Source organism: Kitasatospora sp. NPDC101155, from assembly GCF_044768305.1.
Lineage (GTDB): Bacteria > Actinomycetota > Actinomycetes > Streptomycetales > Streptomycetaceae > Kitasatospora.
Genome location: NZ_JBIWPN010000059.1, coordinates 1 through 40,659, shown reverse-complemented (window position 1 = coordinate 40,659; position 40,659 = coordinate 1). Strand labels below are relative to the sequence as shown.

At 70.8% G+C, this 40,659-nt stretch carries 45 protein-coding genes, 1 pseudogene and 3 riboswitches; of the genes and pseudogenes, 26 read left to right on the top strand and 20 right to left on the bottom strand.

Going from position 1 to position 40,659, the window contains the following annotated elements; genetic code table 11:
- Positions 1-292 precede the first annotated feature (292 nt).
- Positions 293-838 carry a hypothetical protein gene (locus ACIRYZ_RS41055; RefSeq protein WP_402953757.1) on the top strand — a complete coding sequence of 182 codons (546 nt, stop codon included), beginning with the start codon at positions 293-295 and terminating at the stop codon, positions 836-838.
- A 110-nt stretch (positions 839-948) separates the two neighbouring features.
- On the opposite strand, the gene ACIRYZ_RS41050 is transcribed toward ACIRYZ_RS41055, so the two are convergent.
- From ACIRYZ_RS41050 to ACIRYZ_RS41030, 5 genes are all read right to left on the bottom strand, one after another.
- On the bottom strand, positions 949-1,764 hold the full coding sequence (locus tag ACIRYZ_RS41050; RefSeq protein WP_402953756.1) for a 2OG-Fe(II) oxygenase family protein: 816 nt from the start codon (positions 1,762-1,764) through the stop codon (positions 949-951).
- Positions 1,765-2,188: 424 nt separating this feature from the next.
- Positions 2,189-2,596, bottom strand: coding sequence for a hypothetical protein (locus ACIRYZ_RS41045; RefSeq protein ID WP_402953755.1), 408 nt, complete (start codon positions 2,594-2,596; stop codon positions 2,189-2,191).
- Positions 2,597-2,798: 202 nt separating this feature from the next.
- Positions 2,799-2,973: riboswitch (M-box (ykoK) riboswitch) on the bottom strand.
- Positions 2,974-3,193: 220 nt separating this feature from the next.
- Entirely contained in the window at positions 3,194-3,361 is a 168-nt protein-coding gene (locus tag ACIRYZ_RS41040) for a hypothetical protein (RefSeq protein WP_402953754.1), read from the bottom strand.
- A gap of 51 nt (positions 3,362-3,412) precedes the next feature.
- Entirely contained in the window at positions 3,413-6,601 is a 3,189-nt protein-coding gene (locus tag ACIRYZ_RS41035) for a lantibiotic dehydratase (protein ID WP_402953753.1), read from the bottom strand.
- A gap of 105 nt (positions 6,602-6,706) precedes the next feature.
- Complete coding sequence (locus ACIRYZ_RS41030; RefSeq protein ID WP_402953752.1) at positions 6,707-6,856, bottom strand: hypothetical protein; 150 nt, start codon at positions 6,854-6,856, stop codon at positions 6,707-6,709.
- A gap of 175 nt (positions 6,857-7,031) precedes the next feature.
- On the opposite strand from ACIRYZ_RS41030, the gene ACIRYZ_RS41025 reads away from it, so the two are divergent.
- From ACIRYZ_RS41025 to ACIRYZ_RS40990, 8 genes are all read left to right on the top strand, one after another.
- Positions 7,032-8,426 carry a lanthionine synthetase C family protein gene (locus ACIRYZ_RS41025; RefSeq protein WP_402953751.1) on the top strand — a complete coding sequence of 465 codons (1,395 nt, stop codon included), beginning with the start codon at positions 7,032-7,034 and terminating at the stop codon, positions 8,424-8,426.
- A 239-nt stretch (positions 8,427-8,665) separates the two neighbouring features.
- Positions 8,666-8,841: riboswitch (M-box (ykoK) riboswitch) on the bottom strand.
- 433 nt (positions 8,842-9,274) lie between these two features.
- A riboswitch (M-box (ykoK) riboswitch) is annotated at positions 9,275-9,448 on the top strand.
- 329 nt (positions 9,449-9,777) lie between these two features.
- Positions 9,778-11,427, top strand: coding sequence for an NRAMP family divalent metal transporter (locus tag ACIRYZ_RS41020; protein ID WP_402953750.1), 1,650 nt, complete (start codon positions 9,778-9,780; stop codon positions 11,425-11,427).
- Positions 11,428-11,486: 59 nt separating this feature from the next.
- A complete protein-coding gene (locus tag ACIRYZ_RS41015) occupies positions 11,487-11,750 on the top strand; it encodes a hypothetical protein (RefSeq protein WP_402953749.1) in 264 nt (87 codons plus the stop codon).
- 88 nt (positions 11,751-11,838) lie between these two features.
- A complete protein-coding gene (locus tag ACIRYZ_RS41010; protein WP_402953748.1) occupies positions 11,839-12,225 on the top strand; it encodes a VOC family protein in 387 nt (128 codons plus the stop codon).
- Positions 12,226-12,419: 194 nt separating this feature from the next.
- Positions 12,420-14,216, top strand: coding sequence for an NRAMP family divalent metal transporter (locus ACIRYZ_RS41005; RefSeq protein ID WP_402953747.1), 1,797 nt, complete (start codon positions 12,420-12,422; stop codon positions 14,214-14,216).
- A gap of 103 nt (positions 14,217-14,319) precedes the next feature.
- Positions 14,320-14,778, top strand: coding sequence for a hypothetical protein (locus ACIRYZ_RS41000; RefSeq protein ID WP_402953746.1), 459 nt, complete (start codon positions 14,320-14,322; stop codon positions 14,776-14,778).
- Positions 14,779-14,895: 117 nt separating this feature from the next.
- Positions 14,896-16,194: a magnesium transporter MgtE N-terminal domain-containing protein gene (locus tag ACIRYZ_RS40995; RefSeq protein ID WP_402953745.1), complete on the top strand. Its 1,299-nt coding sequence runs from the start codon at positions 14,896-14,898 to the stop codon at positions 16,192-16,194.
- Complete coding sequence (locus tag ACIRYZ_RS40990) at positions 16,191-17,999, top strand: NRAMP family divalent metal transporter (protein WP_402953744.1); 1,809 nt, start codon at positions 16,191-16,193, stop codon at positions 17,997-17,999. The genes ACIRYZ_RS40995 and ACIRYZ_RS40990 overlap by 4 nt, the downstream gene beginning before the upstream one ends.
- A 592-nt stretch (positions 18,000-18,591) precedes the next feature.
- Here ACIRYZ_RS40990 and ACIRYZ_RS40985 read toward each other — a convergent pair.
- Complete coding sequence (locus ACIRYZ_RS40985) at positions 18,592-18,930, bottom strand: hypothetical protein (RefSeq protein WP_402953743.1); 339 nt, start codon at positions 18,928-18,930, stop codon at positions 18,592-18,594.
- 25 nt (positions 18,931-18,955) lie between these two features.
- Between ACIRYZ_RS40985 and ACIRYZ_RS40980 the strand changes: the two are divergent.
- Positions 18,956-19,024: pseudogene (locus tag ACIRYZ_RS40980) on the top strand (hypothetical protein); the annotation flags it as partial.
- 28 nt (positions 19,025-19,052) lie between these two features.
- Entirely contained in the window at positions 19,053-19,277 is a 225-nt protein-coding gene (locus tag ACIRYZ_RS40975) for a hypothetical protein (RefSeq protein ID WP_402953759.1), read from the top strand.
- A gap of 60 nt (positions 19,278-19,337) precedes the next feature.
- On the opposite strand, the gene ACIRYZ_RS40970 is transcribed toward ACIRYZ_RS40975, so the two are convergent.
- Positions 19,338-19,631 (bottom strand): helix-turn-helix transcriptional regulator, encoded by a 294-nt coding sequence (locus ACIRYZ_RS40970; RefSeq protein ID WP_402953742.1) that lies wholly within the window; start codon positions 19,629-19,631, stop codon positions 19,338-19,340.
- Between the two features lie 389 nt (positions 19,632-20,020).
- On the opposite strand from ACIRYZ_RS40970, the gene ACIRYZ_RS40965 reads away from it, so the two are divergent.
- Together ACIRYZ_RS40965 and ACIRYZ_RS40960 are read left to right on the top strand one after the other, a co-directional pair.
- Positions 20,021-20,176 (top strand): DUF6131 family protein, encoded by a 156-nt coding sequence (locus tag ACIRYZ_RS40965; RefSeq protein ID WP_402953741.1) that lies wholly within the window; start codon positions 20,021-20,023, stop codon positions 20,174-20,176.
- 376 nt (positions 20,177-20,552) lie between these two features.
- Entirely contained in the window at positions 20,553-22,046 is a 1,494-nt protein-coding gene (locus ACIRYZ_RS40960) for an SDR family oxidoreductase (RefSeq protein ID WP_402953740.1), read from the top strand.
- Between the two features lie 401 nt (positions 22,047-22,447).
- Here ACIRYZ_RS40960 and ACIRYZ_RS40955 read toward each other — a convergent pair whose 3' ends face one another.
- The 7 genes from ACIRYZ_RS40955 to ACIRYZ_RS40925 form a co-directional block, all read right to left on the bottom strand.
- On the bottom strand, positions 22,448-23,647 hold the full coding sequence (locus ACIRYZ_RS40955; protein WP_402953739.1) for a cytochrome P450: 1,200 nt from the start codon (positions 23,645-23,647) through the stop codon (positions 22,448-22,450).
- Positions 23,648-23,682: 35 nt separating this feature from the next.
- Positions 23,683-25,053, bottom strand: coding sequence for an NAD(P)/FAD-dependent oxidoreductase (locus ACIRYZ_RS40950; RefSeq protein ID WP_402953738.1), 1,371 nt, complete (start codon positions 25,051-25,053; stop codon positions 23,683-23,685).
- Positions 25,043-25,252 (bottom strand): ferredoxin, encoded by a 210-nt coding sequence (locus ACIRYZ_RS40945; protein ID WP_396251442.1) that lies wholly within the window; start codon positions 25,250-25,252, stop codon positions 25,043-25,045. Before ACIRYZ_RS40945 ends, ACIRYZ_RS40950 begins: the two co-directional genes overlap by 11 nt.
- 819 nt (positions 25,253-26,071) lie before the next feature.
- Positions 26,072-26,434 (bottom strand): DnaJ domain-containing protein, encoded by a 363-nt coding sequence (locus ACIRYZ_RS40940; protein ID WP_402953737.1) that lies wholly within the window; start codon positions 26,432-26,434, stop codon positions 26,072-26,074.
- A complete protein-coding gene (locus tag ACIRYZ_RS40935; protein ID WP_402953736.1) occupies positions 26,431-26,742 on the bottom strand; it encodes a hypothetical protein in 312 nt (103 codons plus the stop codon). The genes ACIRYZ_RS40940 and ACIRYZ_RS40935 overlap by 4 nt, the downstream gene beginning before the upstream one ends.
- A gap of 249 nt (positions 26,743-26,991) precedes the next feature.
- Positions 26,992-27,426, bottom strand: a complete 435-nt coding sequence (locus tag ACIRYZ_RS40930; RefSeq protein ID WP_402953735.1) for an Hsp20/alpha crystallin family protein — start codon at positions 27,424-27,426, stop codon at positions 26,992-26,994.
- Positions 27,427-27,809: 383 nt separating this feature from the next.
- Positions 27,810-28,244, bottom strand: a complete 435-nt coding sequence (locus tag ACIRYZ_RS40925) for an Hsp20/alpha crystallin family protein (protein ID WP_402953734.1) — start codon at positions 28,242-28,244, stop codon at positions 27,810-27,812.
- A 114-nt stretch (positions 28,245-28,358) separates the two neighbouring features.
- Between ACIRYZ_RS40925 and ACIRYZ_RS40920 the strand changes: the two genes are divergently transcribed.
- From ACIRYZ_RS40920 to ACIRYZ_RS40905, 4 genes are all read left to right on the top strand, one after another.
- Positions 28,359-29,045 carry a type III effector protein gene (locus tag ACIRYZ_RS40920; protein WP_402953733.1) on the top strand — a complete coding sequence of 229 codons (687 nt, stop codon included), beginning with the start codon at positions 28,359-28,361 and terminating at the stop codon, positions 29,043-29,045.
- Between the two features lie 334 nt (positions 29,046-29,379).
- A complete protein-coding gene (gene htpG / locus ACIRYZ_RS40915) occupies positions 29,380-31,320 on the top strand; it encodes a molecular chaperone HtpG (protein WP_402953732.1) in 1,941 nt (646 codons plus the stop codon).
- Positions 31,321-31,550: 230 nt separating this feature from the next.
- A complete protein-coding gene (locus tag ACIRYZ_RS40910) occupies positions 31,551-31,808 on the top strand; it encodes a hypothetical protein (RefSeq protein ID WP_402953731.1) in 258 nt (85 codons plus the stop codon).
- Positions 31,809-32,199: 391 nt separating this feature from the next.
- Positions 32,200-32,841, top strand: coding sequence for a carbonic anhydrase (locus ACIRYZ_RS40905; protein ID WP_402953730.1), 642 nt, complete (start codon positions 32,200-32,202; stop codon positions 32,839-32,841).
- Positions 32,842-32,850: 9 nt separating this feature from the next.
- Here the strand turns inward: ACIRYZ_RS40905 and ACIRYZ_RS40900 are convergent, their stop codons facing one another.
- Positions 32,851-33,495: an L-threonylcarbamoyladenylate synthase gene (locus tag ACIRYZ_RS40900; protein ID WP_402953729.1), complete on the bottom strand. Its 645-nt coding sequence runs from the start codon at positions 33,493-33,495 to the stop codon at positions 32,851-32,853.
- Positions 33,496-33,847: 352 nt separating this feature from the next.
- Here ACIRYZ_RS40900 and ACIRYZ_RS40895 point away from each other — a divergent pair, with 352 nt between their 5' ends.
- From ACIRYZ_RS40895 to ACIRYZ_RS40885, 3 genes are read left to right on the top strand one after another with little or no spacing between them, the layout of a single operon-like run.
- Complete coding sequence (locus ACIRYZ_RS40895) at positions 33,848-34,309, top strand: hypothetical protein (RefSeq protein ID WP_402953728.1); 462 nt, start codon at positions 33,848-33,850, stop codon at positions 34,307-34,309.
- Between the two features lie 4 nt (positions 34,310-34,313).
- Entirely contained in the window at positions 34,314-34,784 is a 471-nt protein-coding gene (locus tag ACIRYZ_RS40890) for a hypothetical protein (RefSeq protein WP_402953727.1), read from the top strand.
- Positions 34,785-34,829: 45 nt separating this feature from the next.
- Entirely contained in the window at positions 34,830-35,201 is a 372-nt protein-coding gene (locus ACIRYZ_RS40885; RefSeq protein ID WP_402953726.1) for a hypothetical protein, read from the top strand.
- A gap of 102 nt (positions 35,202-35,303) precedes the next feature.
- Here the strand turns inward: ACIRYZ_RS40885 and ACIRYZ_RS40880 are convergent, their stop codons facing one another.
- Both ACIRYZ_RS40880 and ACIRYZ_RS40875 read right to left on the bottom strand, forming a co-directional pair.
- Positions 35,304-35,627 carry an STAS domain-containing protein gene (locus tag ACIRYZ_RS40880; protein ID WP_402953725.1) on the bottom strand — a complete coding sequence of 108 codons (324 nt, stop codon included), beginning with the start codon at positions 35,625-35,627 and terminating at the stop codon, positions 35,304-35,306.
- On the bottom strand, positions 35,618-36,124 hold the full coding sequence (locus tag ACIRYZ_RS40875; protein WP_402953724.1) for a J domain-containing protein: 507 nt from the start codon (positions 36,122-36,124) through the stop codon (positions 35,618-35,620). The genes ACIRYZ_RS40880 and ACIRYZ_RS40875 overlap by 10 nt, the downstream gene beginning before the upstream one ends.
- 162 nt (positions 36,125-36,286) lie before the next feature.
- Here ACIRYZ_RS40875 and ACIRYZ_RS40870 point away from each other — a divergent pair, with 162 nt between their 5' ends.
- Positions 36,287-36,709, top strand: a complete 423-nt coding sequence (locus ACIRYZ_RS40870) for an Hsp20/alpha crystallin family protein (RefSeq protein WP_402953758.1) — start codon at positions 36,287-36,289, stop codon at positions 36,707-36,709.
- A gap of 250 nt (positions 36,710-36,959) precedes the next feature.
- On the opposite strand, the gene ACIRYZ_RS40865 is transcribed toward ACIRYZ_RS40870, so the two are convergent.
- Positions 36,960-37,211, bottom strand: a complete 252-nt coding sequence (locus ACIRYZ_RS40865; protein WP_402953723.1) for a hypothetical protein — start codon at positions 37,209-37,211, stop codon at positions 36,960-36,962.
- Entirely contained in the window at positions 37,186-37,869 is a 684-nt protein-coding gene (locus tag ACIRYZ_RS40860; protein ID WP_402953722.1) for a type III effector protein, read from the bottom strand. Before ACIRYZ_RS40860 ends, ACIRYZ_RS40865 begins: the two co-directional genes overlap by 26 nt.
- A gap of 109 nt (positions 37,870-37,978) precedes the next feature.
- Here ACIRYZ_RS40860 and ACIRYZ_RS40855 point away from each other — a divergent pair, with 109 nt between their 5' ends.
- From ACIRYZ_RS40855 to ACIRYZ_RS40840, 4 genes are all read left to right on the top strand, one after another.
- Entirely contained in the window at positions 37,979-38,413 is a 435-nt protein-coding gene (locus tag ACIRYZ_RS40855; RefSeq protein ID WP_402953721.1) for an Hsp20/alpha crystallin family protein, read from the top strand.
- A gap of 97 nt (positions 38,414-38,510) precedes the next feature.
- The gene (locus ACIRYZ_RS40850; protein WP_402953720.1) at positions 38,511-38,777 is read left to right on the top strand and encodes an STAS domain-containing protein; all 267 of its coding nucleotides are present in this window, start codon (positions 38,511-38,513) and stop codon (positions 38,775-38,777) included.
- A gap of 65 nt (positions 38,778-38,842) precedes the next feature.
- Positions 38,843-39,247, top strand: coding sequence for a DUF2267 domain-containing protein (locus ACIRYZ_RS40845; RefSeq protein WP_402953719.1), 405 nt, complete (start codon positions 38,843-38,845; stop codon positions 39,245-39,247).
- A 55-nt stretch (positions 39,248-39,302) separates the two neighbouring features.
- Positions 39,303-39,701 carry a DUF2267 domain-containing protein gene (locus ACIRYZ_RS40840; RefSeq protein ID WP_402953718.1) on the top strand — a complete coding sequence of 133 codons (399 nt, stop codon included), beginning with the start codon at positions 39,303-39,305 and terminating at the stop codon, positions 39,699-39,701.
- Positions 39,702-39,744: 43 nt separating this feature from the next.
- Here the strand turns inward: ACIRYZ_RS40840 and ACIRYZ_RS40835 are convergent, their stop codons facing one another.
- The gene (locus tag ACIRYZ_RS40835) at positions 39,745-40,041 is read right to left on the bottom strand and encodes a helix-turn-helix domain-containing protein (protein ID WP_402953717.1); all 297 of its coding nucleotides are present in this window, start codon (positions 40,039-40,041) and stop codon (positions 39,745-39,747) included.
- A 157-nt stretch (positions 40,042-40,198) separates the two neighbouring features.
- Here ACIRYZ_RS40835 and ACIRYZ_RS40830 point away from each other — a divergent pair.
- A partial coding sequence (locus tag ACIRYZ_RS40830; RefSeq protein WP_402953716.1) for an Hsp70 family protein occupies positions 40,199-40,659 on the top strand: 461 nt, incomplete at its 3' end.

The window sequence follows — 40,659 nt, the reverse complement described above, 5'->3', positions numbered from 1 at the left end:
GGCCGGACCTCTTCCATCTCCTCAGGTGTCACACCTGAAAGAAAATCACAGCCTATCCAGTGACGATCACTTGGGGTACCTAACAAAGCCCTACTGATCCCGTGCCGGAAATGTCGACCACTCATGCCCTCATGGAGCCCGGCTTCGACAGTTGGCGGGCACACGACCAGGTGTGATCGGATGTCTTCGCAGGTCAGCGTGATTTGAGTGGGCTGGAGCGGTATCGGGCTGCGGACACGCGAGTTCAGGGATTCTGCTGCTGTGGCCTGGCCTGACTGGACATCATGCGGGCATGTACGTGCGGAAGACCCAGCGGTGGAACAAGGACGGCAGCGTCGTGCGGTACGTGCAGCTGGCCACGAACCGACGGGTGGGCGGCACGACGCAGGCTGATGTGCTGCTCAACCTCGGACGGGAGGACAAGCTCGACCTGGACTCCCTGCGCCGTCTGGTCGCATCCCTGAACCGCTACCTCGGCGATACGGACGTGGACGTCGCCGAGCCGCTGGGCGTCGAGGGCGGTCCGCTGGAGGTGGTGGCCTCCCGCCCGATCGGTGCGGTCTGGCTGCTGGACGGTCTGTGGAAGCTGCTGGGCATCGACCAGGCCCTGGCCAGGGTGCTGGACGCGCGCCGGTTTCGCACCGACGTGGAGCGGGCGCTGTTCGCGCAGGTCACAACCGCAATCCGTCATGATCGTGTGCCCGCCAACTGTCGAACTCGGGAGAACAGCAGGCCCCAGCGCGGCAGCCGCGGCCTCGTTCGGGTCGGCCGGCTGGCCGCGAAGGGCGAGGAGGGGCGGGGTTGGCCCTCCCGAGTGTCGCGGATGCCAAAACCGTAGGGAACGCACCAGCAGCCCCTGGCGCGTTCCCTACGGGTGGTTCGGGTGATCCCAGGGCGATATGCAGTGGTCGCTTGTCGCAGGGGGTGGGCCAGCGTCGTGGGGAAAGCTCAGAGTGCGGGGACGTCCGGCAGTCCGAACATCGCGGGGTAGCTGCGGATGCGGTCGCGCAAGTCCACCGGGGTCGCGCCCGGCACGGTGACCCACGAATGGACCGGCTCGGTGAGCTCCGGGTTGACGAAGTACATCAGGGCAGTGCGGTTTGCCAGGCGAAGGTTGCGCACCTGGTGGTAGAGCGCGGGGATCCGGCCGCCGGTCAGGTCGGTGAGGACCGAGCCCGGCATCAGGATGACCTCGTCGGGTGCGGTGTGCATGGGGCGGGCCTCGCCGTCCAGCCACAGTTCCAGGCCCGGCTCGGTGGTGTGGATCACGGTGACCAGGTGGCCGTCCTCATGCTTGTCCTGCAGCAGGTCGCGATCGGAGTCCGCCACCGCGTAGTTGTTGAGCTGGAGGTAGGAGGCCGCCTCGAACGGTGGCGCCTTGTGGCCGCCGAGCTGCGCGGCCACCTCGCCGACGGTTTCCGCGACGATCACGGACAGGTATTCGCGCCAGGCCAGCAGTGCCTCGGTCAGCTCCGGTATCTCAGTGGAGTTCGGGATCAGATCGAGGCGGTCGTGCCAGAGCGTGAAGCAGTCATTGAGATCAGGACGGTCCGCGGTGACCGAGAACTCGCGCCCGAGCGGGCGGTAGCCGAAGTTGAAGTCGGTGCTGGCGTAGCGCGACTTTTCCTCGGTCGGCCGGCCGAAGAAGAGCCTGCTCTCGCCGAGCAACCGGTGCAACAGGCGCTCCGCGCCGCTGGGCAGCGTGATGCGGGTGTAGCCGTCGCGCAGCAGGTCGCCTGCGGCGTGCGTGTTAGCGGTGTGCATGATGCTTTCCATCCTCTGTATCGGGGGCCTGAGCGGGCACTGCGTCAGGCACCGAGCTCGTTTGATCCGGTGCCCGCTTTTGGTGGACTGACTGGGCGCCACTGTGGCGAGCTCCGGCCAGTCGAGACCGGAGGCGGTTGTCGGGCTGCCACTACCGGCGAAATGTGCCGGTCAGCCCGGTCAGCCCGGTCAGCGGGCAGCGCCTCTCGGCGAGTTCGTGGCGCAACAGTCCGGGTCGGCGAGCGCCGCGGTGACTCGATCGGGCAACATGTGGTCGATCTCGACTGCGCCCACCGGCTTGTGACCCGCGCCGTTCACAGCGGCACGAAGGGACATCGTCGGGCGGCCCGACTGGCACCGGTCTGTCGTAGCGGCGTATGGGAGAGGACAGTCGCTTCGTCCTTGGGCAACGACCTCGTGGACGTCAGGCGGTCGGCGGCTCAGTGGCTGGGCCGGTGGGGCCGGAGCGTTCGGCGTGCTCGGCGATGGCGCGGGTGGCGGCATCGGGGAGGTTGAGGTGCTGGGCGAGCTGGTCGGGGCGGTGGCCCTGGAGCGTGAGCACGTAGGCGGTGTGGACGCGTGCGTCGTAGGCGACGTCGGGGGATGTGGTGGTGGCGAAGTCGCGGTGGTTGAGGAGGTAGAGCCGGTCGACGCCGTCGTGGAGGGTGAGCCACAGGCAGCCGCGCAGCACGGGGGACCCCGCGGCCGGAGCCGGCACGGTGTGCCGCGTGGCAGAGGTGGCGTCGGAGCGCAGTCCGCGCAGCAGGCGTCCGGCCCGGCCGGTGAGCCGCTCGTGGCGGGCGGGGGTGCGGTGGAACGTCCGCGTGGTCATGGTGAACCTCCTTGGCCGATAGGGCTGTTGGAGGGCGCGAGCCGACAGGCGTCAGCGCACGCCAGGGAGGGATGAGGACACGGGGATGGCGGGCCTTTGACAGCCCGGACTACTGCAGTCCATGTCTCTCGCCTCCTCCCGGCCGGGCGCATGATGGCGCTGATCGACGCGGCAAGGAGCGGACCGGTCGCGCGACGACGCCGGCTCACCCCAACTCGTCAGAGCTTTGGCACTCCACGGCGTAATCCGCCTGGTTGGCGGAAGCCACTTGGGGTCACCCCTTAATCCGAGGAGACCTGTCCTGATCCGGAGCGTCTCTCGACGGGTGGGATCAGTGGCCTGTGTCCGTGAAGACGCCTCACCGAACGAGGTGCCTCTTCAAACCGCCAGCAGCATAACCCTTTTCGCGTTGAACAAGCACGCCAACTGGTAGGTCCTGACGAATTCTTGGTGCTGGCCGCGGACCCGGACGAACACCGGGCGCCGGAGTGGCCGTCCGCCCCGCGGCCCCACGGGTGTGTCCATCGGTCGGCACCGAGATCCGGTCGCGGTGCCCCGAGGGCGGGAGTGCGAGCGGCTCGCGCGGCGGTTCGAGGGTCAGGCTGCGGGATGCGAGGCGTGGTGCCGGGCAGCCGACCGCCGAGTGTGGATCAGCGCCGCCCCGCCCGCGACTGCTGCCAGGGCCCCGCCTGCGAGCGCTCCACCGACCACCGGCCGGGCGTGCACCGGGACGGCGGCCAGGGCGACGAGTTCGATGAGCAGCACGACCAGGACCCCGAGCAGTGCGGAGCCCTCCGCTGTCCGGGGGGGGCATTCTCATGACCGACTCCTCACGCCTCTTCCATGGTGCGCCTCTGCGTCGGGGAGCGATACGGGAGGCGCGGAACCGGGGCCGGTGTGGGTCCAGATGGCCGGCCGCACACGGGCGTGGTGCAGGTGGCGGTTCCGGGCGGCCTCGGCCGCGCCACGGGCGATGGACCGGGCCCGCTGCTCGGCGTCCGGATCGATGCCGAGCAGCCGGTTGTGGTGCATGTGCACCAGATGGGCGGCCTCCAGGCCGGTGCGGGCCGTCCCGCGCAGCACCTCGCGGTACCGGACGAGAGCGCCAGCCCGCTGCTGCCAGCTCGCCAGGAGCTCGGCGCCGCCGGGCAGGGCGCGAAGTGCGGATGCTTCGCTCAGCCGCGTGGCCGCCGTACGGCTGTCGCGCAGGGCGTCGTGTGTGGCGGATCTGGGGTAGGTGTCCAGCAGCCATTCCTCGGCCTCCTCCTCGTGCAGGAGCCGGGCGATGTCGAGCATGTTGAGCGCGGCCATGACCACCGGGTCCAGGGTCAGCCGGCCGGTCTCCGTCGCGGAGAGCTGGGCGATCACCGCTGCGCTGTCGGCACAGAACGCGTCCTCGGCGGCCGTCATCGCGGCCTGGCCCCCGTAGCGCTCCCATTCGGGTTCGTAGGTGTCGAGCACCAGCCGTCCGGCCAGGCCCGAGCGTCGCAGATCGGCGAACCAGTCGTGGCACTTCGGCAGCAGCCGGCGGTTCAAGGCCGTCGGATCGCCGTGGAAGCGGAGCCGCAGGTGGGGCTCCGGGTCGCGGTAGCGCAGGAAGAACCAGCGGTCCACGCCACCAGGGAGCTCCGCCAGTAGCCGCGGCAACTGCGAGGTCAACAGCTCGTTCTGGCGGCGCGCCGATGCGTAGACCTTGGCATAGAGCCACTCCCCGCCGGGCGGCTTCGCGCGCACCGGGCGAGTGGGCGCGAGCGCGGGGCGGGGGCGGTCGGGGGCCGTGTCGCAGCGGCGGGTGAGGAGCGGGAAGACGACCTCCGCCGTGTGTGCGCCCTGCGGGCCGGACAGCCAGCCGTACGCGTCCTCGCCCGTCGGCGCTTCGCGGAGCACCGCCTCCGGCCACCGGGCGACGTCCTGCCGCAGCAGCCGTACATGCAGCCCGGCGGCCAGGTTGAGCTCCAGGCTGCGATCGGCGACGCAGAGCAGCACGTGGTCGGGTACGCCCCAGCGCTGCCGCCAGCGGTCGAACTCCGACCGCCACTGCTCCTGCGGCATCGCGGTGTCCGCGAAGAACGGCGCGGAGGGCCGCCAGCGGGCCGGTGCCAACACCGTACGTCCGTACCGCACGCGAGGCGTGTACGGCGCCTGCTCCATCGGGCCCCAGTCCCAGGCGAAGCCCGGCTTGACACCGAAGAGGCGCAGTTCGCGCAGGAATCGTCCGACATTGCCGACCTGGGCCTGCGGGTTGAGCATGTTCCAGGCGAGCGGAACGATGCGTCGGCCGCTGCTGAGCCGCACCAGGTACAGCCCACCGAGGTCGGCGCCCACGGCGAGGTCGTCCAGCGCCACCGTGCCGGGGTCGGTGCGGTCGGCGAAGGCGCCGACCACGATCAGCCGGTCGCTCAGGCGCCGAACCTGGTTGAGGTTGGCCGAGCGCGAACGGGCTGCCCGCAGGACGAGTTGGGCCGCCTCGACGTCCTCACCGGCCTCGGCCTCACCGCAGGCCGAGGCGATCCGCTGCGCCGCCTCGGGCAGCACGTGGGAGAACCTGCCGACGGTCGCTCCGGCGTGGTCCGCGCCGCTCCCCGGGGTGAGCCAGAGCCGGAACCGGCCGGCCGTCAGGTCCTCGGCCGTGCCGGCCAGGACGCGGGCGTACAGCTCCAGTGAGGCGGGTGGCGGCAGGGTGGTGTCCGGGGAGAGCCGGGTGAGCAGAGCGTCGTCCAGCACGACCTCACCGCGACCGGTCATGATCGCGGTCTGCGCCAGCTCGATCCGCAGGGCGTCCTCGGCTGAGGGACCGGTCGGTGCCGGCTTCTCGCGCTCGCTGGGTGGCATCAGGTACCCGGCCGGGGCGCCGAGACCGCGGTCGGGGTCGAGCAGTTCGGTGAGCGGGACGAGCCGGTCGGTGCTGTACCGCTCGACGAACTCGCCGTGGTACTGGGCCAGATGCGGCACGGTACGGGTCGGGGAAACCCGCCACAGCACCTCGGCGGCGCGTTGGGCCTCGGCGGCGACCTCGGCGGGCAGCGTCACGTCCGCGTCCAGGGCCAGATCCACCTGGAGCAGGCGATCCGCCTCGTGCAGGCGCCGCATCCGTTCGATCGCGGCCGAGTAGTCGGTTCCGGGGTGCGCGCGGTCCAGCTCCCGGTGGACGGCGGCGAGTTCCTCGCGCTCGGGACCGGCTGGGAGGCGGTCCAGCACGTGGGCGAGCGGGTCGGTGGCGGTGGCGGGCGGGCGGAGGTCGGTGAGCAGGAACTCCCGCTCGACCAGCGGGCGGAGCAGGTCGGCCACCCGCTGTTCCGGGACGCCGGGGAAGCGCTCCAGGAGCTGCCGTTCCAGCTCGGGGTACGGCAGTGGCTCGCCCGCCAGGTCCAGCACCGCACGGACTGCGGGCGTACAGCGGACGGATACCTCGACCACAGTGCGTCCGGGCGCGTGCTCGGCGCCGTGGCGTTCGGGCACATAGGGCAGGACGAGGCGGTCACCGCGGACGAAAGCGAGCTCGTTGACGACGACCCGCAGGACCGCCAGGGTGTCCGGCCTGGTCTCCAACGCGGTGAGGAGCGCCGTCAGCCAGCCCATGTCCGGCCGGGCGGCCACCCGGTGGGCGCTGCCGAGCCGGGCCTTGGCGAAGCCCGGGACGTCCGACACGCCTGCGGTGGTGACGCCGGAGAACAGCCCGAAAGGGGTGGGCCGGGCGGCCATCCGCAGCTGGTAGCGGGTCAGTGACAGTACGGCCTTGCGCAGGCGCTTCGGCTCGATCGTCCGGCCTTCCCGCAGCTCTGCCACGAGCCGTGCAAGCGAGGGGCTGGCCAGGGCTACCGCAGCGTGAAGCTCGGGATCGGAGCCGAGCCGTCCGACGTGGGCGGAGAGGCAATCGTCGGCGGGGAAATCCAGCCAGGTCGGTTCGAGGCGGGTTCGGGGGAGGAGCGGTGCCCTCAGCAATGCGGTGCCCGCGCAGCGGAACAATGGCGCTGTATTCCCGCTGGAACGTGCCGCTGCAGACATGTGAAACCCCTCTTGGAATACTGCAGCGATCGTGCTGCATTACGTGGAGAATGCCGCCCCGGGCGGGCGGAAAAGCCAGCCCGGGGCGGTTGTTGAGCCGGTGAATCAGTGGCAGTGCGAGAAGGTGCAGAAGCAGGTGCCCAGCGAGGGGTGCTGCACCTGGGCGGCCTCGTCACCCTGGCCGAAGGTCTCCTGGAGGTCCAGGTCGAAGGCGTCGAACTGCAGCTCGGCTTCGTTGATAACGGTGTTCTTCATGGTTTTCTCCTTGCGTAATTATTGCTGATTTTCGGCCGGGCTTCCCCGGCTCGTGAATGACGCTAGAGGGCTTTTCGATATCCGTCAACCGGGGCCTTGTTGGGGGAATCTTCCGAGATTTGTGGCAAAGTGTTTTCGGGCATGCCGAAACCACGACCCGGAAGAAGGACGTGACATGAGGAATTCCATGGCGGAAAACCGCGGCCCCGGTGCCGTCGAGCAGGCAGCGGAGGAGGCGGTGGAGACCGTCGCACAGCGGCTGCGCGATCCAGAGCGGCTCGCCGCGGTCGTGTCGGCCCCGGGCAATGCCGACCCGGTGACCGGGAGGAGCCCGTGGTCAGCCGTGTCGCTGGGCGAGGGCCACGTGGGCATCGCGCTGCTGTACGCGCGGCTGGCGCGCCGGGACCGCGCCTGGCGCCAAGTGACCCACGCACACCTGTCTTCGGCCGTGTCCCGGTCCGGCGGCGGGGCTGCGGCGGACAGCCTCTACCTCGGCGCGCCCGCGCTCGCCTTCGCGGTCCGCAGCGCTGTCGCGGGTCCCGGGGACTATGCGGGCCTGCTCGCCGCGGTGGACAGGCGGGTGGAAGCGCGCGTTCGGGCACTGCTGGGGCTGGAGCGGGAGCGGCTGGCAGCGGGGCGGGAGGGGCCGGCGATGGCCGCGTACGACGTCATCGGCGGTCTGACCGGCCTCGGACGCTACCTGTTGGCCTGCGGACCGGAGCAACGGCCGCTGCTGGTCCAGGTGTTGGAGTACCTGGTCGAGCTGAGCCGGCCGCTGCGGATCGGCGGCCGGGAGCTGCCCGGATGGTGGGTGCCCGGCCCGCCCTCGCCTGTCGTGGCCGAGCAGTACCCGGAGGGGCACCTCAACCTCGGTCTGGCGCACGGCATCCCCGGGCCGCTGGCCCTGCTGGCGCTCGCCCGCCGGGAAGGGGTCGCCGTGGCGGGCGCGGACGAGGCCGTGCGCCGGATCGCGGAGTGGGTACTCGGGCACCGCAGCCACGACGGCGAGCAGGCCGGCCCTGACTGGCCGGCGTCCATCGCCGTCGACCACGTCCATCTGCCCTCCGGCGTCGACGCCGTCCCGACCCGGACCGCCTGGTGCTACGGATCGCCGGGCGTCGCCAGGGCTCTGCAACTGGCCGGCCGGGCGTTCGGCGAGCCGGGCTGGGAGGCGGAGGCCGTCCGCGCCGTCCACGCGGCGCTCGACCGGCCCCGCGAGCGGTGGGGCCTGCACGACCCCATGCTCTGCCACGGGACGGCGGGCCTGCTCCAGGTCGCCGCCCGCGTGGCCCGCGACAGCGGCGACGCGCCGCTGCTGGCGCGCCTCGCCGGGCTGGCCGAGGAAGTCGTTTCGTCCTACGACCCGGAGTCCGCATTCGCGTTCCCCGGCTCGATCCCGCCCGGCGCCGTCGCGGCCGACGGCGAGGGGGAGCGGCAGGTCCGCAGGTATGACCGGGCGGGCTTCCTGGAGGGGGCGGCCGGTGTCGCGCTCGCCCTGCTCGACCATCTGGACGGCGGTGCCGAGGAACTCGGTGGGCTGCCGTGGGACGGTGCGCTGCTGCTGGCCTAGCGGCAGGTGCGCGTCGTACGGCCTGGCGAAGCCCGCTGTCGCCGGGCCGTACGACGCGCCTTTCCGGAGGAGGGGCGGCGATGCCTCACGGAGGCGGGCGGAGGCGGGGCCGGTCAAGGGCATGGACGGGTGTCTCGTTCTTCTGGGTGCAGCAGATCCCGCCACCGGGCATGGATCGGGAAGAGCCAGGCCCGGCGGTGCGGTGCGCAGGAGGCGCGGTCGCCGCTGCGCGAGGGGTCACGACACCTCTCACGTAAGAGCTTCGGCACTGCACGGCGTGATCCGCCCGGGTGGGCGGAAGCCACTTGGGGTCACCCCTTAAGCCGAGGAGACCTGTCCTGAACCTGGGCGTCTCTCGACGTCGTCGGGTCAGTGGCCTGTATCCGTGCAGACGCCTCACCGAACGAGGAGTCGCCCGAACAGTAGAAACGTACGAGGGGCGCGCTGTCAATCGCGGCCCGATCCACCGTCAAACCCGTGTCCTTACGTCGAAAGGCCTGCCGCCACCAGGGCGTTCTCGGCAGCCGGGTTGTGCGGAGGCTTCGAGGAATTGACGGGTCATCGTCGGCGCGCTCGGCACGATCAGACGGACGACACCGGCGCGTATCGAGGCCTTCACGGCGCGCCAGGCGAAGCCCGACCCGGCCGACCGCGTCACGGGTGAGGTGTGGTTGATGCGGGGCCAGCACGTCCACGGTTCGCCGCTCTCCTGGACGGAGTTGTCCGGTCCGGGCGTGCGCTGCCGGGAGGCCTGCCACCGGTCCCGAGCGGTCCGGGCGGCGGCGTCAAGCTTTGGCAAAGCGTTCGAGTTCTGTCCGGCGAGGGGTCTATGCTCCTCGAGGTTTGAAGAGGCACCTCGTTCGGTGAGGCGTCTTCACGGACACAGGCCACTGACCCGACGACGTCGAGAGACGCCCAGGTTCAGGACAGATCTTCCCGAGTTAAGGGTTGATCCCAAGTGGCTTCCCCCACAGGGGGATTACGCCGTGGAGTGCCAAAGCTCTGACGAGTTGGGGTGAGCCGGTGGCCGTCGTGCGCCCGGTGAGCTCCTTGCCGCGTCGATGACACGCACCACGGGGTGCGTCCGACCGGGAGGAGGCGAGACATGGACTGCAGTAGTCCGGGCCATAGTTGCCCCTGCCCCCGCATGCGCTCGTTCCTCACCAGCACGCGGTAACCACCTTCCCTGCACGTACGTCCGACGTCGCGCCATGCCTGCACGCGGCTTTGCCATGCCCGCGTGGCCCCACGCGGCCACGGGCGGATGCGGCGCGCCTGCTCGCAAGGGGGATTGCTGCTGCGTGTCCTCAACTTGCCCCGTCCTGTTCCTGGGGCCCAAGGGAGGCTCGTCATGACCATCAACGCCACACTCGACCCGAAGGTTCCCGGCCCGCGCTCGGCGGTGCTGGACGACGCCCACGTCGGCGACATCAAGGGTGCCCTCGGCACCATCAAGCTCGACGACAACGCCCCGCGCCAGGGCCTGTCCGCGAAGCTGAAGATCCTGCTGGCGATCGTCGGCCCCGGCCTGATCGTCATGGTCGGCGACAACGACGCCGGCGCCTTCTCCACCTACGGTCAGGCCGGCCAGAACTACGGCACCCAGCTGCTGTGGACGCTGCTCCTCCTCGTCCCGGTGCTGTACATCAACCAGGAGATGGTGCTGAGACTGGGCGCCGTCACCGGCGTGGGCCACGCGAGACTGATCCTGGAGCGCTTCGGCAAGTTCTGGGGCGCGTTCAGCGTCATCGACCTGTTCCTCCTCAACGCGCTGACCCTGGTCACCGAGTTCATCGGGGTCACCCAGGCCGCCAGCTACCTCGGCCTGCCCAAGGAACTCTCGGTGGTCCTGGCCGCCGCGGTGATCATCGCCTCGGCGTTCACCGGCTCCTTCCAGCGCTTCGAGCGCGTGGCGGTCACGCTGTGCGTGGGCTCGCTGCTGCTGGTGCCGATCTACTTCATGGTCCACTCGAAGACCTCGCAGATGGCCCACGACTTCGTGGTGCCGCAGATGCCGGGCGGCGCGGGCGAGCTGTCCACCGTGATGCTGCTGATCATCTCGATCGTCGGCACCACCATCGCCCCGTGGCAGCTGTTCTTCCAGCAGTCGTACGTCATCGACAAGCGCATCACCCCGCGGTTCATGAAGTACGAGAAGGCCGACCTGTGGATCGGCATCGTGATCGTCGTCGTCGGCGCCGCCGCCATGATGGGCTTCACCGCCGCGGCCTTCGCGGGTACCGACGCCGCAGGCAACTTCACCGACGCCGCCGGCGTCGCCAAGGGCATCGCCGACAAGGCCGGCGAGGTCGCGGGTGTCCTGTTCGCCATCGCCCTGCTGGACGCCGCGATCATCGGCGCCTTCGCGGTGTCACTGTCCACCGCCTACGCCATCGGCGACGTCTTCGGCATCAAGCACTCGCTGCACCACGGCGTCAAGGGCGCCAAGGGCTTCTACGCGATCTACGCCGGTGTGGTGGTCGTCGCCGCCACGGTCACGCTGCTGTCCACCGACTACGCCCAGGGCCTGATGACCCAGTTCGTCCAGGTGCTCGCCGGCGTGCTGCTGCCCTCCGCCACCGTCTTCCTGCTGCTGCTCTGCAACGACAAGGCCGTCCTCGGCCCGTGGGTCAACGGCCCGAAGACCAACGCGTTCACCGCCGCGGTGGTCGGCATCCTGGTCACCCTCTCGCTCATCCTGACCGCCTCCGTGGTCTGGCCGGACATCACGGCGGGCACGATCCTGTGGATCATGGCCGCCTGCGGCGTCGTCGGCGTGCTGGTCGCCGGGTACTTCTTCACCTTCGGTCGCCGCGGCACGAAGGAGGACCCGATCGACCGCACCGGTCGGGAGGACTGGAGGATGCCCCCGCTGGAGACCCTGGAGCGCCCGGTCATGTCCGCCACCCGCAAGGTCGGCATGGGTGCCCTGCGCACCTACCTCCTGCTCGCGATGATCATGGTCATCATCAAGGTCGTCCAGACCGCCATGGGGCACTGACCCACGGCCCCGGTGTGCCTTCGGCATGCCCGCAGCCGGTCCGATGGAGGTGATCCGCCATGTCCGTCTTCACCGCGATCCACGTACCCGTGCCGCTCGCCAGGCCCCGTACCGGTCTGCGCGCCGCGCTGGCCGGTGTCATCCGCCGCCTCGCCGCGAGCCCGCTCGACCACCCGGTCCTGCACGCCGTCGCGGCTCAGGCCCCCGCCGCAGAGCCCGTGCGGATGCGTTCGCGCCGGCACGGCGTCACCGCTCCCGAGGGCACCCGGCGGCACGCCCATCGACGCCCAAGCACCCAGCGCGCTCCCGGCGACAACCGCTGACGCCGACCGCCCGCGTCGTGTCCGTCCGCCGCTTCGACCGCGGCCTCGTCCTGTGCTCGTCCATCGACCCCGAGGGGGAAGACCAATCGTGATCACCGCTCTTGACCATGTCCAGCTGCCCGCGCCGAGCGGCAGAGAGGAGGCCCTGCGCGCCTTCTACGTGGGGGTGCTCGGGATGGCCGAGCTCCCCAAGCCCCCGTCCCTGGCGAGTCGTGGCGGCTGCTGGTTCGCGGCCGACGACGGGCGCATCCGCCTGTACCTCGGCATCGAAGACGGCTTCCGGCCGACCACCAAGGTCCATCCAGGGCTGCGCGTGAGCGCGATCGACGAACTCGCATCCCGGCTGGCCCAGCACGGCGCCGCTGTGGCCTGGGACCACAGCCTTCCGCCGCAACGCCGCTTCTACAGCCAGGACCCGGCCGGCGACCTCCTGGAGTTCATCGAAGCGATCGGCGATCGGACACCCGCCCCGTAACCCGCCGCCCAGCATCAACTGCCCCACTGGACAGCCAAGTCAATCGGCCGTAGCCGGTTGCTCACCGGAATCGGCCTGCCGGCCCACGTCCCCTGCCCACCTTCATCCCGCGGCCCGCCCGGCCGTTCTTCGGCGTGCCCGGACAGAGGCGTGCCGTCGGCACGCCCGCACAGTCACCTCAGAGGAGAAGCGCGTTGGCCTTCCACACCACCGGCCCGACCCAGGGCCACCGGCCCGGCCCGAGCAAGCCGACGCCGCCGCAGGCCGCCTCCGGTGCTGCCGTCGTGGACAGCGCGCACGTCGGCGACATCGTCGGCGCGCTCGGCACCATCGAGCAGGACGACCCCGGCCGACGCGGATCGCTGGCGGAACGGCTCAGGGCTCTGCTGGTCATCATGGGCCCGGGCCTGATCGTCATGGTCGGGGACAACGACGCCGGTGGCGTGGCGACGTACGCGCAGGCGGGCCAGAACTACGGTATGAAGCTGCTGTGGACGCTGGCCCTGCTGGTCCCGGTGCTCTACGTGAACCAGGAGATGGTGGTCCGCCTCGGCGCGGTCACCGGCGTGGGCCACGCCCGGCTGATCTTTCAGCGCTTCGGCCGGTTCTGGGGGATGTTCAGCGTCGGCGACCTGATCCTGGTCAACGCGCTCACCCTGGTGACCGAGTTCATCGGCGTGTCCCAGGCGCTGGACTACTTCGGCATTCCCCAGTACGTCTCGGTTCCGCTCGCGGCGGTGCTGCTGTTCGCCGTGGTGGCCGGCGGGTCTTTCCGGCGCTGGGAGCGGTTCCTCTTCGCGCTGATGGCCGTGAACGTGATCGTGCTCCCGATGGCGCTGCTCGCGCACCCCAAGCTCGACGACACCGTGGCGGGAATCGCGCCGCAGCTCCCCGGCGGCCTCGACTCGACGCTGCTGCTGGTGATCATCGCCATCGTAGGGACCACCGTCGCACCCTGGCAGCTGTTCTTCCAGCAGTCCAGCGTGGTCGACAAGCGGATCACCCCGCGCTGGATCCACTACGCGCGAGCCGACCTGCGGATCGGCATCGCGGTCGTGATGACAGGCGCGATCGCCGTGATGGCCACCTCCGCATTCGTCTTCCAACACACGGACCTGTTCGGCCAGTTCACCGACGCCGGAGCGGTCGCCGACGGCCTCGGGACGCACGGTGGCCACACCGTCGGCGCGCTGTTCGCGGTCGTGCTGCTCGACGCCTCGCTGATCGGCGCCAACGCCGTGAGCCTCGCCACCGCCTACACCCTGGGGGACACGTTCAAGAAGCGGCACTCGCTGCACTGGAAGCTCCGCGAGGCACCGCTCTTCTACATCGGTTACGCCGTCCTGATCGGCATCGCCGCCACGATCACGCTGACCTCGGACGCCCAGGTGCAGGGCCTGATCACCCAGGGTGTCCAGGCCCTGGCCGGCGTGCTGCTGCCCTCGGCCACCGTGTTCCTGGTGCTGCTGTGCAACGACCGCCCGGTGCTCGGGCCGTGGGTCAACACCACGAAGCAGAACGTCACCGCGGGCGTCATCGTCTGGGTCCTCGTCCTGCTCTCCCTGGCGCTCACCGCCGCCACCTTCTTCCCCGACCTCACGACCACCCAACTGGCCTGCGGATTCGCGGCCGGCGCGTTCGTCGGCCTGGTCGGCGGCGTCCTCATCGTGCTCCACACGCAGTACACGGAGCAGACAGCCCGCATCGAGTCGTTCATGGCACGCCACACGAAGGGCGATGCCTTCGGCGGCGCCACGAGCGAAGCCTGGCTGATGAAGGTCCAGAACCCGGACGGCTCGCCGCTCACCAGGACGCAACGCAAGGCAGCCCTCGAACACGACCGGATGCTCTGGCGCACACCCGCCCTGGACACCCTGCCCAGGCCGCACTTCTCGGCCCTGCGAACAGCCGGCCTGCTCACCCTGCGCGGCTACCTGCTCCTCGCCGTCGTGCTGGTGATCGTCAAGACCGTCCAGATGTACGCAAGCTGAGCGGCCGGGGTGGCCAGAGCCATCCCGCCGATTGCCCGCCCACAGAGATCCTGGGCCCGGGCCCGGCAGCCGCGCCACAATGAAGGAAGGAAAGGTGATGCGGATGAGGGCGATACCCCACCTGCGGACCGGCGAGGGTACGGCGGCACTCGCTGCTGCCCTCGTGGCCGCAGTGGCCATGGCCGCGATCGGCCTGTCACCCGCCGGGGACCGGCCCGTCATCGGCGCGGCCTTGGGCGGAGCCGCGGTTGCCGTCCTCGGCATCCTGGTGGCGGTGGCCTTCGCGCGCCGGGCCCGCTCCCGCCGCCACTCCCAGAAGCTCGCCCACGATACGGCGGAAGCCTGGTTCACCGCGCCGACCGTGGCGGACTTCCCCGAGGACGCGCTTCGGCCGTTCCTGCCGGCGACCGATCCGCCTTCCATGAACCGCCTCTACACCGCGTGGATATTCGCCACCCACGGTCACGACGCCATCTGGCTCGAACGGCACTTCGACCTGCCCGGCGACCTGGCCCGGAAACTGGCCGAAGAAGCCCACCCGCACCGGCCACCGCGGTCCTGACAACCACCTGCATGGTGCCTGACCCAGCCAGTACCTACTGAGCCATTCGAGGCGGGTCCCGGCAGCGACACGGTGCGTCCCACGAGCCACGGCGGCGGCCGGGACTAGCGTCGTAGCGTGGACCGCGTCGTGTCTCTCTCCCAGCTGCTGCGCCGCCCACTGGTCGGGCGCGCTGGCGCGGCCGTGGGCCGCCTGTCCGATGTGATCGTCCGCCTTCGCGGGCGCGACTACCCCCTGGTGGCCGGGCTGGTCGTCCAGGTCGGCAAGCGCGAGGTCTTCCTGCCCATCGAGCAGGTCGCGGCCTTCGATGGCGAACAGATCCACCTCACCAGCGAGGTCGTCGACCTGCGCCCCTTCGAACGGCGCGAGGGAGAAGTCCTGCTGCGCGCCGACGTCCTCGGGCACCGGGTGATCGACGTCGCCGACGCCGAGCTCGTTCGGGCGCACGACCTGGAGTTGCGCCAGCGCCCCGACGGCTGGGTGGTCGACCGCCTGGACACCCACCCACACCGCCCCCGCCTGCTCGGCTTCCTCCTCGGCGAGAGCGAACCGCAGTGGCGGGACTGGAAGTCCTTCGAACCGCTCATCGGCCACGCCCAGTCGGCGCGCGTACGCGGTCCGTTCGGGCGCCTGGCCCGGCTCAAGCCGGCCGACCTGGCGGACCTGCTGGAGGACGCCAACCGCACCGAATCGCACGAGATCCTGGAGACCGTCCACGCCGATCCCGAGCTGGAGGCGGACGTCTTCGAGGAGTTGGAGCCCGACTCGCAGACGCGTCTGCTCGCGGAGAAGAGCGACCGCGAGATCGCCGAGGTGCTGAGCCGCATGCGCGCGGACGACGCCGCCGACGCGATCAACGACCTCCCGCAGAACCGCCGCCAGCCGGTACTCGACGCCCTGCCGGCCGGCCAGCGCACCAAGGTCCTCACCCTGATGGGCTTCAACCCCTCCAGCGCCGGCGGCCTGATGGCCCTCGACATCCTCACCGCACCACCGGACGCCACCGTCACCGAGGTGCTCGGCCTCGTCCGAGCGGCCCGAACCCTGCAGCCCGAGGCCCTCACCAGCGTCCACGTCGTCCGGGACGCAACCCGGCTGATCGGAACCGCGACCCTGGTCACCCTGCTGCAAGCCGATCCGGACGCCCGCCTGGAACAGGTCATGGTCACCGAGCCGATCCGGGTGCTCCCGGACACCGACGTCGAGGACGTCGCCCTGCTGATGACCGACTACAACCTCCTCACCGTGCCCGTCGTCGACCACCAGGACCAGATCCTCGGCGTGATCACCGTCGACGACATCCTGGAAACCGTCATCCCCGAGGACTGGCGCCGGCGCGAGCCCGCCCCGCACCCCGCCCACCGAACCGACGACGCCCCGAGCGAGGCCACGAACGCCACGGACCTCCACGGATGACGGCCCCGCAGAACCCCCCGGACCGCGACGACCACCCCACACCCGCTCCCGCAGAAGGCCCCACCCAGCCTCCGCCGAAGCGCGAGGACGCACGCCCCGCCGTACCGGGAAAGCCCACCCCTCCCGCACCGGCGCCGGCAGCGGCCAAGCCCGCACCCGCCAAGCCGGTCCCCAGGACGCCAGGTGCTCCGCGGCCCAGCGCGGTCCTGGACGAAGCCCACCTCGGCGACATCGAAGGCGCGTTCGGCCGGATCCCCCGGGACCACGCCGAAGAACGCCCGAGCCTCAAGACCCGCCTGCTCACCCTGCTGGCCATCGTCGGCCCCGGCATCATCGTCATGGTCGGCGACAACGACGCCGGCGGAGTCGCCACCTACGCCCAGGCCGGCCAGAACTACGGCTACTCCCTGCTCTGGGTCCTGCTGCTGCTCATCCCGGTCCTGATCGTCAACCAGGAGATGGTGGTGCGCCTCGGCGCCGTCACCGGCGTCGGCCACGCCCGCCTGATCAACGAACGCTTCGGCAGGTTCTGGGGCTGGTTCAGCGTCGGCGACCTGTTCATCCTCAACTTCCTCACCATCGTCACCGAGTTCATCGGCATCTCGCTCGCCGCCGAATACCTCGGCGCATCCAAGTACTGGGTGGTACCGCTCTCCGCCCTCCTGCTGATCGCCGTCACCGCCAGCGGCTCCTTCCGCCGCTGGGAACGCGCCATGTTCGCCCTCATCGCCGTCAGCCTGCTGCTCGTCCCGCTCACCCTGCTCTCCGGGCCCAAGTGGGGCCAGGCCGCCCACCACTTCGTCGTCCCCGGAATCCAGGGCGGCATCACGGGCGACGCCGTCCTGCTGATCATCGCCATCGTCGGCACCACCGTGGCCCCCTGGCAGCTCTTCTTCCAGCAGTCCAACGTCATCGACAAACGCATCACCCCGCGCTTCATCGGCTACGAACGCGCGGACACCGTCATCGGCTCGATCGTGGTCGTCGTCGGAGCGACCGCCCTCGTCATGATCGCCGACTACGCCGCCCGCGGCACAAGCTTCGCAGGCAACTTCACCGACGCCGCCGGCGTCGCCCACGCCCTCGAACAGCACAGCCACGCACTCGGCGTCATGTTCGCCATCGTCCTCATGGACGCCAGCATCATCGGCGCCGCCGCCGTCACCCTCGCCACCAGCTACGCCTTCGGCGACGTCTTCAACCTGCGGCACTCCCTGCACCGCGGCTTCGGCGAAGCGAAGAAGTTCTACGCCTCCTACAGCCTGATGGTGCTGCTCGCCGCCGCCATCGTCCTCATCCCCGGCGCCCCGCTGGGGATCATCACCGAAGCAGTCCAGGCCCTCGCCGGACTCCTCCTGCCCTCCGCCAGCGTCTTCCTGCTCCTGCTCTGCAACGACCCTGAAGTCCTCGGCCCCTGGGTCAACCCCCGCTGGCTCAACCTCGTCGCCTCCCTCATCATCGCCGTCCTGCTCCTGCTCTCCGCCACCCTGATGACCGCCACCCTCTTCCCGCACATCGACGTCAAGGCCCTCACCGGCTGGCTCGCCGTCGTCCTGGTCGTCGCGCTCATCGCGGCCGGCGCCGGGCTGCGGATCGCCCGCCGACGCTCCGGCGCTGCGGCCCAGGCTCCGGTACCCGCCATGCCGACGGCCGAGAAGCTCACCTGGCGGATGCCCCCGCTCGCCCTACTCACGCCCGTCCGGTGGTCACCGGCACTACGGCTCGGCATGCTGGCCCTGCGCGGCTACCTCGTCCTCGCCGCCATCCTGCTGCTGGTCAAAGCCATCCGCCTCGGTGGAGCCTGACCGGAATTCGGCACGATCCTCAAGCCCGGCAACCCGGTGTACGACAAGTACGTAAACAAGGAGTCGCCGGTCGCCGGTAAGAGGAGTCAGAACCCAGTGCAGTACTTTGATTCGCCGTTCGACCGCACCGACTGCGCCTGCGGATGTGGCGAGGAGGTCCCGTCCGGACGCGACTTTCTCCCTTGACACGATCAGAGGACCATTCCCTGGACACGACCAGAGAGCCATTCACGACCGGGTCAAGCTGGTCGGCGGCGTCCTGCCGTTCATGGACTGGTTCGACGCGACCTGGCCCGAGGCCAAGCCGCAGGCTTGCCGGCTGTGCCCTGCCGGTCACACCCGGCAGGGCACTGACCAGTGCGATCAAACTTCGATGACACAGGCCGGCGCCGGATTCAGGAGGCCGCCGGCGGACAAGGGACGGTGTAGGTGAGCGGCGGCGGCACCAGGAGCAGGCCGTCCCGGTCGGCGAGGCACGTCCTTGGCGCGCAGATCGGCAGCAGCGCCGAGGAACTACTCGCCTGCCGCCGCTGTGCCCTGACCTGGGACGCGCGGCAAGGTACTCACGGATTCGCCCGTAATCGGCTGGCGTTCAGTCCGCCAGAGGAGTCCCGCCGCGCCCGAGGCCGTGGACGGCGATCCAGCGTTCGACGGTTGTGATATCCAGGCCGGCTTCAGCCGCGATGACCGGCAAATCGACGCCGGCCTGCCATGCGATGACCACGGCCCGGCTTAGATCCTCGGTGCGTACCTCCAGACCGGCCTGCCGCGCCTCCGCGGAGGCCACGTTCAGCGCGTCGGCGTCCTGGACGAGACGTTCGGCGGCTCCTCGCACGGCCTGGCAGGCGGCGTCCTTGACATTGTCGTCCGTCACTTGATCACCGGGCTCGTGTTCAGCGGCCGGATGGTTGAGTTCGATCAGCTCGTTCAAGCACACCGATCAGGAAGCCGAACGCGTGCTGGAAGCCGTCCTCGCCCGACTCGGCACTCAACTCGTCGACGAGGAACGCTGCGACCTGGCCGCGGCCCTGCCCGATCGCCCCCGAACCATCGTTGCATCGCAGATTTCCCCTCACTCAGTTCCTCGATGCCCCCGCTCTCGTTCAAGCCGTCGCCACCACCCTCGACACCACCCTGGCCGCACGCTGGGACACCTCCACGGTGCTGACCGCCCACGCCGACCTCGCCGGCAACCAACTGACCGACCGCCTCCTCACACAACTCCCCCTGGGCAACGCCCTCCTGTTCGGCTGCATCGTCCTCACCACTGCCCTCTGACGACGAGGGGCGCCGGCGTCCGTCGACCGTGCGGTGACCGGGGCGGGTGACGCGGGTTGGTCAGCGCAGGAGGACGGACAGGAGTTCGGCGAGACTCGGGCCAGCGTCGGCCGGGTGGCGCAGTTGCTTGGCGGCCTGGACGTGGTAGTGGTTGCTGCGGCCGGTGCGTTCGTGGGTGAGGTAGCCGGCCTCTTCGAGGTCGACGATGATCCGCTGGACGGCGCGCTCGGTCAGCAGGCAGCGGTCCGCGATGTCGCGCACCCTCATTCCTGGGTCGCGGGCGATCTGTACCAGCACGCGGGCGTGGTTCGTCAAGAAGGTCCATTGCCGCGCCGTCGAGGGGCCCTCGGCCATGGCACCAGCATACGACCGCCTATTCACGCAGTCGAAAGCACGAAATAAAATACGCGTGACCGTTGACATGGATCGATCGCAGGCGAAGAGTTGAAGGGCAGGCCAAGCTGCCCAGTCGGCCGCGATCCTTGCCATCGCGCGACGAGGTCACCATGGACAACCTCACCTGTGAATCTGGAAGCCTTCGCCGGCTTTTCCACGACCGCGTCGGCCGCCCCTGCGAGAGCGGCGACCACGCGTGCCGCGTCGAACCGCTGCACCGCACGATCGGCCACGCGGTCACCGGACGCGAGGCAGACTCACTGCCCGCTCGGTGATGCGCGGCCATGCCGGGTTTACAGGCCCGGAGCACGGAAAACAGTAGACCGTCCCCCCCGGAGGAGGACACCGTGATTGCTCTCGGCATTATTCTGCTCATCGTCGGATTCGTCCTGCATATCGGTATCTTGTGGACGGTCGGGATCGTTCTGCTCGTCATCGGAGCCATCCTGTTCCTGCTTGGCTCGGTAGGTCACGCCGTCGGCGGCCGGCGCCACTATTGGTAGACCGCGCTCGGCCCGAAACGCTCCGCCGCCCGACGGGAGCAGTTTCCGCCGCGGTGCTGACCCTGCGTCACGTGACTCTCGAGTCCGGCGCCGACGACCGTCATGCGTTGCGGGCGGTGTCTCCGGGCGAGGGTGTGGGCTGTATCGACGGCGCCGGGCACGGTCATGGAGATCCTCTGCTGATCGTGCGGTCGGCTCGCTCCTGGTCCGGCTACCGGGTATTCGGGGCCGGGCGCAGGTTGGACGGGCCGACGGTTCCGCCGGGCGGGCGACCGGGCACCCGGCGGGCAAAGCGCCAAGCCGGTCGGCGCTGAATCACGGGCGGATCCCGGCGTGCGGAGGATCATGGGGTTGCCGCTGCCATCTGGAGGTCTCGATGAACGATCCGGCCGCCACCGGCCTGCGGTGCCTGGTCACCGGCGCCACCGGTTACATCGGAGGCAGGCTGGTGCCGGAGCTTCTCGCCGCCGGGCACCGCGTCCGCTGCCTGGTCCGCGACCCCGAGCGGCTGCGCGACCACCCCTGGCGCGCCCAGGTCGAGGCCGCCACCGCGGACATCACCCGGCTGGACACCTTGCCGCCCGCCTTCGAGGGCGTGGACGTCGCCTACTACCTGGTCCACTCGCTGACCACCGGGCCGGACTTCGAGGCCACCGACCGCGCCGCCGCCCAGGCGTTCGCCCAGGCCGCCGAAGCGGCCGGGGTGCGGCGGATCGTCTACCTCGGCGGCCTGGTCCCCGAGGGCGTCCCGGCCGGCCAACTCTCCCCCCACCTGCGCTCCCGCGCCGAGGTGGGCCGGATCCTTCGGGAGAGCACGGTCCCTACCGCCGAACTGCGCGCCGCCGTCATCCTCGGCTCGGGGTCGGCCTCCTTCGAGATGCTGCGCTACCTGACGGAGCGGCTGCCGGTGATGGTCACGCCGCGCTGGGTGGGCACCAGAATCCAGCCGATCGCGATCCGAGACGTGCTCTACTACCTCACCGCTGCCGCTACGCTGCCACCGGATGTCAACCGTGCCTTCGACGTCGGCGGCCCGGACATCCTGACGTACCGCCAGATGATGCAGCGCTACGCCTACCTGACCGGCCTGCGCCCACGGCGCATCATCGCGGTACCGGTCCTCACACCCCGGCTCTCCAGCCACTGGGTCGGCCTGGTCACCCCCGTACCGAACGCGATCGCCCGGCCGCTGGTCGCATCCCTGCGCCACGAGGTGGTCTGCAGCGGGCACGACATCGCCCGGTACGTCCCCGACCCGCCCCAGGGACTGATCGGCTTCGACGAAGCCGTCCGGCTCGCGCTGCGGCGGATCCGGGACGCCGAGGTCGCCACCCGCTGGTCCTGCGCGAGCCTGCCCGGCGCGCCCAGCGACCCGCTGCCCACCGACCCGCAGTGGGCCGGCGGCAGCCTCTACCAGGACGTGCGGGAGCACCGCGTGGCCGCGGACCCGCAGACCGTCTGGCGAGTGGTGGAGGGCATCGGCGGGGACAACGGCTGGTACTCCTTCCCGCTCGCGTGGGCGCTGCGCGGCCTGCTGGACCGGCTGGCCGGGGGAGTCGGCCTGCGGCGCGGGCGGCGTGATCCGGCTCGCCTGCGGGTGGGCGACTCGCTGGACTTCTGGCGGGTGGAGGCCATCGACCGGCCACGGCTGCTGCGGCTGCGCGCGGAGATGCGGCTGCCCGGACTGGCCTGGCTGGAGCTCTCCGTGGCCCCCGACGGCGCCGGCGGAACGCTCTACCGCCAGCGCGCCGTGTTCCACCCCCGCGGGCTGGCCGGGCACGCCTACTGGTGGGCCGTGGCTCCGTTCCACGCGATCGTCTTCGGCGCGATGGCCCGCAACATCACCCGACGGGTGATCGCGGCCGGTTGAGGCGGCCTGCTTGCCGGTCGCCGGATGTGGTCGGCGCTGAAGCTGCCGGGTTGCTGCCGACGCTCGATCTCCTCCAGCTACGACGCCGACACAGCCGCCTCGCGGTCAGCCATGAGGCCGTGGCCGCGCTGGTGTAGGCCAGGCGGAAGCTGCGGGCATGGTTCAACAGCTACGACCCGGTGGACTCCCGGTTCGAACAGCGGCCGTGCGGCACCGTGCCCACGACACGCTTGGGCCTGAGGTCCTTGGCCGCCGCCCTGGGCGAGACGCCTCCCGCCTGGCATGTTCGCGTCCAAAAGGTGGCAGGTCAAATATTCTGCCCGAATTTCTCCGGCGCCCGCAGTGTTGGGGAGACTTTGCGCAGGCGCAGGCGCAGGCGCAGGTCGCAGGCAACGTCGCGGTCAGAGTCGGATGGGGAGGTGGCGGGGGCCGCGGAGCATGGCGGCGTGCCGGTAGGGGGGTGGGTCCTGGAGGAGGGTTGCGCTGGTGAGGCGGGGGATCAGTGCGCCGAGTGCGGTCTGGGCTTCGATGCGGGCGAGTGGGGCGCCGTAGCACAGGTGGATGCCGCTGCCGAAGCCGAGGTGCTGGTTGTCCGGGCGGGTGGGGTCGAACCGGTCGGGATCGTGGAAACGCTTGGGGTCGCGGTTGCCGGAGGCCAGTGCGAGTACGACGGAGGTGCCCTTGGGGAGGGTGGTGCCGGCGATGTCCACGTCGGCGAGGGGGATGCGTTGCCGCATGTGGACCGGGGGCTCGTAGCGCAGCAGTTCCTCCACCGCGGCCGGTAGCAGGTCGGGTTCGCGGCGTAGCCGGTCCAGTTGGTCGGGGTGGCGTAGCAGGGTGAGGGCTCCGTTGGTGATGAGGTTGACGGTGGTTTCGTGTCCGGCGATGAGGAGCAGTACGGCGGTTTCCGCGAGTTCCTCGTGGGTGAGGCGCATGGCCGGGTCGGGTTCGTTGATGTAGGCGGAGAGCATGTCGCCGGTGGGATGGTCGCGGCGTTGTTCGGCGAGGTTCACCAGGTACTGGCCCATCTCGATCCGTGCCTGCTCGCCGGCTTGGTCCCGCTCGGCGGAGGACTCCTTGTCGGGTCTGACGTCGGCGGAGGCGACGATCGCGTCGGACCATTGCCGGAACCGTGGTTCGTCCTCCTGGGGGACGCCGAGCAGTCGGCAGATGACGGTGACGGGCAGCGGGTAGGCGAAGTCGTCGACGATGTCGATCGGGGTGCGGTCCTGGAGGTTCTGGAGCAGTTCCTCGGTGACTTCGGTGATCTGGCCGCGCATGGCGTCGATGCGGCCGGGGCTGTGCGGCGGGCCGAACGGCCGCATGGCCAGGCTGCGCAGTCTGTGGTGCTCGGGGTCGTCGAGTCGTAGGAACGGCGGCTTCGGCGCCCCCTCGGGCGGGGTGGCGAGGTTGCGGGGATCGGTGCTGATGCGTGGGTCATGGAGGAGCGCGGTGATCTCGTGGTAGGTGCCGATCAGGTAGCTGCCGTCGGCCTGCCGCACGACGGGACCGGCTTCGCGCAGTTCCGTGTAGAGCGGGTAGGGGTTGGGGCGGTTGGCGTAGTCGGTGATCCGTTCCAGGAGGGTGTCGGCGGCGGCCATGGGGTGGGGCTCCTCGTGGTTGGGCGGGGTGTGGGTCAGGTGGGCTGGACCACGGTCAGTCGGCGGTCGGGCAGGTGGCCGGTGAGCGCGACGGTGGGGCCGTGGGAGAGCCCCTTCGGATCCGGCACGTCCGAGGGGAGCGGGATCTCGGCCGCGAGCGGGCGGTCGGACGCGCCGGGCGCGGGCGGGAAGGGGGCGGCGGTCTCGATCAGACGGGTGTAGTAGTCGAGTGACTTGGCCATGTCGACGGTGACCGCGGCCGTGACCCGGCCCTGGTAGCCGTAGACCATCGCCAGGCGACGCTCCTCCAGCGTGCCCTGGGCGATGACCACGTGGTCGGAGAAGGTGGGCACGCCCACGGACTTGATGTTGAGCCCGAACTGGGTCGACCAGAACGTCGGAAGGGCAAGGTGCGGGCGGCGCAGAGGGCCGGGATTGACCATGTTGTGGGCGGCCACCTCGGCCTGCGCGACCGCGTTGCCCCAGTGCTCCAGAGAAAGCATCTGGTAGCCGAACAGCGGGTGGGGGAAGCGGGAGACGTCACCGGCCACGAAGACGTCGTCGGTGACGATGCCGTACATGTCGAAGGCCCGGCACCCGGCGTCGCAGGCGATCCCGCGCGGGCCTGCCGCCAGTCCGGAGTCCGCCAGCCATTCGACGTTGCGGACCGCCCCCAGGGCCGCGACGCACACGTCCGCCTCCACACGGCTGCCGTCAGACAGGTCCGCACCGGTGAACCGGCCGTTCCCGTCGCCGCGCAGGGCGGTGACGGTCACCCCGCAGCGCAGGTCCACCCCGTTGTTGCGCTGCATGGCGGCCGCGAGCTTCGACAGGGTACCGCCGAGCGCGCCCACCAGGGGGGCGGGGCCGCGTTCGGTGACCGTGACGTCGAGACCGCGTTCCCGGCAGGCCGAGGCGATCTCCGAGCCGGTGAAGCCCCCGCCGATCACCAGCACCCGCCGCGGCCCCGCGGCCAGGTGCTCGGCCAGCCCGGCGGCGTCCTCGCGGGTACGCAGGGTGAACACTCCGTCCAGGACGGCCTCCTCCGCCTTGGGCCAGGGCCTGGCCCGGGTGCCGGTGGCGATCAGCAACCGGTCGAACGGCAGCGATTCGCCGTCGGCCAGCACCACCCGCTTCCCGAGAGGGTCCAGGCCGGTGGCGCGGACCCCGAGCCGCCAGTCGGCGTCCGGGTCACGGCGCATCGGCAGAGCGGTGGAGTCCGCCGGGACCTGGCCGAGTAGGACCTGCTTGGACAGCGGCGGCCGGTCGTAGGGCGGATGGGGCTCGTCCCCGACCACGGTCAGTGAGCCGGTGAAGCCCTCCTCGCGCAGCGCCTCGGCGGCCCGCAACCCGGCCAGCGACGCGCCGACGATGACGATCCGGCCTTCTCGAAGGTCAGCGGCCATCGGGGCTCACCTCCTTGCCGAGGACGATGGCCTGGACCGGGCACGCCGCCGCAGCCTGGCGCACGCGCTCCAGCTGGTCGTCGGGAACGGCCGGGGCGTACAGCAGCCCCTCCTCCCCGTGCAACTGGAACACCTCCGGCGCGAGGAACACGCACTGCGCGTAGCCCTGGCAGCGTGTGAGGTCCACGACGATCTGCATCCCATTACTCCCTCCGTCGCCTCCCCCTCTCCGTTCCAGGGTGGGGGAGGGACCGGACCTTCGCATGGCTACGGGTCATCCCCGGCGAGAAGGGCCGGGGATCGGAGAGCCGTCGACCATCGGCACCTGCTCCCCGGCGTTGGCCTCGGGCTGTTCATCGTCTGGCTGAAGTCCGGACCAGGGGCAATCACGGGCATCGACCGCCCGGCGGGGAACGGACTGGTGTACCCAGGGCCGGGCGCTCAGGCCGTGCGCGGGCCGGCCGACGCCGCTGGCGCGTTCTGGCCGCCCTCGCCGACGCCGCGAAGGACGGCACCGAGATCGGCGTCACCGCCATCGTCCGCCGCGCGGGCGGCGACCGCGCCTTCCTCTGCCGCTACCGCGACCTCCTCACCCAGATCCACAAGGCGCTGAGCTGGCCACCACCCCGGCGGCCACGGTCCGGCCGTCAGCCGCGCTTTCCTCAAGGCCGACCTCGCGACCGGCGACGCCCGCGCGGCGTGCCCCGCCGCCCAGGTCCGTCGCCTCGAGCAGTGGCTCAGCGAAGCGCTTGGCGAGCAGGTCTGGCGCGAGGTGGGCATCGACGGGGCGGACGACACCGAATAGCTCAAGGCCCGGATCACCGCCCTGGAACAGCAAGTCGTCGTCTTGGAGCTCAAGTTCCAGGACCAGCTGACGACCTCGACGCCGCCAGGGCGGCCAACTGCGGGCTCATGGGTCAGCTCAACCGGCACGCTGACCGATCATCCGGCGCGTCCGAGCGGTGGCGTCGCCCCGGACCGCGACCGGCTGAAACGAAGCCAGCCCGGCTCCCAGCTGTCAAGCGGCCGGGAGCCGGGCGGATGGCCGGGCCTGCGAGGCCATCGGGGCAGGGGGGCTGATGCGGACAGGGCCCGCGACAACCGTCGCCCCGTGCGGCTGCTCCGGATAGGTGACCGGCGGCCGAACGGCTGGTGTCCGCGGGGCCGGCGTGCGGACCGGTCGGCCATGGCGGTCCGGGGCGTCGGTCAGGCGGTGGTGGGCGTCGATGACGCGGGCGAGTTGCTCGGCGGCGGCTGGGTCGGGGTTGGTGTCCGGGTGCAGCGCCCGGGCCAGGGCGCGGTAGGCGCTTGCGATCCGGTCCCGGGTCGCGCCGCGGGGAAGCCCGAGCACCCGGTAGGGGTCATCTCGGGGGGTGCTCACTCCGGTCCACCTCCAACCCGTGGGATCCCCTGCCGCCGGTGCCCGAGGCGCGGCGGGGAGCGGACCCGCCCAGTGACCTTTCGCGGACTGTGGTCAAGGGATGCGGGCGGGGCCTGTGCGTCCGACGTTCGAGGCCGGGGGCGGTGGTTCGCGTCGGCCGGTCCGTCGGTGGGCGGCCGGTCGCCGGGGCCGGTCGGCTCGGCCGGCAGGTCGGTGAGAGAGTGGAAGGCGGCGTCCAGGAGGTCCGGGTCGTTACAGATCAGGTCCCAGAACGCCTCGTCCACGGCTTCGGTGGTCTGCGCGGTCATGGCGCGCACCTCGCGGCTGACTGGGGGTGCCGCGCGGGGCCCCGGGAAGAAGCCCGTGGTTCCGCACGGCACCCGACCCCTTCGTTTTCCTTGGGTTCCAGGCCCGAGGGCCAAGGTCGGGCCTGGAGATTCGTGGCCTGCGCCGTTCGGCGCAGGGTCTCGGGTCGGGGTGTCACGCGGGCGGCCGAAGGGTGGACCGTTCCGTCCGCGCGGCACCGTTTCCTTTGGGGCACCAGGCCCGACGGGTGGTTAGGCCTGGAGTTCCTTGCGGTCGCTGCCGCCGCTGATCTGGATCTTGCGGGGCTTGGCGGTCTCGGCGACCGGGATGGTGAGGGTGAGTACGCCTGCCTCGTAGGCTGCGGTGATGTGCTCGGCGTCGAGGGCGTCGCCGAGGAACAGTTGCCGGGAGAAGACCCCGAGTGGGCGTTCGGAGAGCTGGACCTCGGCGTTGTCGCCGCGCTGCGTGGGGCGGCGCTCGGCCTTGACGGTGAGCACGTTCTTCTCGACGTCCAGGTCGATCGCGTCCGGGCTGATGCCGGGAAGGTCGAACTGGACGTAGAACGTGTCGCCGTCGCGCCAGGCGTCCATCGGCATCGCGGACGGGCGCGACCAGGTGCCGGTCGTGCCGAACAACTGCTGGGTGAGTCGGTCCAGCTCGCGGAACGGGTCAGTGCGCATCAACATCGTCGAGTACCTCCTCGTCTAATCAACGGGCGACTTCGACGCGCTCACACATCCCTCATTGCTTGTCACCTTCTCAGCGACAAGTCGCACATGTCGCCGGATGGATGACAGAGCGGATGGTCAGGCGTCCTGGGGACAGGGCCCCGGTGTCAGTGGCCTTCAGTGGCCGGGCCGCCTGCGTCGGAGTGCCGCGCAGCGCGGACGGGCGGCCGGTCCCGCGGAGCGGGTGCGGGCGGCGATCGGCGCACCGAGAGCCCGGCAGCCGGCGAACGTCACCTGCGGCAGGTCCGGCACCACCCCGGCCTGCCCGCAACTGCCCGCCAGCGCCACGCGCCGCGCCGTATCAGTAGCTCTGAGCGGCGGGGCGCCGGCCTCGCGCGGGTTCACGCCGCCGCGACAACGGCCTGGCCGCTCTCCTCGGGCGACTGGCCGGCCTCACTGGGCTGGACGGTGATCTTGCGGGGCCGGGAAGCCGAGGCGACGGGGGCGGTGAGGGTCAGGACGCCGTCCTGCAGGTGGGCCGCGATACGGCCCGGGTCGAGGCTGCCGGCCAGCTGGATCCGGCGCTCGAACACCCCGTGGGTCCGCTCGGCGAGCTGGGTGCGCGCGCCCTCGCCGCGCGGGGCGGGACGGCGTTCGGCCTTCACGGTCACCATCCGGCCCAGCACGTCGACGTCGATCGCCTCCAGTGCAACGCCGGGCAGGTCGAGTGCGATCACGAAACGCTCGTCCTCGCGCCAGGCGTCCATCGGAATCGGGGTCGGTCGCGACCAGGACCCGGGGGGCGCCTGGTGGGTCACCGCAGTGGGCATGGACATCGTCGGACACCTCCGGTCCAGAAGGTCTTGTTCGCACCGGTGCGGCGCGACACGAACCGTTGTAGCATGTCGTCCAGACGATGACAAAAACTCAGTCAGCGAAAGAGTGACGTCATGGATACGCAGGACACCGGCGCGGCCGGGGTGGGGCCGGCCTCGTTCCTGGCCGCCGCCGCCGCGCTGGGCATGATGGACGCCGCCGCCCGCACCGCCCGCCACGCACCCCCCGACGACGCGGGCCAGAGCGACCCGCACTATGCCCTGTCCGCGCTCTTGATGCTGCGCCACCTTCGCGAGGAACTCGCGGGCTGGGAGACCGGTCTGATCGAGACAGCCCGCGGCGCCGGCGCCACCTGGGCCGACCTCGCCGAACCGATGGGCGTCCAGAGCCGCCAGGCCGCCGAGCGCCGCTACCTGCGCATGCGCCCGAACGCCGATGCTGGCACCGAGGCGGGCAGCACCGGCGAGCAGCGTGTCCAGGCCACCCGCGACCAGCGTGCCGCCGACCGCGCGGTGACGACCTGGGCCCGCGACAACGCCGCGGACCTGCGCCGCCTCGCCGGACAGATCGGCGCCCTGGATGACCTCACCACCTCGGCGGCCCCTGCCATAGAACGCCTGCTGGACGCGCTCGGCCACAACGACCCCGCCCGCCTGCTCGCCCCGCTCGCCGAGACCCGGCCCCTCCTGGAGGCGGACCACCCGACGATCGCCGACCGCCTGGATGAGCTCACCGTCCGAACCGAACAGCTTCGTGCCGACAGCGACCGGCAGCGCCGCACACCCGCGGCCGGCCCGTGAGCACCCCGGCCGCGGCCCTGCCGGGCTGTGGCCCGCACGTCAGCGGACCTGTTCACCGTCGCAAAGCCTGCCCCGGCCCGCAAAGCGCGAGTTGAGAGGCCCTGAGGCCCTCGACGTGAAGACCACCCCCGTGACGGCGCCGCGTCGTCCCTGACCCCAGTCGTCGCCCATGACTCCAGCCGACCTGCAGCAGCTGCTGATCACACGCGTCCTGAGCAGCCCTACCAGCCCCTCAGCCACACCTGAACACCCCCGGGGCCACACCCGGCCGGCCTCGGCAAGTCGACCCGACCCGAACCCTTTCCACTACGCATACATGAAGGAGACGCCTCCCGTGGCCAGCCCGACCGAGACACTGGAGTTCCAGGCGGAGACCCGCCAGCTGCTGCAGCTGGTGATCCACTCGATCTACTCGAACAAGGACATCTTCCTGCGCGAGCTGATCTCCAACGCCTCCGACGCCCTCGACAAGCTCCGCCTGGAATCCCTCACCGACACCGACCTCGCAGTCGACGCCTCCGACCTGCACATCACGCTGGACATCGACCGCGACGCCCGCACCCTGACGGTGCGGGACAACGGCATCGGCATGACCCGCGAGGACGTCGTCGACCTGATCGGCACCATCGCCAAGTCCGGCACCGCCAGCCTGCTGGCCAAGATCAAGGAGGCCAAGGACGCAGACGCGGCGCAGAGCCTGATCGGCCAGTTCGGCGTCGGCTTCTACTCCGCGTTCATGGTCGCCGACAAGGTCACTCTGCAGACCCGCCGCGCCGGCACCGAGCAGGGCACCGTGTGGGAGTCCGACGGTGAGGGCACCTACACCATCGCGCAGGCCGACGACCTGCCGGTGGGCACCTCGGTCACGCTGCACCTCAAGCCGGCGGACGGCGAGGACGGGCTCGGTGACTACCTCGCGGCGTGGAAGATCCGCCAGATCGTCAAGCGGTACTCGGACTTCATCCGCTGGCCCATTCGCATGGCCGCCGAGCCCGTCGAGGCGGACGCCGAATCCGCCACGGACGAGAAGGCCGCCGTCGTGCCGGAGACGCTGAACTCGATGAAGGCGCTGTGGGCCCGTCCCCGCAGTGAGGTGACCGAGGCCGAGTACCACGAGTTCTACCAGCAGATCAGCCACGACTGGCAGGCCCCGGCCGAGACCATCCACATGCGCGCCGAGGGCACCTTCGAGTACGAGGCGCTGCTGTTCATCCCCGCCCACGCCCCGTTCGACCTGTTCTCCCGCGACACCAAGCGGGGCGTGCAGCTGTACGTCAAGCGCGTGTTCATCATGGACGACTGCGACGCGCTGATGCCGAACTACCTGCGTTTCGTCAAGGGCGTCGTCGACGCCCACGACCTGTCGCTGAACGTCTCCCGCGAGATCCTGCAGCACGACCGCCAGATCACCGCGGTTCGCCGACGCCTCGTCAAGAAGGTCCTCAGCGCCCTCAAGGACATGCAGGCCGCGAACACCGACGCCTACACCAAGCTGTGGGAGCAGTTCGGCCGGGTGATCAAGGAAGGCCTGATCGAGGACCGCGACAGCACCGACACCCTGCTGGAGCTGGTCTCCGCCCAGTCCACCAATGCCCCGGATAAGGCGACCACGTTGCGCGAGTACGTCGCGCGGATGAAGGACGGCCAGGACACCATCTACTACCTGACCGGCGAGAGTCGCCAGATGGTGGAGAACTCCCCGCACATGGAGGCCTTCACCGCCAAGGGATACGAGGTCCTGATCCTCACCGACCCCGTCGACGAGGTCTGGACCGACCAGATCCCCGCCTTCGACGGCCACCGCTTCCAGTCCATCGCCAAGGGCCAGGTCGACCTCGACAACGACGCCGACAGCGACGGCAGTGACGAGGCGAAGGCGGACAAGGCCCAGCGCGAACAGGACTTCGCCGCCCTCCTCGCGTGGCTGCAGACCGCCCTGGCCGAGCACGTCAAGCAGGTCCGCCTCTCCACCCGGCTCACCACCTCCGCCGCCTGCCTGGTCGGCGACGCCCACGACCTGACCCCCACCCTGGAGAAGATGTACCGGGCCATGGGCCAAGACCTCCCCACCGTGAAGCGGATCCTCGAACTCAACCCCACCCACCCCCTCATCACCGCCCTGCACCAGGCCCACCAGGCAGGAGCCGACGACCCGGCGCTCGCCGACATCGCCGAACTCGTCCACGGCAGCGCCCTGCTCGCCGAAGGCGGCGACCTGCCCGACCCGGCCCGCTTCACCCGTCTCCTGACCAACCGCCTCACCCACACCCTGTAACCCCCTGCGGGTGCGGCCGGCCGCGGCTAACAGTGCCCGGCCGGCCGCACTCCCGCGCCGCTTGGCCAGGACCGCCCGCCAGCGGGCGGGCGCGCACCGGCCCGGGGCCGGGCTGCATCACCCTCGGCAGGAGTGCGGCCCGCAGCACCGCTTCCCTCACCCGTTTCGGCAGCCGGAAACGGAAGCCGGCCACCACCGACAGCTACCCGACCGACCGAGGACATCCGCGCGTGTACGAGTACACCGACCGCAAGAACCGCACCCTGGCCGACCGCGTCAACGCCGCCGCCGAGCGCCGTCCGGACCACGGCACCGAGCAGGACAAGGTCACCGCGACCGCTCTGCTGGCCGACATGCTCCACGCCGCGGCCCAGCACGGCATCACCCTCGACACCTTCGACTGGGTCGCCGACCTACCCGGACACTGCTACGCCGCCGTCGTTTCTCCTCTGCGCGAGCGGGCCACCCGGTGGGCCACGGCCAGTTGAACACGACGAGCCGGGCCGGGCACCTACCGTCCTGCGCCGATCTCGCGCGGGCGGCGGCGCCCCTGCTGCCCCGGGCAGCGGCCCAGGACGAAGCTGCTCTGTTCGAACCGGAGCCCAGGCTTCGGGACCAGGCCGACGACTTCGCCGAAGCCCGGGCTGCCGGCCGTGAGCTCACGGACGAGCTCGATTCGCCGCGCCGAGGCGATCACCAGGCGCCTGCGAGCGGTGAAACGCCCAGGTCCCGACCGCTGAGCGGCCGGGAGACGGCTGGGACGGACGTGACTGTGGCCTGCTCGGTGCGTTCACCGGGGCCATGGCGGGCGCAGCCGCCGGGCGCGGCGGGGAAGGGGTGCCCGCGCGGACCAACAAGGCCGAGTCGTAGTCTGCGGCCATGACCGAAGTCCCTATTGCCACGCCCCGGGAAGCCTTCGAGATGCTGCTGGCCGGCAACCGGCGGTTCGTCGCGGGTTCGCCGGAGCACCCGAACCAGGACGCCGCCCGCCGCACCGAGATCGCACCGGCCCAGAGCCCGTTCGCGGTGCTGTTCGGGTGTTCCGACTCGCGGCTGGCCGCCGAGATCATCTTCGACCGGGGGCTGGGTGACCTGTTCGTGGTTCGCACCGCCGGGCATGTGATGGGGCCGGAGGTGCTCGGCAGCATCGAGTACGGGGTGAGCATGCTCGGCTCCCCGCTGGTCGTGGTGCTCGGCCACGACGCGTGCGGCGCGGTCGCGGCCACCCGCGCCGCTGTCGCCGACGGGACCACCGCCGGTGGGTATGTGCGGGACGTGGTCGAGAAGGTGACCCCCAGCGTGCTGGCCGCCCGCGCGGCCGGGCACACCGAGGACGCGGACTTCATCGCCGAGCACATACGGCACACCGTTGACCTGCTGCTGGAGCGCTCCCGCGCGCTCGCCGACGCGGTCGAGGCCGGCCGGGTCGCCGTGGTCGGGTTGTCCTACCGGCTCGCCGACGGCACCGCCCACCTGGTCACCGCCCGGGGCCTCGACCTGCCCCTCGGCTCGGCGGCGTGAGCCGGCTGTTCAGCGTTCCTCCAGGTCCGGGACGACCTTGCGCAGCTGTTCGGCGCTGATCGCGCCCGCGCGCAGGAGTACGGGAGCCGTGCCGGTGATGTCCACGATCGAGGACGGCACGGCCGCAGGCGTCGGGCCCGCGTCCAGGTAGACGGCCACCGCCGTGCCGAGCATGCCCTGTGCGGCGTCGCAGTCCTGCGGGGACGGCTCGCCGGTCAGGTTGGCGCTGGAGACGGCCAGCGGCCCCGTCTCCACCAGCAGGTCGATGGCGACCGGGTGCGCGGGCATCCTCACCGCCACCGTGCCGTGCGTCTCGCCGAGGTCCCACTCCAGCGACGGCTTGTGGCGGGCGACCACGGTCAGCCCGCCCGGCCAGAACGCGTCCATGAGCTCCCGCGCGCGCTGCGGCAGGTCGTCGACCAGGAGATCCAGATCGCGCGGGGAGCCGACCAGCACCGGGGAGGGCATGTGCCGGCCCCGGCCCTTGGCTTCGAGCAGCCGCGCCACTGCCTGGGGGCTGAAGGCATCGGCACCGACACCGTAGACGGTGTCGGTGGGCAGCACCACAAGCCCACCCCGACGCACCGCCGAGACGGCCTCGCGCAAACCCATGGCACGCTCGGAGAAATCCGAGCAGTCGAAACGACGCGACATCGCAGTTCTCCAACCGAGCGGGTTCCCCGCCCCTTTCCTCCGCGCCGCAGAACCCGGCACGGCCGACGCCGGTCACGTTACCCGGCGCCCCCGGTCCCCGGGCGCCGCCTCTGAGCAATGTGAGCCGCTGGACGCCGTACGTCTTCCGGCCCCGTCACCTGTACTGACGGCCACGCCCTGCCCCGGTCCAGACGAAAACCTCCAGATCGGTTCTGAGAGAACCTGAAGCTCGGGTTGCTTGATGGGCTAATCAGATGTATACGGACTGGTGGGAGTGTTTCCGGATGCCGACAGGCGGAGGCCGTACGTCGGGTCTGGGAGCTGAAGCGGGTGAAGTGCGTTGGCCGAGGAGGTGTCGACATTGATCATAGAACTGGCTCTGGAACGTGCGGAGTTCACCTGCGGCCACTGCTGGCACCAGTGGAGCATCGACTACGACGTCCAGCACTACCGTGACAGTGAGGGACGCGACTGGGAGTACTTCTCCCGGGACGGTATCGCCGTGGACTCGCCCTACACTCCCGCGGGTGCGCCGCCGTGTCCCGAGTGCGGGCGCCGCTGGGTGGGGCGCTGTGCGGCCCGCCGTCTGATCCCCACGCCGCCGGGCGCGCTCGACACGCCCCGCCAGCCGATCATGGATGCGGCGGGTCACCGGCCGGAGCGGCACGGCGCGCCGCTGCTCGCAGCGCGGGCCCACCTTCAGCCGGAGCAGATCGGCCCGCCCGGTTCCGGTGCCGCTGAGCCCAGGGCGATGGAGACGGCCTCGTCCGTACGGAAAGGGGAGTCGCAGGCTGTCGCGGGTGAGGGGGTGTGAGGCGGTGGCCAGGTTGACGATCGAAGGCGCGGATCTGGTGGTGCGGCTGCGCTGGTGGGAGCGGCTCGCGGCATGGTCGGGACCGGTCCGGGTGTCGCTGACAGCGGTGGAGAAGGTCACGATCACCAGGGAACCGTGGCGGGTTCTGCGCGGTGCCCGCGAACGCGGCGTGCTGGTCCCCGGCCGGCTGTGCCTGGGAGTGTGGCGCCATCCTGGCGGCCGGGACTTCGTAGCCCTGCGCCCGCTCACGGACGTCGTGGTGAGCATCGACCTGCGCCGGCCTTCTGTGTACGCGCGCATCGCGGTCCACTCGACCGAGGCGCCGCGAACGGCGGCCGACCTGCGCATGGCGGTGAGCCGGGCCGCTGTCGCGGCGGACGGGCGGGATGAGGATGTCCCCGAGGCGATGCCGGAGCCCGAGAAGCCGCTGGCCAGGCCCGGTGGCCGATGGACGGGCGTTCCGGCCCACGCCTGAGACACCGGCCTGCACCGCACGGGGCACGGGCCAAGGAGGTCGGGAATGCTGACGGAGCGAATGCCGCGTGAGATCGCGGTGGCTGCCGCCGAAAAGATCCGCCGTCTCAACGAACGCACCGTGCGGACCGGTGCCTATCCGTATCCGACGGACGTCCATCACACGATCGGTGCGCTGGCGGGCCTGCTGGAGCAGCTTCCCCGCACACTGCATCAGCTCGCGGCGGGCCTGAACGCGATCGACCCGGAGCATCTCGCGGTCCTGGAGGATCCGCCGACTCCGGTGCGGAAGCAGGCCGACGTCGCCTTCGAGCTGGGATGCGCGATCGCGGCGATCGAACGCGCTGGCACCCATCTGCGCCAGGCGCAGCACACTGCCGCGGAGCTGGTCTACACCGGGCCGGTTCCGGGAGTCTGACCGGCGGCCGGGAGGATGGTCCTGAAGCGGCGGCTCGCACTCGCGCCATCGGTGCCTTGGAGCGCGCGCGATGGTGGCAGCGCCGCGGTACGCGGCCCGGTGTCAGCCGTCAACCAGGTCGGCGAGACCGAAAAGGCCGAACAGCCGGGCGACGATCGGGGCCCACACATCCGTGACCTTCAGGACGACGCCTTCCTCCTGCGCCTGGTGATGGAGCCGTTCCAGGGTGTGCGCGCCCGAGCAGTCGCAGAATCTCACCTGCGCGAAGTCGAGGTCGACGCGGCTGGGCCGGTTCGCCAGGCACTCCTTGACGCGGCTCTCCAACTCGGCGGCGGTGGCGAGGTCGATCTCGCCCGTGATCGCGACGGTGACCTGGCCGTCCCACCGGGAGGCGGCGGTGCGGAAGTCGTTGCCGTTCACAGCCATGGCTCCACCTCCCACAGCCGGTGCACTATCCACTCCCAGAGGTCGCCGGATTCATCCCGCGCCCACGCCGACGCATCTGGCGGTGCGATCCGCACCGGGCCCACTCGAACGAGCGGTTCGGCTCCTCGCGGGATCATTCCGACGAGGCGAGTTGGCGCGGCGCGCGCAGGCCCTGCCCCTCCGGTTTCCCGGACGATTCGCATGGGCACCCGTCGGCCCGCGGTCGGGGGAGGGGCCGAGGCGCGGGCGGTCCCCGGGTGGGGCCGGGCGGTCTCGCGTTCGGCGTCGTAGGCGGCTCGCAGCTCGGGATCGTGCAGGACCTCGTAGGCGGCGACCACCGCGCCGAGTCGCTCCGCCGATCCCGGTTCGACGGGGCGGGTGTCGGGGTGCAGCAGCCGGACCAGGGCGCGATAGGCCGAGGTGACCTGCCGCGCGGACGCCGTGGGTTCCACTCCCAGCACCGCGTAGTGATCGCGTCGCTCTCGCGATCCCGTCATGGCGGACCACCTCCCGGGCGACCCCGGCAAACCTCCTCATCGACCTGGATAGAACCTTGGCCAACGCTTGTCAAGATGCCCGAAATGCGGGTATATCGACTGTGGGTGGACTCCCGCGAGAGCCTCATCGCTGTCACCGCCCCACAAGGAGAGTGACCCGTGATGTTGATACGAACCGATCCGTTCCGCGAGCTCGACCGGCTCACCCAGCAGGTGCTGGGCACCGCGACCCGGCCGACCGCGATGCCGATGGACGCCTATGAGAGCGACGGATCCTTCCTGATCCGCCTCGACCTGCCCGGCATCGGGTCTGAGAGTATCGACCTGAACGTCGAGCAGAATGTCCTGACGGTCAAGGCCGAGCGGCCGGCACCGGAGATCGAGGGCCGCGAGATGGTCGTCGCTGAACGGCCCTACGGCGTCTTCAGTCGCCAGGTGTTCCTCGGCGAGACGCTCGCGGCCGACAAGATCGAGGCCGACTACGACGCCGGCGTGCTGACGATTCGCATCCCGATAGCCGAACACGCCAAGCCGCGCAAGATCGAGATCAAGAGCAGCGGCGAGAAGAAGCAGATCGCCACCTGATCAGCGCAACGGCAGCCCCGGCGCTCGGAGTTATGGCAGGCCCAGCGCGCCAGCTGCGTCCGCCCGGGGCGCCCCGCACGGTCGCCGGGGGATGGTGCCCGAGTCCGTCTCCGGCTGCCCCGCCCGGTCAGACTGACCGGGCGGGGGTGTGAGGGCTCTCCGCCGCGAGGCCGCGGTGCTGCCGGGCGAGCAAGATCCCCTCGGCCTGACGAGGCCTCCCCCCCGCGCTGTCGCCAGCATGACGGGTCCCTCAGTACCCGGCGGTGTGATGCGCCGCGCCGGCGCCGAACTGCGCCGCGATGTCCTGTTCGACCTGCGCAAAGGAGGTGCGGAGGGCTTCGCGTATGGCTTCCAGGCGCGCAAGACAGACGTCCATCGAGGCGATGGCGGCGTCGCTGTCGGTCCGCATCCGGTGCCCGACGGCCACGAGCTGGTCCTCGATCCGCTGCCAGCGCTCTTCGGCGACGGCCAGGGGGTCAGGCGCGCCGGTGGTCGCTGTCATGGCGCAGTTGGTCGGTGTGCTGGGCGAGGTCGTCGAGGCGGTGGGCGATTTGGGGATGGCGGGTGCCGAGGTGGGGGCGGACGGCGGCCAGGGGTGTCAGGAGTTCGGTGGCGTCCGGGGCGCCGAGCGCGGTGTGGAGGTGGTCGAGGGCGGGGCGGGCTGCCGGGGCGAGGTCGGTCAGGGCGGCGACCTGGGCGGCGAGCCGGCGCAGGTCAGCGGCGTGGGCGCGGGCCCAGTCGGTGACGGCGCGCTCTGCGGCGCGGCGGTCGCGTACGGCCTTGACGCGTTTGGCCCCGGTGGTGCCCGTGTTGCTGGTGGCGGGTGGCGCAAGGCGCAGGTAGCGGTTCTCGGCGGCCTGGCGGCTGGCGACGCCCATGGGGCGGGCGAGGTCGGCCCAGGTGGCGCCGGCGGCGCGGGCGGTCTCCACCAGCGGGGCTTCCCAGTCGGCGAGCTCGGTACGCAGCTCGCGCAGCAGCAGCAGGGCGGCCAGTGCCTGCTCGGGGCCGGTTTGGGTGGTAGGCGGGGTCATGGCTTCGGTGTCCTGCGCGGTGCGGACGGCGTCGTCTATGGCGGCGAGCGCCGCGGCGGCGGCGAGGAAGGACGCCGGGCCCCTCGGCGGTCCGCCGCCGGTCGCGGGTGCTTCGGGCCGCTCTCTCATCGGTGTCACTCCTTTGGCGACGTCAGGGATTGTCATCGGATGGATGACATGTTAGAACGGTTTCAGGTGAAGCGCACTGGCACCCATCGATCAATGGAGGTGTTTCGCGATGCTGATGCGCACCGATCCGTTCCGCGAGCTGGACCGGCTGACCCAGCAGTTCTTCGGCACGACCGGTACCTGGTCGAGGCCGACCCCGATGCCGCTGGACGCCTACCGCGTCGGCGACGAGTACGTGATCTGCTTCGATCTCCCCGGGGTGGACTCCGACGCGCTCGACATCGATGTCGAGCGGAACATGCTGACCGTCAAGGCCGAACGCCGTCCCCGCCACGAGGGCGAGGACGTGAAGTGGGAACTCTCCGAGCGTCCGCTCGGCGTCTTCTCCCGGCAGGTCATGCTCTCCGACACGCTCGACCCCGAGGGGATCACCGCCGACTACGACTCCGGTGTGCTGACCCTGAAGATCCCGGTCGCCGAGAAGGCCAAGCCCCGCAAGATCGCCATCGGCCACAGCGGAAACCGCAAGGAGATCAAGGCCTGACCACGTCCCTGTGCCGTTCCGTGCCGCCCGCACCCCCCGAGCGGACGGCGCGGAACACTCCCGCAGTCGGCCCCGTGCCGCCGGACCGGCACCGTTCGTGGTGAGGGCCTTCGGTGAAATCGACATCATCACTGCCCCGCGGCTTCGCCACTGGCTGGCCGCCGCGTTCGAGGTGCACCGGGCGGTGGTGCTCGAACTGTCGGAGGTGACGTTCATGGACTGCTCGGGCCTGGGCGTCCTCGTCCAGGCCCGCAACCAGGCCGACCAGTGCGACGGGCGGCTCGTCCTGCAAGGGGCCGCCAGGCCCGTGGCCAGGCTGCTCAAGCTCACCGGCCTCCATCGCCGCCTGGCCGCCGAATTCTGATCGGCCCCCGTACGCCCACACCCGGGCCGGGCCCGGACCGTGCCGGGACGAAGGGAGGAATCGCGGTGACTCTTCGATGGGAAGCGTTCTTGGACCAGGTCCGGGAACGCGGTGAGTACGACACACCCCAGGACGCCGACCGCGCGGCCCGCGTCGTGCTGGCCCTGCTCGGCACCCACCTGGTTGGCGACGTGCGCGCGAAGCTCGCGGCCCGTCTGCCCGAGACCTTCGCCCTGATCCTGCTGAGCCCCTTGCAGGCCGCCGAGCCGCTCAGTCCCGAACGGTTCGTGCGCGCCACCGCCGCCTGGATCGAGGGCGCCACCGAGAAGACCGCCGTGTGGGACATCGGAGCTGTCCTGTCCACGGTGGCCGACGCCGCCGGCGACGAATTGATGGAACGCGTGCTGTTCCAGCTGCCGCCCGGCTACGACGTCCTGTTCGGCCGCCCCGCCCCCGGCCGCCGACCCTGACCCGCTTTCGTGCCGCCGCCCACGCTGCGGCGGCCCGTATCGGAAGGCCACCGCCATGACCCGGCACCGCCGCCTGATCCAGCAGGTCCGCACCCTTGGCCGCTACCCCAATGACGAGGAAGCCGAACGAGTCCTCGACACCGTCCTGGCCGTCCTCGGCTCCCAGCTCACCGGCGACGAACGCTGCGAGCTGGCCGCCGCGCTGCCCGAGCGGGCCCGCGCCGTCTTCGCCTCGCAGATCCCCCTGCCCGAACCCGTCGCCGCCCCCGCCTTCGTCGAAGCCGTCGCCCGAGCCCTGAACATCAGCCTCACCAGCGCCCGCTGGGATGCCTCCTCCGTCCTGGCCGCCCTCACCGATCTCGCCGGCGATCGGCTCACCGACCGCCTTCTCGCTTGCCTGCCCAGCGGCTACGCGCTCCTGTTCGGCCGCGCCGACCTCGCCGCCGCCGCTTAAACCCCGCCCAGCCCGGGCGGGTCCAGGCGGCGGGCGCCCGACGTCACTGGCCGCGGGCCTGGTCCAGGTCGGCCTCCAACTCCTCCACTCGGGCCTGGAGCTCGAGTACCCGGCGCGCGCCTTCCAGGGTCAGTCCCTCGCTGATCAGCTTCATCAGGGCCGCGACACGGTTGATTTCCCGGCGCGAGTACCTACGCTGACCGCCCGACGAGCGCACGGGCACGACCGCGCCCAGCTCGTCCAGTCGCCGCAGGAACGCCACCTGGACGTGCAGCATCGCGGCGACCTGCCCCACCGTGTACAGCGCGGCATCCGCGTCATCAATGGGCAGCTCCACCACCGCGACCTCACCTCGCCGCTCGCTGAAATGAAACCTCACTTCCACGTTACAGATTTCCTCCAGTCACGGCATTGACTTACTCTTGAGGGTAGGAGGCTCAAGTTTTCTTCCTCCTGGTGAGGCAAGACGGGAGGGATAGCAAGAGAGGAGGCCCGCGATGGCACGCGCAGTCGGTATCGACCTGGGAACGACGAACTCGGTGTTCTGCGTGCTGGAGGGCGGCGAGCCGACCGTCGTCGCGAACGCCGAAGGCGCGCGCACCACCCCATCGGTGGTGGCCTTCGGCAAGGGCGGCGAAGTGCTGGTCGGCGAGGTCGCCAAGCGGCAGGCCGTCACCAACGTGGACCGTACCGCCCGCTCGGTGAAGCGGCACATGGGCGAGAGTGACTGGCACTTCCCGGAGAAAGGGGACGTGGACGGCAAGCGCTACACCGCGCAGGAGATCTCCGCGCGGGTGCTGCAGAAGCTGAAGCGGGACGCCGAGTCCTACCTGGTCGAGGACGTGACGGACGCGGTGATCACCGTGCCCGCGTACTTCAACGACTCCCAGCGCACCGCGACCAAGGAGGCCGGCGAGATCGCGGGCCTGAAGGTGCTGCGGATCATCAACGAGCCGAC

Excerpts from the sequence above, each read along its gene's own strand:
- ACIRYZ_RS40855 (WP_402953721.1), top strand. The coding sequence starts at position 37,979 with ATGCTGATGCGCACCGATCCGTTCCGCGAGCTGGACCGGCTGACCCAG.
- ACIRYZ_RS40900 (WP_402953729.1), bottom strand. The coding sequence starts at position 33,495 with ATGTCGCGTCGTTTCGACTGCTCGGATTTCTCCGAGCGTGCCATGGGT.
- ACIRYZ_RS41000 (WP_402953746.1), top strand. The coding sequence starts at position 14,320 with ATGAGGGCGATACCCCACCTGCGGACCGGCGAGGGTACGGCGGCACTC.
- ACIRYZ_RS41050 (WP_402953756.1), bottom strand. The coding sequence starts at position 1,764 with ATGCACACCGCTAACACGCACGCCGCAGGCGACCTGCTGCGCGACGGC.
- ACIRYZ_RS40860 (WP_402953722.1), bottom strand. The coding sequence starts at position 37,869 with ATGAGAGAGCGGCCCGAAGCACCCGCGACCGGCGGCGGACCGCCGAGG.
- ACIRYZ_RS40990 (WP_402953744.1), top strand. The coding sequence starts at position 16,191 with ATGACGGCCCCGCAGAACCCCCCGGACCGCGACGACCACCCCACACCC.
- ACIRYZ_RS40960 (WP_402953740.1), top strand. The coding sequence starts at position 20,553 with ATGAACGATCCGGCCGCCACCGGCCTGCGGTGCCTGGTCACCGGCGCC.
- ACIRYZ_RS41035 (WP_402953753.1), bottom strand. The coding sequence starts at position 6,601 with ATGTCTGCAGCGGCACGTTCCAGCGGGAATACAGCGCCATTGTTCCGC.
- ACIRYZ_RS40905 (WP_402953730.1), top strand. The coding sequence starts at position 32,200 with ATGACCGAAGTCCCTATTGCCACGCCCCGGGAAGCCTTCGAGATGCTG.
- ACIRYZ_RS40935 (WP_402953736.1), bottom strand. The coding sequence starts at position 26,742 with ATGACCGCGCAGACCACCGAAGCCGTGGACGAGGCGTTCTGGGACCTG.
- ACIRYZ_RS41055 (WP_402953757.1), top strand. The coding sequence starts at position 293 with ATGTACGTGCGGAAGACCCAGCGGTGGAACAAGGACGGCAGCGTCGTG.
- ACIRYZ_RS40840 (WP_402953718.1), top strand. The coding sequence starts at position 39,303 with ATGACCCGGCACCGCCGCCTGATCCAGCAGGTCCGCACCCTTGGCCGC.
- ACIRYZ_RS41030 (WP_402953752.1), bottom strand. The coding sequence starts at position 6,856 with ATGAAGAACACCGTTATCAACGAAGCCGAGCTGCAGTTCGACGCCTTC.
- ACIRYZ_RS40865 (WP_402953723.1), bottom strand. The coding sequence starts at position 37,211 with ATGACAGCGACCACCGGCGCGCCTGACCCCCTGGCCGTCGCCGAAGAG.
- ACIRYZ_RS40950 (WP_402953738.1), bottom strand. The coding sequence starts at position 25,053 with ATGGCCGCTGACCTTCGAGAAGGCCGGATCGTCATCGTCGGCGCGTCG.
- ACIRYZ_RS40925 (WP_402953734.1), bottom strand. The coding sequence starts at position 28,244 with ATGTCCATGCCCACTGCGGTGACCCACCAGGCGCCCCCCGGGTCCTGG.
- ACIRYZ_RS40970 (WP_402953742.1), bottom strand. The coding sequence starts at position 19,631 with ATGGCCGAGGGCCCCTCGACGGCGCGGCAATGGACCTTCTTGACGAAC.
- ACIRYZ_RS41015 (WP_402953749.1), top strand. The coding sequence starts at position 11,487 with ATGTCCGTCTTCACCGCGATCCACGTACCCGTGCCGCTCGCCAGGCCC.
- ACIRYZ_RS40920 (WP_402953733.1), top strand. The coding sequence starts at position 28,359 with ATGGATACGCAGGACACCGGCGCGGCCGGGGTGGGGCCGGCCTCGTTC.
- ACIRYZ_RS40875 (WP_402953724.1), bottom strand. The coding sequence starts at position 36,124 with ATGACGGGATCGCGAGAGCGACGCGATCACTACGCGGTGCTGGGAGTG.
- ACIRYZ_RS40955 (WP_402953739.1), bottom strand. The coding sequence starts at position 23,647 with ATGGCCGCCGCCGACACCCTCCTGGAACGGATCACCGACTACGCCAAC.
- ACIRYZ_RS40945 (WP_396251442.1), bottom strand. The coding sequence starts at position 25,252 with ATGCAGATCGTCGTGGACCTCACACGCTGCCAGGGCTACGCGCAGTGC.
- ACIRYZ_RS40930 (WP_402953735.1), bottom strand. The coding sequence starts at position 27,426 with ATGTTGATGCGCACTGACCCGTTCCGCGAGCTGGACCGACTCACCCAG.
- ACIRYZ_RS40870 (WP_402953758.1), top strand. The coding sequence starts at position 36,287 with ATGTTGATACGAACCGATCCGTTCCGCGAGCTCGACCGGCTCACCCAG.
- ACIRYZ_RS40880 (WP_402953725.1), bottom strand. The coding sequence starts at position 35,627 with ATGGCTGTGAACGGCAACGACTTCCGCACCGCCGCCTCCCGGTGGGAC.
- ACIRYZ_RS41025 (WP_402953751.1), top strand. The coding sequence starts at position 7,032 with ATGAGGAATTCCATGGCGGAAAACCGCGGCCCCGGTGCCGTCGAGCAG.
- ACIRYZ_RS41045 (WP_402953755.1), bottom strand. The coding sequence starts at position 2,596 with ATGACCACGCGGACGTTCCACCGCACCCCCGCCCGCCACGAGCGGCTC.
- ACIRYZ_RS40885 (WP_402953726.1), top strand. The coding sequence starts at position 34,830 with ATGCTGACGGAGCGAATGCCGCGTGAGATCGCGGTGGCTGCCGCCGAA.
- ACIRYZ_RS41020 (WP_402953750.1), top strand. The coding sequence starts at position 9,778 with ATGACCATCAACGCCACACTCGACCCGAAGGTTCCCGGCCCGCGCTCG.